The following is a 57,671-nucleotide window of genomic DNA, read 5'->3' on the forward strand; positions in this document are numbered from 1 at the left end:
CCTGCTTGTTGGCTCAGACGGTCGTTATACCAATGGTGTCCGCCTGAGTTACGTGGGGGATACCCATGCAGATTGTGGTCAGCAAGGAGGCTCTGTGTGCGCCATTGCCCGGGGACTGGACCTGTTACCTGGTGTCGATGCCGCAACAGACCGCCATACCATAACGATCAGCCTTGAGCAGGCCATGATCACCCCCAGTGACATTACCCGTACTGAACCCGACTTCAATGACTTGCCCTACGCGGGGTTCACTAATCTGGAGGTGGGGCTGTTCAGCGCTGAGGGCAACTCCATGGTGGGCTATGGCTTTCGTCTGGGGGTGGTGGGCCCCGACTCCCTTGCAGATAAGGCCCAGAAGTGGGTCCACAAGGTTACCGGGTCTGATGAACCGCAAGGCTGGGATGACCAGCTGGGCCAGGACCTGGTTGGCGGGGTTTGGGTGACAGGTACGCAACGGGTACTGCAGCGGGTCAGTGTCGCAGGAATCGAAACTGAGGCCGGATACGCCTGGAGCGTCGACGCCAACAACTTTCTGGGTAATGCCCAGGTAGGCGGCTTCCTGCGGGTCGGCCGGAACCTGCCGAAAAACCTGATCCCGGACTATTCGGGCTTTGGCACTGCCGGTTCACTGGTGGGTCTGTTTGATGGGGCCGGATTTGGGTGGGAGACGTTCGTCGGTGCCTCGGGGCAGTACATCGGTTATTCCTATGTTGTTGAACACAGTGGCCCCTATGAGGTGGATGGCCGGGATGCCATCGCTGAGCTGGTGATAGGCGGTGGGGTCCATTGGGATCGTTTTGCCACCTCCCTGACCCTGCGAGGCTCCACATCGCCGGTACGGGACAGCGAAAAAGTGCTGAGCTACGGGAACCTCTCGTTCATGTGGGCTTTATAAGCGTAACCCCGACATTCTTCAGGCCGTCTCTACCGTAAATTTTTGATATTTTTTGCAATTTGACCAGACAACACCGAGCGTCACGTTTAAGGTATCCACTTGACGAGCATGGATGATCTCAACGCGCTAAGGACAGCAAGCAGATTGCTTCCCTCCTGAATCTTCTGACCCGGTCGCCGCCCTGATATTGCCCTCGCTCTAACGATAAATCCCACACGGTCATCCGCCATGACCCTGTTGGATGGAGTCAGTACGTTGCCGTGAGGGGGTAAACCACAATGAGTTCGCAGATTAAACATACTCAGGTCAATCTTGACGGGCTTCTGGAGGTGCTGGGCCAGAACCTGTACTCCACACCGGCCGTGGCCCTTAGGGAATTGATTCAGAATGCGCACGACGCCTGCCTCCGTTATCAGCTGGAAGCGGGACACCCAAAGGCGTTTCAGATTGACCTTTACACCGACCCCGGCAACAACGTGCTGGTCATTCAGGATAACGGGTCTGGCCTGACCCGTGATGAAGTGGGCGATTACCTCGCCACCATCGGCTCCGGGTATACGCGAATCCTGCGTCAGCGCACGGCCACCGATGAGATGATCGGCTACTTTGGTCTGGGCTTCCTCAGCGCGTATGTGGTGGCGGATAAGGTTGAGGTATACACCACCTCTTATCAGGAGCCGGAAAGTACCTGGTTGTTTACCAGTTCGGGTGGAAAGACCTTTTCCATTTCTGAATCGGCATCGCAATCCGTGGGTTCGCGGATCGTCTTGCGGCTGAAGGCCGGGTTTTCTGAATTGTCTGATAGTGGTGTGGTATCGGCGCTGGTCCGTAAGTACTGCAGCCTCCTGCCGATCCCAATCACCATCAATGAGCGTCCTGAGCCGATCAACAATGTGACCCCACCATGGGCGGAGCAGGGCGTCTCCCCGTTGCAGCTGAAGCGGCGACAGATGGCGTTTGCGGAGCTGTTTGAGGCGGATTATGCGCCGCTGGCCTGTATCAGCCTGCCGGAGAACGACCTCGACCTCGACGGTCTGTTGTGGATTCAGGATGGCAGCAGTTATGTGTCGTCAGACTCCCGTAACGTCAGCGTGTTCATCCGCAACATGTTCATCACCGATAAGGAAGCCGACCTGCTGCCACGCTGGGCCGGATTTGTCGGGTTGGTTGTGGAGTCTCCGCGATTCAAACCAACCGCCAGTCGCGAGAGCCTGCAGGAGGATGACTACTACCGGCGCGTCAGGGAATTCATCCGTGAGGCACTGGTGACCGGGTTGCGTAACCTGGTGTTGCAGGAGCCGGAAGCCTGGGGCCGCATCCTGGTCCGCCACAATCAGGCACTGATCGGGGCGGCGGTGGTGGACGACCGCCTGTTTGAGGCCACCAAACGCAGCATCAAACTGCCTACCAATACCGGGGAATTCACCGTTCCCCAGCTGGTGAAGAAGAGCCAGGGCGCTCTGTACCTGAAGCCGGAGGTGGCTGCCTCTTCGGAAGATATGTTGCTGGCGGCGCAAGGCATCCCCCTGATCAAGGGTTACCTTTATGGGGTATCGGCCTACTGCCAGAAATTCAGTCAGCTGGAGGGCGTACGGCTCCGTAATCTGGGGACAGGGGAAGGGCAGGAACAGTTGCTTCGCCGGGTAACGGTGTCGGCGGTGGTTGAGCAACGGCTAACGGCGCTATTTGAAGAGCCTGATGTGGACGTGCGGTTTGCTGAGTTTGAGCCGGACGAGGTACCGCTGGTGTACTTCAGTAACCGCGACGCGATCCGCAAGAACCGCATTGAAAGCGATGAGGCGGCCAGCCGGATCAGCAGTGCGGCCCTGAGTCTGGCCCGTCTGCATACCCGCACGATTGAACAAGATAAAGAACGGATTGTTTACGTCAACCTGCTTAACCCGGTGATCCAGAAACTGTCGTCCTTGGACGGGGCTATCACCAGGGACTTCGCCAACGTCGTGAAATGCTGCGTTGCGAGTGCGCAGGACGGCGATGAAAAAGACGATTCGATGGTGACCCGGTTAAGCACCTTTGGTGCCTCAATGTTGACCCTGATGGAGCAGTGATATGGATATTTGGGCCTGGACTCATACCAAGAAACGGGAACTGCACGAAGCCGGTCAGGACCGGCTCGCGGAGATCATGGGGGACCTGCCTCACTGGACCTGTGAAGATGAGCATGAGCGTGCCGAAGCGCTCTACAACGAAGGCTTGGCCCTGGCGCGTGAGCACGATGAAAAGTGGGTGGAGGTTTTTCTCCGGCACTGGCATATGCAGAGTCAGGTACTAGGGTTGCGTAATGCTCATAAGCTGCCGGAAGTCATCGATTTGCTGAACCTGTCCCATCAGGACGAGACGCGGGACTGTCCCCAGCGAATCTGTGCGGTTCAGGATCTGGCCAATTGCTATGGCATCAAGGATGGCCCGGCCTACTTCGAGGAACGGGTGGCGGTTGCCGAAGAGACCCTGGCGGAAATCAATGCAACCTGGCCCTGCTACTGTTGTATCTCCGTCGAAATGATTGACGCCTACCTGGACGTGGAAGACTACGCAACGGCACTGGAGAAAGTGGACCTGGCCACGCGGGAACTGGCCAAGGTAAATGATGAACCGGGTCAGATTCTGATGATGAAGGCGCGGGCCTTGCTGGGCCTGGGGCGTGCGGACGAAGCGCTGGAGGCGCTGCAGTCGTTTTCGGGTGCGGGTTACGGTTTGCAGGTATTCCGGCAGGCGCAGCAGATCCTGTGCCTGGTCCATATTGCGCGGGAGGACTGGCCGCAGGTGGAGGAATCGCTGCTGTCCTTCGACGATGCGATGTCGGCATCAGTACATTTCAGGCATTGGGTGCAGATTCGCTACCAGCTACACCAGGCGGGCCGGTTTGACGTCACCGGCGGATTCCTGCGCGAGGGGCGGACGATGCTTCGTCGCCTTGAAGAGGCCGGTGCCGCCCGCGAAGCCCTGGTGGTGGCGGGGATGCTGGCGCAGCTGGCCATGTCGGCAGGTTTCTGGGTGGTTGCGGAGATTGCCCTGACGGCGATGCACCAGCAGTTGCCTCTGCTGGCAAAGGACCTGGGAGCCAGCGACGAGGTGGCAGAGTTGGAGCGCCAACTGGTGGCAATGAAGCAGGCCCTGCCTGCACTGGAGAGTTCCCTAACACTGGAAGCATTTTATGCCCTCGAGTTCGAGTCTGAGGACGAAGCCCTGCATGCACTCATGCAGGCCTATGCTCGCTGGCCCGATGAGGATGACCTGGTGGTTCGGCTGGCAGCCATGTATGAGCACGTCGGTGCCGGGGACAAGGCCCTGGCGCTTTTGGCTGAGAGCCGTGACCGGTTGCCGGAGTCCGGTGCGGTTGAACGGGCCTACGGCCGCCTGTTGCTGAATGCCTCTGGTAAAGAAGGCTTCACGGCGGCCTGCCCCCTGGATGTAGCGGGCTTGCCGCCCCAGGTCCGGGTCGCCCGCCTGTGGAACTATGTTGATCTCTATCGGGGCAGCATGCCTCAGCGGGCGCTGGAGTGTCTGGAAGAACTGCTGGCTATCGAGCCGGAGCTCCCCGCCGCAATCTATCAACGCGCGGTTGTGTTGGAGCAGCTTGAACGCTATGACGAAGCGATTGCGTCGTGGCAGCTTCTGGTCGACGCCTTCCCTGAAGATTCACACCTGCGCTGGGGACTGTTGGTCACTGCAACGCTTGCAGGCCACTGGGAGCTGGTACGGGAGATGGCCGAGGTCATCGGCTTCCGGTTTGAGAAAGGGGTTGCCCTTGACGAGCACGATATGGGCATCGTTAAGGTTGAATTTACCGATGAACACGGTGATGCCCAGCGGTGCTATGCCCAGCGAACCGGTCCTGCTACGGCGACCATCGTTGACATCTGTCAGCTTGGCACGCCTCAGCGCTATGGGGAGCGTCTGGTGTTTGATCCCGCCCCACTGAATGAGTTGTCGGAAACCGACGACGAAGGCCGCCCCTGCGACCTGGAAGGCAACTACCACTTTATCTACCGCAATTTGAAAATCGTTGAAGCACCAGGGTTTTCCACGTTTACCCTGGATGGTGTGCACCCAGGGGATGAGCGTCTGGAGCAACTGGGGGCACAGCTAGCGAATCTGGACGTGGTGCTCTCCCGTCGCAGTAACGATCAATACGTACTTCAGCTTGAGCCGAACGCTGGGAACGCAGACGCCAGCAGCGAGCATACCGAGGAGCTGCCAGGGCTGTTTGCTTATCTGCTGGTGCCCAAGGATGCCGATCTGGTGGCGGTGGATCAGTGCCTGGAGGCGTTTTCAGGCGCTCAGCCTCACCCCCTGGTCTGGCCGGAGCTGCTGGAAGCTCTGGGCGATGCACCGAGGCTGGAACGGCAGGCGGATATCTCGAAGCGCTATAACCTCTGACTCTCAGGCCAGGTGGTGGGGCTTCAAGTAAGGATGGAACATGTTAAAGAACGTGACAGGCCGATTAGTGCTGGCGCTCCTTGCCGTTTTGCTGGCGTCTGGCTGTCAGCTTTATCGGAAGGCAAACGACCCCATTCATACGCCGCCGCCCCCTGACGCCACGGCTGGCCGGGTCTCTGTTGACGCACTGTTGACGACGTCCTATCGGGAACATCGTTACCGGTTGGTGCTGGTCAGCGATGGCCCTCGCTCTGGTCGCTCGGTGGTGGCAACAGGCAGAGCGGGGACATTCACTCTGGACAAGCTGCATACACGAGCGCCAGAGGTGGAAATGGAAACAGGGGCGGCGCTAACGGTGTCTGACCGCCCTGACTATGAGTTGGTGAGCAGTTTCGGGTTCAGCGGGGCCTGGCGATTTGACCCGTCGCAGTGTCGCATCCAGCTGGTGAACCCTGACGGTCAGCCTTTTGCTGTGCTCAACGGCGCCCCGGTTTCGGTCCTGATAACGGTTCCCGCGGCCGCGATCGGCACCCCCAGTGACGTTGTGTATGAACCGACCGTTGGTTTTTCTGTAACCGAAGCGAGGGTTCCGGAGTTGGTCGGACAGGTGTTCTTTGACCTCAGTCGGGAATGGGGCTGCTGAAACGTCCCTTGGCGTTGTGTTGATCTCTTTTAAGGCACGTCACCGCTATTTTGACGCATAAAGCGGCACAGCCGCTCAAGTGTTTCCCTTCAGTTTAAGAAGAACGTTTTATATTACAGTCTGTTAGGTCTTGATCGCGTGTTTGGCACGTTCCATGCCTAGCCTTACCTCGCCAGCTTTGAGGGAGTTATTCTGAGCCCCGGAACTGGCCGATTGGTCACCAGGAGCAAAGACGCTTATCCGTCCGGGGTTCAACCCCGGCCTGATAAGCGTTTTTTTTTGCCTCAAATAATGACAACAGCCGGCGAAAAAAACGCATTACCGAGCTTTTGGACCAAGGCATTACGTGCGATGACAAAACCAGAGAGACTCAGGAGAGAACGTATGACACGTTACACGATGCGAAAAACCGGCCTGTTGTTCGGTACCGTTATGGCCTGTGGCAGTGCCCTGGCTGCAGACACTCTGACCCAGGCGTTCAGCGAGGGTACCCCGTATGGCGATTTTCGCCTGCGTTACGAGAATGTGGATCAGGACAACGCCCTTAAGGATGGGAATGCCCTCACGCTCCGAACCCGGTTGGGTTATAAGACCGGCACGTTCGAGGGGGTGAGCGGTGTGTTGGAGTTTGAGGATTCGCGGGTTGTGGTGAATGTGGATGACTATAACGACACGCTTGGTCAGCATACCGACCACTCAGTGATCGCTGATCCGGAAACCACAGAGGTTGACCAGGCGTTCCTGCAGTACAGCCAGTCCGGTCTGACCGCCCGGGGTGGTCGCCAGGTCATTACCTTTGACAACCAGCGCTTTGTTGGTGCCGTTGGCTGGCGGCAGGATCGTCAGACGTTTGATGGTGCTCGTCTGGGCTATGCCCAGGGTGACGTGAGTTTTGATTATGCCTACATTACCAACCGCAACCGAATCTTCGCTGAGGCCAGGGATCAGGCAGCAAAAGACAACCTGATGCACGCCAGTTATGTTTCCCCGTTGGGGACTGTGACCGGGTACGCCTACTTGCTGGAGCTCGACAACCACATCGACAACGGTCTGGATACCTACGGTCTGCGTTTCTCTGGAAAGACCGACGTCGACGATCTTGGTCTGGTGTATGAGCTGGAATACGCCACCCAGGAAGCGGACAGTGGCGGCAGTGATGCCGAGGCTGATTATTATCGGGCGTTGCTTGGGCTGAACGCCAAGGGCATGACCTTCTCAGTGGCCTATGAGGTGCTGGGGTCGGATGACGGCACCTACGGCTTTGCCACGCCGCTGGCGACCCTGCATGCGTTTAATGGGTGGGCCGACCAGTTCCTGGCGACGCCGGCCGGCGGTCTTCAGGACTTGATGGCCACAGCGGTAATACCCATGGCTGGAGGCAAGTGGGTGCTGGCCTATCATGACTTCAGTGCGGATGATGACAGTGCGGGCTATGACGACCTCGGTAGCGAAGTGGACGTGGCCTACAACCGAGGCTTTGGCGAGCATTATTACGGCGGCCTCAAATACGCCGCCTACATGGCGGGCGATGCTTCGGCGGGCAAAGTTGACACCAGCAAGCTCTGGGTCACCCTCGGCGCCAGGTTCTAATCATCGCATGTTGAGACTGGTGATAAGCGTACCGTTACCGAGGTGATTCAACGAAAAAAGGCAGCCGAAGCTGCCTTTTTTTGGGGATATTGTCCGCGTATTACAGCGCGACAACATTCTCCGCCTGAGGACCTTTCTGGCCCTGAGTCACGGTGAACTCAACCTGCTGGCCTTCAGCCAGGGTCTTGAAGCCACCGCCTTGAATGGCGCTGTAGTGAACGAATACGTCAGGGCCGCCTTCACGAGTGATGAAACCAAAGCCTTTAGCTTCGTTGAAGAACTTAACGGTACCGGTTGTAGTAGACATAAATAATATTCCTGAATTCAATCATTAAGAGCGTTGGTGCCCAACGATAGGAGGGCTGTGCCAACAGAGTGCGGGAACTAATAAACAGGCGGAATCAAAAACAGGACGGGTACTACAACTTTAACTACGTCTTATTCGTGAACTGCTTTGCTAACTTTTTCCTACGGGGGCTACTCTACGTCAGTGGGTAAAAAATAGCCACAGTTTTTTGTAGGCATATACCCGCATTCAGAAAACTCGTGTGGCCGGCGTTAACCGGCCACCAGAGCCAGGGCTAACGTGTGTCTGCTGGCTTAACTACGCTCAATCTCCAGCGCTTTTTCAATGGTACTGAGCTGTTTTCGAGCGAGGGCAAGATTGGATTTGTCCCGCTGAAGGACGAGGTAGAAGAACATGGTTGTGCCCACCATACGGATCAGGTGGTACTGACTGTCCAGAGTGATCAGGATGTCTTCGATGCGGTCAGACAGCCCCAGCTGGTCACGGATGTTCTTCTTGGCGCGTACGACTTCGGTGTTGCCCGCTGCCGCCAGTTCCAGGTCAAAACCCGGAGTACCTGCGGTGCCAAGGCACATGCCGCTTTCAAAATCCACGAGGGCTGCGCCTACGGCGCCATCGATGTCGAGAATCTCATCGAGGGAGGTGGTGATATTGGCCATGGTTTATTGTGCTCCATTGAATGGATAGTAGTTATTGTGTTGTTACCGGGGCGTAGGATTTTTACGCCCGGAAGACACGTGGAACGCGTGTCTCCAGCGCCCATCGTCGCTATTCGGGCCAATAGGCGTCAACATCCCTTCCACAATGGTTTCGCTGAGATTGGTGTAGGAATCGAAGCGTAATGTTTCTTTTGTAACGACGCGTAAGCTGGCTGATCACTCTGCGACCAGTTAGGGGCTGGCCGCGTTCTGCTGATCAGACGGCTGGAACTGCGATGGGCAGTCCGGTGAAGCGTGCCAGGCGGATCAGGTCTGCCTGCATTTGCTCTTTTCCGGCATGGTTGAGCAATGAGAGGGATTGGCCATTTTTCAGGTTCAGCTGAATCTGGTGGTTCTGATGGGTGTATTTGCCGGTGACGAGGATGTCGTTGAACTGCAGTGAAGCGACGTCCCCGAACGGGATGTCTGACTGTTTACCGGCAACGCGGAACACCTGTGCTTGGCGGTCCACCGTGATGGCGGGACCTCCGGCATTCAGGATCAGAATAGCGCCCAGGCCAAAGCTGGCCATCATGACCAGACTGTCCAGAACGCTGCTGAACTCCGCCTCCATGCCCCGATTCAACACATCCGTTAGCAGGTAGTAACCATCAATGCCCAGATAGGTGACCGGGCCCATGATGAAGGCGGCGGCAAAGGCCTTCATCATCCGTCCACCCTGGATTCTAAGGGTTGCGATATCTTGTTGGCGAATACGCCCGGTAACGAAGTTTGCGCCGGAGGAAACCGGTGCGGCTTCAGATTGATAGGATTGTGGGTCCAGGCGAATACCATCCGTTTGGGATAGGGGGTGTTGGAGCAGCGCGCGATCTTCCGCTGACAGCTGGCTGTCCGGGCGGTATGCGAAGACCAGCGCAAACGTTGCCAGCCCAAGGAATACCCCGCCTAGGCCCGCCCAGGTTCGAAACGACTGGCGTGCCATGCGTTGCTGGCCGGCATCGACAGTGCCGATGACCTTATCCAGTCCTTCAATGGATTTTGTGAGGTGCGCCATGAGCCAGCGATCGTGATCGGATGGGTTGGGTTTGGCTTCAACGGTTTGCAGTTGGTCGACTAATTCCTGCCGCTTCGACAAGATGTCTTGTCGCTGAGCGTCCATTTGTTGATCGTATCGGGTTGCCTGGTCCATGGACTGGCTGATCTGGCGCAGGCCTGCGAACCCGATGATAACAACGCAGATAATGATGGCGGCTTTCTTGAGCATGGACGTCCTTTCCCGGTGGTGATCCTAGAGCCTGGGCTGGCCAGGCTCTGAGAATAATAGGGAAAAGTGAACGGAATCAGTAGGTTTTTTACTGGACGGGGGCTAAAGGGCGCGGTTTTTTTGCGCCGGTGCCCATTCCAGGAACTCCTCAACCGGCATGGGCTTGGCAAACAGGTAACCCTGGAGCCGGTGACAGCCGAGCTGGCTGAGCAGTTCCATGGTAGCGCTGTCTTCGACACCTTCGGCAACCGCTTCCAGGTTGAGGGTGCGGGCCAGTTTCAAGGTGTTCTGGACAATCCCCAGGTCATTGCGGCTGGTGCACATCTGGCTGATGAAGCAGCGGTCTATCTTCAGCTCGTGAATAGGGAGGCGGCTTAAATAGGCCAGGGAGGAGTAGCCCGTGCCAAAATCATCCAGTGCTATCCGGCATCCACTGTCAGCAATCAGTAAGAGTGAACCGATGACCGCGTCCATGTTGTGCATCATGGAGGTTTCGGTCACTTCGAAGATGACCCGGTTCGTTGGAATTCCGTGTTCCCGGATACCGGCCAGGGCATAGGGCACGAAACGGCTGTTGGTGAGGTTCTGCACCGACAGGTTGATGCTGCAGGTAATATCCAGCTCCCGCGCCCGAAGGTTTTGCATGGTTTTCCAGGCCAGGGCGACCACATGTCGGGATAACAAATCCATCAGTCCGGCGCTTTCGGCAATCTCGATCAGCTCCCAGGTCGGCACCGGCCCAAAGCGGGGGCTCTGCCATCGCAGTAGCATTTCCGCACCGACCAGTTCCCGCCCGTCACTGCCCATCTGCGGTTGCAGGTACAGCTCCATTTCCCCGGCTTCGATGGCCGGAGGCAGAGCCGTCAACAGGTCCAGGCGACGGCGGGCGAAGTCGGAGATTTCATCGTTGTAGAATTGCACTGGGTCTTTGCTGGATTCACTGCGGTCCCGCGCTGCTGAGGCATGCTGATAGAGTATTTCGGTGCTGTCACCGTGCTCCGGGGCAACTGCCACCCCACAATGCAGGTTCATGAACACCGGTAGCCTGACGGAGCGGACGGAGACCTCATGGTGTCCGACCACTTGCTCGACAAAGGGCTCCAGCGCGCCTTCCAGTTCGTTGACATCAATCAGGAATGCCACAGATCCGAATTCGGGAATGGCGATGAAGGCAGGAGGCGTTTGCTCCAGGCAGATGGCCCCGCTGAGCCCGTTCAGCGTTTGGTTGAGCTTCTTCACCAGTTGGCAAAACATTTCTTCGGCCAAGCGGTGGCCCATGCTGGAGGCAATTTCCTTAACCTGCGGGTAGTGGACCAGGGTGAGTGCGACCCGTTTCTCCAGATTCATCTGTGCTTGCAAGCGTTGGTTTAATAGCGACGCGTTGGGCATCTTGGTGGTGGAGTCGTGCATTGCCAGCTCCAGGGAGCGCATTTCCAGGTCCCGTACCTGGTGCTCTGCCATTTGCTGTCGTCTCAGTGCCGCCAGTTTGCGGGCCCGCTCGTCCTTGATGCGGTGGGCGAGGGCAAAGGACAGCAGCAGGACTTCGGCCGCCGACCCCACCTGCATGGCATGGTTGGTTATGATGTTGACCGGAAGCAGATTGAACACGCTCATCAGGTACAGGGCTGCCCCGATGGCAAAGGTCGTCCAGGCCAGCACGAAATAGCGGGCGATGGCGACACCAGCCTTGAGCCCGGCAATGCCTACGGCAATGAGCAGGATGATCACAATCGTCCCCAGCAGGCCCGCCAGAAACGCACCGTGAACGGGGTCTATCCAGGTATAGACAATCAACACCCCGGCCAGGCCCGCCGCGACTTTCATGCTTAGGTCCCAGCGTGATGAAATCTCCTGCCATTTCAGGAAACTGCGGGCAAACATCAAGGCGAACAGCGACACCAGACCAGTGCTGATGGGCAGGGCATAGCGGGTCAGCAACGGTTCTCCGGCCCAAAGCCAGGCACTGCCAACGCCGGAGATGCATAGGGTCAAAAGACCGACTGAAATGATGTACAGCACGTAATAGCCATACGCCGAATCGCGGATGGAGAGAAACAGGAACAGGTTGTAGATCACCAGGGCACACAACACACCGAAGTAGGTGCCCCAATAGAGGCTTGCGCGAGAAAAGCGGTGGAGCAGGTGGTCTTCTCGCCACAGCTCTACGGGTACTTGCAGGGAGGTTGCTGACTGCGCCCGCAGTACCAGGGTCACAGGGCCGCTCAGGTCGCGGGGTAACGATAATGCAACCTGGTAGCTGTGGGCCTGCTCTCGCCAGCGTTCAGCTTCCTGGCGACTGGTGCGATAGACCACCGGTAATCGCCCGTCCCGCAGAACAAAAAGCTCCACATGTTCCAGTAATGGATAGGGAATCACCAGGTACCATTGGTGGGGGAGGGGTTCCTGAATGTGCAGGTTGGTCCGGAGCCAGACCGCCTGACCGGTGAAGCCCAGGTTCAGGACGCTGTCGTCGTATTTTTCCTGCCACTCCCCCTGGGCCAATACCTGCTCAAGGGACCGGTCGCCATCCAGTAGGTACTCAATGCGGTCGTTCAGGTTGTAATGGCCGGTATTCCCCTGGACGACCAGTTCCTTCGCGCTGACGCCCAGGGACCATAAGAGCATCGCCACCATTAGCCCGGTTGCCCATCTGTTGAGGTTCCTCATGGCGCGCAGTCCACTTGTCCTATTCGTCCAAGGGCGGTACGAGACGGCCGGTGAATCCCAGGAATTCTGCTTCCTGACAGAACGAGGTGAAGTTACCTTCACCGGCGCTTGGCTGGCGCAGCAGGATCATGGCTTCAACCAGACACCCCGGGATATCCCGGTTATTCCAGTCCGGCATGCGAGGCCACATCATGAATTCCTCGTGGGCCAGAACGATTTTCTCCACGGCAATCTGTTTTTCCTGTAGGCGCTTCCGAACCTTCAGGCTGATACAGGGGTGAGTATCGTCTGCAATCAGGGAGCCCGGGGCGATATGGTGGTGCAGGTCGAGGACGGCATCACCATGGTGGGTTAACGCGATGTAGAGCTTCTCTTCATGCAGGCGTGCCACCGAAGAGGTTTGCAGAACGGTACCCTGGCCGGTGTCAATTTCGTTGTCTTCCTCGTAACGGGGATCAAACCCGATGACGTTCTTGAACAGGCTGGTCAGGTCAAGGCACACCGCATTGCCGATGCGGCCAGCGCCGCCGAGTACAACAATGCTGTCCTGTTTGCAGTATTGCGGACGTTCACGCATCTGCCGTGCTATGTCCCAGATCATGTATCGAGTACCCAGGCTTCCCTCTACCAGCGGCTCGGTAATCTCGATACCGGCCTTCTTCACAAAGTTGGGTAGCCTCCCTACCAAGGCGATGCGCTTTACCTGGGGGTAGTCCTGTTGCAACTGGCCCAGGTAGCGCCGGACCTTATCAGGTTCTTCTTGCAGTTCGTGCTCGAAGAACTGCGAAGCTACCATCAGGCCTCGCATGTCGGCATTGCGAATGTAACCAAGAACGAGGTTGGAAGGCATTCGTTTTGCCATGCCGGGGGTGAAGTAGGAACCGACCTGCTTTTTATTGCCGTAAACGGCAAAAAGGAACTGGGGCCGGATGAGACGAAGTATGAGGGAACGAAGATAAGTGTTGGCCAGAAAAACGGCCAAGCGACGACTGTTCTTCCAAAGTGAACGCTTGCTGTTGGATAGCAGTCGTTGCCAGGATGGCGCAACGCCATAGAGCTCTCTTAGTTCCGCGTCGGAAAAATGCCGGTTCTTGAACTGCAGGCCAATGTGGGACTTACCGGTGTGGGCCACTGTGGCAACGACCTTCATGCCGGCGCGGTCACGAAAGTTGATATCGATGACTTCGCCTGGGCGGATGTAGACCCGGCTCGGTCGTTTCAGTCGTATTCCGCTGGCTGAGATGTCCAGTGTATTGGTTTCGACGGTGTGATTGGCGTAGCTTAAAACAACCGGTATCCGAATTCCGGAACGTAAGTGCCGACGGTATTCTCCATGCATCCGTTTCATGGCTGGCTCCTAAGGCCTTGTCTTGACGGGTGATCCTTCCAAGTCACAGTCTGGACCAAACTGCTGAACGCTGCCAATTTGCGTTTGCATTATCAGTCATTCAGGCGCAACCCCAAGTCTGCGTTGTTTGCCGATCCGGGGGGATAAACATTACTACAGGTGCTCTGATCGCCGGTCAATGTTGGCCATCAGAGCTTTGGCCTGAAATGCCAGGAGTTGCTGGCGGACGGATTATCCGAACTGGAAAAATGCCAGTTTGTTGCCGTCAGGATCACGGACATAGGCGCCGTAAAACTGTCCGGGGATGCGCTGCCCCGGTTCGCCCTCACAGATGGCACCCAACTCGATGGCTTTTTGGTAGAGCTGGTCCACCGCTTCCTTGGAACCCGCAGGGAGTGCGGTCATGTTGCCGTTGCCGGGATGGTTGGATTCGCCATCGAAGGGGGTGCAGATTGCCAGCATGGGCTCGGCCATGCTCTTGCCGATGAAGGCAATGCGCCCCATGTCCAGCAACACTTTGGCGCCGAGATCACTCAGCAGGCCTGAATAGAAGTCCTTGGCCTTGGCCATATCGCTAACGCCAATCGTCACATATCCAATCATCTGGTTTCTCCGTTGTAGGTATGTCGTCGCCAACTGTAACCGGTTCCCGAAGCGCCGTCAGCCTCAGCGGTTCTCTGGCTTGGATACTGATGGTGCTGCATCAGGTTTTCCATCGCTGACTGATGGGCGGTCGGTTACCAGCGCCAGCATGCCCACCCCAACAATCGCTGTCACCACCAGTGGGCCGGCGGGCAGGTCGAAGTGTGCGGAGAGCGCGAGGCCAAGAGCATGACCGGCGAGCGCCGCCGCGACGGCCGCCAGGATACCCCGGCTGCGAAGGTGACACAGGGCGAGTGGGCTGACGATCAGGGTGGCGAACACCACGTAGATACCGGCCAGTTCCACCGTCAGGGTCACCGCCACCGCAAACAGCGGCAGGAACAGGCCGGCCTGCAGCGGCGAAGGCCGCAGGGCCTGCCAGGCCAACACCAGAGCTGCCATGATGCCAAGTGTGGGCAGGGCGCTGGGGGTCACCCACAGCAAGTCGCCGTTCAGCGTCTGCGCCAGGTGCTGGGCGCCGTGAGGGTTATGGCTGACGATCAGGGTCGCCAGGCTGGCGCCCAATACATACAGCGAGCCAATCAGCGCCTCCCGGTAAGCTGCAGCCCGCTGCACCATCAGGTGCACCAGGGTCACCGCCAGCAGTGCGAACAGCAGGCTGTTGAACGGCAGACCGGCGACAGTGTGATTCGGCATCCAGGCTCGACCAGTCAGGGTGCCAAGGGCTGCCCATTGGGCAATCGCCAGGTCCGCAAACACGACCCCCCGTGCCAGAACCCGTTGCCCCAGAGGCACCAGGCTCACCGCCATCAGGGCGCTGGCGGCGACGGGCACGGACAGCCACAGCCAGTCCGTCACGGTGCTTCCTCCTGTACCTGGGCGTGCCGAGCCGCCTCGCTCCGGTTGAGCCCTTTGAGACTCGTCAGGATGTGATCGATCAGTGCCGCCAGGGTCTCGGTTGGCACTGCCCCGGTGACCGTGCCCGGCATCACCAGTACCGGCAGTCCGGTGCGGGTGGCCAGCCATTCAGCCGGCTGACGGTCCTGATAGCTGCTGACCAGAATGCCCTGCGCCTGCTCCAGTTGTGGGTCTTGCAGCAGTTGGTTGAGATGGGCTGCGGTCGGAGGCAGGCCGGGTTTTGGCTCCAGGTCCGGGCCGGAGGCGACCCCCAGCCAGCGCAACAGGTAGCCGAAGTTGGAATGCTGCACCACCAGGGTCATGCCTTCGAGTGACTGGGCCGTCTGGCGCCATTGCGCCCGCTGCAAGTTCCACTGTACCCGCCACTGAATCAGCCGCCGTTGGATGTCGCGGCCCTGCTCTGGAGCTATGGCGATGAGCCGGTCGGCCAGGGCGGTCGCCACCTGAGGCAGCTTGTCCGGGTCCAGGTGCAGGTGCGGGTCGCCTTCAGGGTGGACATCCCCCAGGCTGCGATCCACATGATTGTGGGGCTGGTGCAAAGAGACCTGGTCCGCCGCCATGAACAGGCCGGGCTGCCCGGGACGGATAGCCCGGTTGGCAGCCCGCGAGATCAGGGTCGGAAGCCAGCCGGCTTCGAGCGAGGCGCCGGTGCACACCGCCAGGTCGGCGTTGCGCATGGCCGCAATCAGGCTGGGTCGTGCCTCTATGTAGTGGGGGTCCTGCCAGACGGTGGTGGCCGTGGTGATGGCGGCGTCCGGCAGCAGCTGGCGCACCAGGCTGGCCCATTCCGGCTCGCAGGCAAACACCCGCAGGCTGGCGGTCGCTGGCGAGGGCACCACCAGCAGGGCAAACGTCAAGAAAAGCAGTAACCGCTTAGAATCCATGGGCACCGTGCGCTCCCAGGCTCATGACGTACTGAACCATAACCGTGTTGTCTGCCTGATCAAAACCTTCGCCGTCCTGGTGGGTGTATTGCAGGCGAACCGTGGAGAAGTGGGAATGGGACCAGGCCAGCATCACATCACTTTCCTTAAGGCTCTGGTCGTGAAAGTGATCACCGTGGACGGCCCGGAGATCGACCTGGCCATAGCGGGCACCCGCGCTCCATTGCGGCGCAAACTGGTACACCGCGGAGGCGTACCAGCCCTCGTGGGTGTCGTCGGAGGTGGCGTACTCGTTGAGGTCATCGGCGTACAGGTACTCACCGCTGAGGGTCAGCTGCTGCTGGCGAGTATTGCCGTTGGGAGACCACTTCCAGACCAAATCGGCGATGTAGAGGTTTTGGCCGGTGTAACCAGCGCCGTGGGCATGGTCATGGCTGTGAGTGTGGGCTGGCTCCGTTTCTGCGCCGGCTGGTTCTTCGGTGTGACCCTCAGTCTGGCGATTATGAAGGTAGGATAGACCGGCCTGCCAGCTCTGGGCATCGCCAATATCTCCGCCGAAGCGGGTGTTGACGGTATAGACGCCGATGTCTTCTTCGCCTTCGGACAGGCGGTTGCCATCAAACGCCTCGGCGCCCAGTTGCCAGTAGAACGGTGTTGGCAGTAGCAGGTTTAGGCGCAGGCCGGTGTCGAAGTAGTGGCTACCGAGCAGGGCCCGGTAGGCGGCAGGACGTTCGACAAAATCATCTTCGTGCAGGTGGCGGCTGTTGAGATAGCCTACCTGGGACAGGAAGCGGCCGCCGCGCACGCTCAGGTTCCAGGGCATGGCGGTGGTCTGCAGGAAGGCCTCCTCCAGCATCACCTCGCTTTCGCCATCATGCTCTTCCAGCACGGCGGTCAACCGGCCCTCAAACAGGTCGTCGACGGGAGCGGACAGGGACAGCTCGGTGTGGCCGAGGCCGAAGCCCTCGTCACGATGAGACAGGGCGGTGGGATTCTGTTTGTAGTAGCCGTCCAGCACCACGCTGATGTCGGGGTTCAGTTCGTTGGCCTGGACAGTGGGAATGGCGGTGAAGGCCAGCAATGCAATGCCGGCGCGGAATGAATTGGAGCGCATGGTAATCCTCTGGCTGCGGACAGGAGGGTCCGGTGAATTCGGTAGGGAAAAGAGGCAGGCCCGAGGGCCTGCCGGGTATCAGTGGTCGTGGCCGTCTTCACCGTGTTGGTCTGCGGCCAGGCCTAGCCAGGCGAGGCTGGCAGCGGGAGTGAATCCCAGATCCAGGGTCCGGACGGTGTCGCCGTCGTGACTGTCGATCTCGATAAGACGCTGGCGGTCGGGGTCAAGGACAAAGAGCCGGTCGCCCGCCGCAGAGGTAACGATGGCCGGGGTGGTTGAACCCTCGGTCAGCGGTTGTGTGACCGCCAGGGTGGCCGTCAGTGACCAGTTTGCGGCAGGGTCAAACAGGCGCAACTTGCCGTCGTCTCCCAGCACGTAGAAGGTCTCGCCGTGGCCGTCAAAGCCCTGGATTACCCGCCCAATGCCTGCGCCTATATCCAACATCTGATAGGGCTCTGCGGGGGCTTCCGCATTGATGACGAACAGCTGGTCACCGGCGATGCCTACCAGCGCTTCGACATTGTTATGGCCCGCCAAAGTGCCGATGCGGCTGCCTTCGGCCAGCGTTGCTGGGTTGGCCAGCTTGCGGGCGCCATAGCTGGCGTCCTGGAGATCAATCACTAACACGCCGTCACTGCAGCCGAAGCCCAGTACATGATCGTTGGCGGCCGTTCCGTGCAACAGCGGGCATTGCTCGGTGTAGCGGTTTTCAAAGGCAAAGGTGTCGCCGTCCAGGCTGTACCGTTCCACTTCAGCAGGCAGGGTGGTGTCGGTGATGGACGGGTCGCGGTAGGTCACGAATAGCTGGTCGCCAAGCAGCTTGGCCACGCCATGCATGTTGTTTTCCCGCTCAAGACTGGCCAGGGCCGAGCCGCCGCCCAGGGATATGTCGGAAAACACAGTGACCCGGGCGCTGGCGGTTCCGCTGGAGCCATCGAAGAACACCACGCCATGATCCTCACCCTGGGTGTAGTGGGTGGGGCGATGGTCGTTGAGGGTGAGGTTCAACATGACGGGTGTTTCGGCGTAATCGTGCAGGTGATCGCCGTGATCTTCGGTATACAACCCGCTGTCGAGGAAGGACACCCGATCATCGCCGCGCTGGACGATGACGCCGTAGCGGTGGTCCGGGGAGGCGTACAGCCGGGGCGCTTCACCGGGCAGCGCAAAGCTGGCAAGTACGGCCCCCTGGTCCAGGTCGAGCACCTTCAACGCGGCGGTACCGGTGTCGAACAGTGCCAGCCGGCCGGCGCTTTCGATCTCGGTGTGGTCATGGCCATAGTTGTCGTCGTCGGAGCTGCTGCCGCCGCAGCCCGCTAATGTCATGGCGAGCAGAGGGGCCACCAATGCCAACCGGGAGGGTGTGGCCGAAGAGAGGGGCACGTGTAGGTCGCGATTCATACGCATCTGAGGTTCCTTGATGAATGTTATAACGTTGCTTTCCCTGAGGGTGATCTGGTGGCGTTGGGGAATGACTTGCACCGGTCACCGACTTGGCGATGTAAAATGTTATGTTATAACATAATAAAAGTGAACCCCTGTAATTGAACGACAAGGCCAGTGGCCTCGGGAGAGAAAATGAATGGCTAATACAAATAGACGCTTACCGGTAACGGTGTTATCCGGGTTTCTGGGGGCGGGGAAGACCACCGTGCTCAACCATATTCTCAACAACCGTGAGGGGCGTCGGGTGGCGGTGATCGTCAACGACATGAGCGAAGTGAACATCGATGCCGCCCAGGTAGAGCAGGAAGTCCAACTCAATCGCGCCGAGGAAAAACTGGTGGAAATGAGCAATGGCTGCATCTGCTGCACCTTGCGGGAGGACCTGCTGTTGGAGGTCCGGCGACTGGCTGACGAAGGCCGATTCGACCATTTGGTGATCGAATCCACCGGTATTTCGGAACCGTTGCCCGTGGCGGAGACCTTCACCTTTGCCGACGAGGAGGGCATCAGCCTGTCGGATGTGGCCCAGCTGGATACCATGGTGACGGTGGTGGATGCGGCAAATTTCCTCAATGACTATGACGAGGCCCAGACCCTCAAGGACACCGGCGAGAGTCTGGGAGAGGACGATGAGCGCAGCGTCGCCGAGCTGTTGGTGGACCAGGTGGAGTTCAGCGACATCATCCTGATCAGCAAGACCGATCTGGTCGATGACGCCGAGGTGACCCGCCTGATGGCGGTCCTGCGTGGCCTTAATGCTGAGGCCGAGCTGGTACCGATTCGGCACGGCGCGGTGCCGCTTGAGAAAGTGCTGGGGACCGGCCGTTTCAGCTTCGAACGCGCCCAGCAGTCACCGGGCTGGCTCAAAGAGCTGCGTGGCGAACATGTGCCGGAAACCGAGGAGTATGGCATTTCCAGCTTTGTCTACCGGGCCCGTCGACCGTTCCACCCGGCCAAGTTCTTTGCGTTTCTCCACCACCCCCGGAGCAGCGGTAAGCTGATTCGCTCCAAGGGCTACTTCTGGCTGGCCAGCCGGCCGGAATTTGCGGGCCACTGGAGTCAGGCCGGCGGCATTGCCCGACATGGACTTGCGGGTATGTTCTGGAAGGCGGTGCCGGAAGCGAACTGGCCGGAAGATCCCGGCTATCGGGACTCCATTCGCGCCAACTGGGAAGAGCCATTCGGCGACATGCGCCAGGAACTGGTGTTCATCGGTCAGAGCCTGGATCGCGAAGAAATCTGCCGCGAACTCGATGGCTGTCTGCTGGATGATGAGCAGCTGCTAGCCGGTAAGGCTTTCTGGCAAACCCTGAATGATCCGTTCCCGGCCTGGGGCGCTGACATGTGAACCGAGAGCAGTGACTGTTACTGCGGAAATGAAGAACCCGTCGGCTGCGGGTTTGCGGTAGACTGCGCCGGTAACCAAACGAGCGCAGTGGAGCCGCCATGAGTGATAACCCGTTAATGCAAGTACTCGAGATGGATGGCGAGGAACGGTACGACTATTTTCTGGATGCAGTGGTTGAGGAGCGTGAACTCTGGATACTCATCAACGCCGACAATCATTTCCTGAAGATTGTTTCGGAAGAGGACGGTGTCGCGTATCTGCCGGTCTGGCCGGTTTCGGAGTTTGCGAGCGACTATGCAAAGGGAGCTGAGGACTTGTCTCCCAAAGCGATTTCCCTGCCGGATTTCTTCAAGAAATGGGTTCCGGGGTTAACCAAGGACGGGCTGGCGGTCGGGGTTTTCCCCGGTGCCCAGAGCGAACTCTGGATCACCGAGGCGGAAGAGCTGAAACGTGATTTGCAGGAGGTGTTATCGGGGTTCTAGTGTCCCAGCGCTGAGACAATGTTCCTCGCCGTGTCCTGCCAACCCTGGTCCAGGGTTTCCACCAGCGCCGCGTAGCCGTCTGCCGGCACCGGCGCTTGCCAGTCGATTTTTCCCTGTTGCGAGGTCTTGCCGGCCTCGCTGAACTGCCAGACCCCCTGGATGATTGCCAGATCGCCACTGTCGACCTGAACGCCCTGGAACTGGCTCAGGCTGACGACGAGTCGGTTCTCTCCTGACAAGGCCTGCTCACTGAGCGCAGCGTGTAGCGCCCGTTCAAGCTGGCGGCCCAGCGGTTCGGCCCAACGGTGTTGGCGGGCGATGTGAAGCTCGCTGTTGCTGAGCTGGTAGACAATGCCCCCCTGATCGAGGTAACCGGCCAGCCGCACCTCCACCGTCAATGGGTGGACGCCGACGGCAGTGGCGCCGGGCAACAGGTAACCTGGCGGGGGGATCACAGGGGCCTGGCTGCAGCCCGTCAGCATCAGGGTAAACAGACAGGCCAGGGCGTAACGTGGTTGATTCATCATGGGTGTTGCGCTCTCGGCTGTGGATCTGGGGCGGCGCTGTCCTGGAAAATCAGGGCATTGGGCCGTTCGTTCAGGGTATCCAGAACGGGGGTGGCGCGGTCGATCATCTGGTTCAGCTTTTGCAACGTGGTTTGTAGTTCGCGGAAGGCCGCTCCATTTTCATCGCCCCGCCAGGAGTCCAGCACCTCCTGCAGGGCAATCAGGGAATTCCCGGCTTCCTGTGGCAGGCTGTGCAGAGCCGGGTTGGCCACCAGGGTATCCAGTTGTTGAGCGACGCTGGCCATGGTTTCAAGATTTTGGTTCAGGTTATTGGCAAGTTCGTTGAACGGCAGGTTGTTCAGCGTTGTGAGAAGCGTGCTGATCTGATCTTCAATCTTACTGATGCCGCTGCCATCGACAGTGGGGAAAACCGGAACCGAGCGGTAGGTTTGCTCCAGTGTGGCGGGGGCGACACCGGTGTAGAAGTCCAGTGTAACAATCAATGCGCCGGTCAACAGGCTGCCGGTCTCCAGGCTGGCTCTCAGGCCGCCATCGACCATGGCGGCAATCTCGGTTTCCCAGCGGCTCATCGGGACCTCGGTTCTTTGTGCCTGGCGCTGGGGCTCCAGGCGGATCAGCACGGGTACCGGATCCTGCTGCATGGAACTTGGGCCTTCATAACCGAATCCCCAGGCGACGGTTTCCACCGTGCCGACACGGACCCCGCGGTATTCAACCGGGGCTCCCGGGCGCAGCCCCCGCACACTGCCTTCAATCATCAGGACATAGTCCAGAGTCTGTGAATACAGCGCTCGCCGGGCCGCTTCCTCATCCGGGTAAAGGGTGAAGGTATCACCATCCTCAGCCGGGGGGCCAAGGCTCATATTTGGATCGGGTACCGCAAATGACACCCCCCCGCCGACCAGGGTTTCCAGGGACCCGATTTGAGCCTCAAACCCCTCGGCACCCAGCTTGAAGCCCATTCCACTGACTTCCCAGAACCGGCTGGTTTGAGTAACCAGCACATCGTAGGGCTCCTCAATGAACAGTTGGTGGCGGAAAACCTTTTCGGCCGGGTCGAATTGGGTATCGACCACCCGGCCCACGCGCAGATTGCGGTAGTTGACCGGGTCCCCGGTATCGACGGAGCTGCCAACATCACTGACCAGTGTGAGGAACAGGCCATCTCCGGTTAGCTGAGGCGGCGGGGAGTCATTGACGGAGTAAGCCCTTGGCGGCCTGCCATCAGTGCCGGGAAGCAATTCGATGTAGGCACCTGACAGTACCGTGCTAAGGCCGCTGATGCCCTCTCGGTCGACCCTGGGTTTGACGATCCAGAACTGGGTGTCTTCAAGCAGCATCCGCTCGGTACCCGCCTGCATCTGGACGGAAAGTAGGGTGTGGGTAAGGTCATCGGATAGCCTGACGCTCTCTACCAGGCCCACTTGCACATTCCGGGTTTTTACGGCGGTTTTTCCCGCGGTGATGCCCTCAGCATTCTCCATCATCAGAGTGATGACCGGACCCTTGCCGGCGATATTGCTGTACATCAGCCAAGCCCCTATCAGCAGCGCTAGTAAAGGAATGAGCCAGACGGCAGACAATTTCGGAGCTGAAGATGTCGCAGGAGTATTAGTCAAGAGGTCGCCTCCGGTTGGCGGCTTGATGGTGCAGGGCTTTGCAGCTGGTCCCAGATCAGCCGGGGGTCGAACTGAAGGGCTGCCAGCATGGTGAAGATAACAACGGCCGAGAAGGCCAGGCCTCCCAGTCCGGGTTCAATCGTCAGGATATTGCCGAGCTGGAACAGTCCGACAATGATGGCCACAACGAACACGTCAATCATTGACCAGCGCCCGATCCATTCCGTGAAACGGTACAGACGCATCTGGCTGGCCATATCGAAGCTATGGTTGCGGCGGCTGGCTGCGATGCAGAGCCAGCCGATGGCAAAGATCTTGCCAAACGGTACCAGCACGCTGGCGGTGAAAATCACCAGTGCGATGGGCCAGTCACCGTGATCAATGAACAGCATAACGCCGCCGATGATGGTGGATGGTTCGGACTGTCCCAGGCTGGATGTGACCATGATCGGGTACAGGTGCGCCGGAAAACAGGCCAGCACTGACGTGATCAACAGCGCCCATACCCGTTGCAGGGTAAAGGGGTGGCGTTCATGCAGCGGGCTGCTGCAACGCAGGCAATGATGCTTCCCCAGTGGTTGCAGCTGGCCACACCAGGCGCAGCCGATCAGTCCCTGGGCTTGCGCGGTTCGGCCCGGTTGGGTGCCGAGAGGCTGTAGCAGGGTTCCCAGAAGTCGCTGCCAAAGCGAGATGGTGTTCATGCGAGTGACGGTAATCAACAGCAGCAGGGCGTAACCGGTAAAGGTCCAGAACGCCTCCAGGAGCTGGACGTGGGCCATGGCGATGATCTTGACCAGACTGACCAGGGCGGCAATGGCGAACACATCTGCCATCATCCAGGGCTGCAGGCGTGGCAGCCATCGCGCCAGGGTCAGGCTGCCTGGTAACGGCTGGCGGGCGGCAAGGCCCAAGTGAATCCAGCAGACCGACAGCAGATAGAACGCGGGTATCACTATGATGGTAGCAATGACGATGACCGACAGTAGCGGGTGATGGTAGGTGGCCAGCTCGTTGGCCGCATCAGTCACCGTCATGGCGCGTTCCAGGCCGCTTTTCTCGAAGGCGATGTAAGGGAAGGCAAGCGACAGTAAAAGCAGTATCAGGGCGGTGAAAGCCAGCGCCGGCGTCAGCTGGTCATTTTGTGCCGGGCGAAGCAGGGCATGGTGGCATCGGGGGCATTGATGCCACTCGCCGTCCTGGCGAATGGTGATGACTGAAACCAGGTCACACTCGTGGCAGGCGAGTAACAGGTGCGGGCGTGTTTCTGGACTGGCTGGTTGTTCGGGCACGTGAGCGCTGGGTCCCATTCGCGAAACGAAGTCAATACTTTCAAGTCTAGCGCAGTTTTTTGGAAGCTACCGGACGTTGCTAAACTAACAGCTTAGCCGCGTCCGGCGTTTGAGAATGTAAATCAGTTGACGATTCCGGGAGGTTTAGGCCACGGGAAGGGGTGGTAGAGGTTCTACCCGGCCACTAATTCAGCGTCATCGATTGCAATTGGCTGAGTCTGCTCCAGCCAGTCGAACATGGCGGTTTGAATGGCGGGAAAGAACCTGCCACCGACCGTCCAGTGGCAACAACCGTTGATTTCCACCAACTGACAGCGCTCACCGTAGTGCCCTGCGATACGGCGCTGCACACGAATGGGAGTAATCCGGTCCTCTGTGCCACCGATGATCAGCACCGGGCAGGAAATACTGTCGGGTTCCACATAGGCAAACGAGCGCCTGGTGAAGGCCGCCACGGTCATCTGGAAGGTCACCATGCCGGACTCGTAGCCGCAGTGCTCAAAGACATCTCGTTGCGTAGCATCGTCCTGTGCGTTGGCAATGCCGTACCGGACATTGGTCAGCCGCAAGTCGGTGACCTGTTTCCACAATGGGAAACGCAGCAGGTTGTGCCCCAGCGTTCGGAACACCGACAGGCCCAGGCCGTTGATGCCGGCGGGGGCGGCTGAGGATAGCAGGATCAGTCGTTCACAGGGCATCCGGGCGGCGGTGAGCTGCGCAAGCAGCCCACCCATGGAGTGCCCCACCAGAATTGGCGGGCGTCCCAGTTTCCGGACCTGGCTGACCAGGTAGTCGACGTAATCCTGCAGCCGGCTCTTAGCCAAGGCGGCTCGGCTGGCTGGGTTATGGCTGGCCAGGGGGCTATGGTGGGGAAGTGTCACGGCCTCCACCGGATAGCCCTGTCCTCGAAAAGCGTCACGAACCTGCTTCAGAGTGTCGGCATCGCTCCACATGCCATGGATGAGCAGCACCGGAGGCTTGTTGTCTGTGCTCATAATCAGATCTCCCAGTAGTTGCTGCGTTCAGGCTGTGGCTTCAAGGGGGCGTGAATGGCTGGTGTTGGCCGCCTGAGGCTGTTCAAATTCCAGAACGCCATCATCCACCGGGTCTTCTACCAACATTTTTTTGTCTTTGCCATAGTGCATGGTTACTTTCCAAGGGCCATCGCGGCCCTGGCGGGGCATGCGGTCCTTAGCGCGAGCAATGTAGCCGGGGGCAAACTGATCAAGCATGCCGGTTCCGGTTTCGTGTCCAACCCTGTCCACCGGGCGAACAACCGTGGCGCCGCGCTGATCCATTCGCTTAAACAAGCGGCAGATATAACGACCACCGATGTCGCATTTCAGGGTCCAGGGGGCATTGGTGTATCCGAAGATCCAAGCGTAGTTGGGCACATCCTGCATCATGATGCCCTTGTAGGTCATTTTGTTCGGCATATCGACATTCTTGCCGTCCAGTTGCAGTTCCAACCCGCCCATCAACTGAACGTCAAGCCCGGTTGCCGTCACGATGATGTCCGCGTCCAGTGTCTGGCCTGATTTCAGCACGATCCCGGTTTCCGAGAAGTGGTCAATGTGATCAGTGACAATGTCGGCCTTGCCGGACCGTAGGGTTTTGAAAAAGTCGCCATCCGGTGCGGCGCAGAGCCGTTGCTCCCACGGATTGTAGGCAGGCGAGAAATGACGCATGTCGACGTTTGGTCCGACCTGGCGGCGCATATGACCCACCATCACCTTGCGCATGGTTTCCGGCCAGCGCTCGCAGGCCAGGTATAACCCACGCTGGAACAGAATGTTGCGTTTCCTCGCCATCTTGAAGACGAGTTTCTTGGGGAGGAATTTGTTCAGCACCATGGAGATCTTGTCGGTATCCGGCATCGCCATGATGTAGCTGGGGGAGCGTTGCAGCATGGTAACATGGCCGGCTTTTTCAGCCATGGCTGGAACCACGGTGATGGCGGTGGCGCCACTGCCGATGACGACAACTTTCTTGCCGCTGTAATCCAGCGCTTCAGGCCAGAACTGGGGGTGAACAATCTCACCCTTGAAGTTTTCCTCACCGTCAAATGTCGGGCGGTAACCCTGGTCGAAGTTGTAGTAGCCGGCGCAGTTCAGCAGGAAGCTGCAGGTGAATTGACGGGTTTCGCCGCTCTTTTCATGGGTTGCGGTCACGGTCCATCGCTGGTCTTCGCTGGACCAGTCGGCGCTGGTGATGTGCAGGCCAAAGTGGACCTTGTCATGCAGATTGAATTCCCGTGCAGTTTCCGCGACGTAATTGCGGATGTCGCCCCCTTTGGCGAGCACCTGATCGGAGTACCACGGTTTGAAGTTGTAACCGAAGCTGGCCATGTCAGAGTCGGAGCGAATGCCTGGGTAGCGGAACAGATCCCAGGTGCCGCCCATGTTGTCGCGGCGTTCCAGAATAGCGAGGGTTTTGTTGGGGTACTCCCGGGCGATGTGGCAAGCGCTGCCGATACCAGACAGGCCCGCGCCGATAATAATCAGGTCAAAGTGCTGCATCGTCATATTGTTTTCCTTATTGTTGATGTTGTTGCTTTATTCAGGGGTTCCCTAACTGCTCACTATGTCAAAGCCTCGGGTTGACAATATTGCCATATCCGGACATATTTTTGACGAATCGCGACAAGTGCTCTGTCGCGTTAGTTTTTCATGCCAGCGTACGGCTTTGGCGTTCAACCTGAGAGAGTCCTTGGAGGTTATGTGTCCAGCCTGATCCGGGCTACCAACTTGTGGGGATACGACGAACAGGTTCGGCGTAAGGGTGGGAACCCCTTGCCGTTGCTGGCTCGCCATCACATCCCGCCCGCCGAGCAGCGGGATGACCGCTCCTTTCTGGTTTTCAAAAGCCTTAATGCATTGCTGGAGGAGACGGCCGCTGAGCTTGGCGATCCGGCCTTTGGCATGATGCTGGCCGAGTATCAGGGCATGGATATCCTTGGGCCAATCTCGGTGATCGCACGAAGTTCACTGACGGTAGGCGAGGCCATCAGTAATATCGCGCGCTATCTGCACCTGCATTGTCCGGCTCTGGCGCTGAGCACCTCGCTGATCCGGTTTGATGGCCGTCCTGCCATTCAGTTTGTCTTCATGATTGATGACGAAGGGGAGGAGTACCGACCCCAGGCCCATGAACTGAGCCTTGCAAACGCGATGCAGGTCATGAAGCTGCTGTGTGGGGACGGGTTTCGGCCGCTGTCTGTGTACTTCAAACACGCCGCCATGGCAGACGAAGCGTGCTACCGGCAGGTTTACCGCTGTGAACCCCGCTTCGAGCAGGACTGGTGTGGGTTTTATCTGCCTGTGCCGGTGATGGACTTGCCCCTGTCCAGTGCTGACCATCAGACTTGGCAATTGGCCGAGCGTTACCTGGACTCCCAGCAGGCGCCCAATGCCAATACGTTGGCGGAAGATGTGGTTCGGCTGATCAACAGCCTGTTGCCTACGGGGCACTGCAGCAGTGGCACCATTGCCTCGCACCTGTCGATGCACAAACGCACCCTGCAGCGCAGGCTGGCGGTGGAAGGGGTGACCTATGAGCAGTTGCTTAGCGAAGAGCGTATGCGGCGAGCCCGGGAGTACCTGATGGAGCCGAATCTGGGGTTGAGCCAGATCACCGGGCTGCTGGGGTACTCCGAGCAATCGGCGTTCAGCCGGGCTTGCCGGGACTGGTTCGGAATGACGCCAAAGGCCTATCGCAAGCAGCTGCTTGGCTGATCGCCATTGACCAGAGCCATTTTTCGGTTGTTAGCGAATCACGAAAGTATGCTGAACCTACAAAGCCATCGAGGGTCAGGCCAATGCCGGTGTTGGTAGCGGTTTGGCTCAGGTGACGATCAGTGTTGGGCTGGCGGCTGTGGACATGAGTGAAGCGTCGGTTGAAAATGCGTTGAATCGCACGCTTTGACGGTAACCAAGGACGAGTTACACCCATGACTGAACAATCTACCCCACCTTCCCAACACCCTGGCGCTCCCGGCAAAACCGGCGACGTTGTCCCGCCGGTGAACGAGTATGTTGAGTACCACTGGGGACGTATTTTTTTCGCCGCAGCGCTTGTGGTGGCTTTGGGGGCTGGCGCGGTCTATGGCATTCAGGCCCTGATGGGCGGTGCCGAGGACATCACGCTGGCGCCGGTCGACAGCGCTGCTGAGGCGCAGCCTCTCCTTGAGGTTGAGATTGCCGAAGCAGAAGCCGAAGAACTCCCCGTCGTGACTGTCCCAACGGGTAGTCGTGCAGAGCTTTTGCCACCCTCCGATAGCCCGACGCAGGCGGACGCTGGTGATGTTGAACCAGTTAGCAGCGTGGCAGGAGGTGAATCAGAGAGCCCCATGGCAACCGACGGTGAAGCCGTTGCTGAGCCACCCCTGGTGGAACCTGAACCTGCCATGATGAGTGCCTCAGCCCAGGTTGAGCTTCTCGCCCCCGGACTGGTCAGGGCACAGCTGACCTGGGAGCTTGAGGACAAGGAACCGGTGGATGTGTTACCACACCAGTTGGTGATGAATGAGGAAGGGCCGCTGAGGGTATTCCTGTTCACCGAAACCGAAGGGCTCAAGAACCAAGTCCATTTCCACGAGTGGTATCTGAACGATGAGCGGGTAGCCCGGGTTCGCATACTGCCCTATAGCGACCACATGCGGGCATCATCCAGCAAGTTCATCGGCCGGGGTATGACCGGCGACTGGCGGGTGGATGTGGTCTTGGCCAGCGGCGAGCGCCTGGCGACAGGAACGTTTGTTGTCCTGCCGCCAGCACTTCTGGAAGACTAGTTGCACTGCCCGGCTTCAAAGAATCCCTCTGAGGTTTCTTTTACCCAGGTGTACACGCCCGGCCAGGCACCAAGGGCGTCTGCACCCCCAGTCGTGTAATAACCTCCGCTGTAGTACGCACGGCCCGCCACATCATGGTTCAGGTTGGTGTCGTTCCAGTCCTGGCAGGCCGAAGGCTCTTCGCCTCCCGTTCCCCCTCCGGTGCCACCGCAGGCAGCGGGTTCCGTTGTAGACCACTGCCCGGGGTCGCCTTCGAACAGGGCGACGCTGCTCCAGGTGTCAAAGGAGGCCCCGATATCCATGTTATCTCCAGAGGCGTAGGCCCTCAGGTTAGATGTTCCCCCGGCATAGGCTCGTCCAGCTGTTATGTGGGCATTGGGGGAGGCGCTGGCCTGTTCGCAGGTTTCTGTCGGTGCATTTGGGTCGACCACCTCGACCGTGCGATTCCTGGAGCTGGTGTTGGCGTCACTGTCTGTGGCGGTATATAGACAGACGTAGGAGCCAGCGGCCGTGGTATCAACACCGGTGCAGTCCGCAGTGACGGACAGGGAGCCATCTTCCGCATCATCAGCAGTAGCGCCGGGGTCGGTGAAGGGGGTGTTGATCGTCACGGTCATCGGGTTGTCACCAATGAGCGTGATGGCAGGAACGCCCTGGGGTAGCGAGCCGTCACGACTGTGTCGGTCGAAGAAATCCCAAATGATGTCCGGGAAGCTGGGGCCAGCCTTCACAGCCCATTTGCCATTGTTGCCGTTGACTCCACCCACCCAGTAGTGGCCATGATCAGTGTCCTGGGTGTTGGGGGTGGACAGGGGGCCATCGAGGTAAACGGTTTCGACCAGGGAACGAGTGCCGGCAGTGCCATCTTGGGTATAGCGGGTATGTACGCAGTTGTAGCTGCTCTGATAGTAAGGAGTGCAAGCGGTTGTGGATGCCTGGGCTTCCGTTGGGGTGTCGAACGCGGGAGAGCCATGCACCTGCAGGTGGGCGTCGCGGGTATGGTCGGCGGCGGTTTTCAACACGGTGCAGTCGTTTTCGTTCTGCAGCACCATCAACGGAATAGGGTAGGTGTCGTCCTGCTCTGCCAGCATGTCAGACACGACCCGTGACACACTGTGGAATGTGGCGCTTCCCGGACACTGGCCAGAGAGCGAGACCGACGCAGAATCTTCGCCGTAGGGCAGGCCCGCCGCGGGTGCTGCTGCGGCCCAGTACTCGTTGTGGGTGACAGCAGCGACAATCGTCATGGCGCCACCAGAGGACAGGCCTGTAATGAATCGGCGGTTGGGGTCGATGTTGTAGTTGGCTTCAACTGCCAGCCCAATCTGGTGCAAGTCTTCCACTTCGCCAGCACCCTCGTGGCGGTGATGGTCGAACCAGAAACCCCAGCAGTTCTGATTCCTCAGCCCGTCATAGCTGGTGATAAACGGCGCGACCAAAATGAAACCGTAGGTGTCTGCTGCCGCTGTCAGACCCCAGTCGTTGAGGACGTCGTTGTTGGTCTGTTTGCAACCGTGGAGCGCCATGACCATAGGTGCTGGCGTGGCAACCGAATCCGGCACATACACCTTGTAGTCCCGGCTACGGGACTGATTGTAGCTTTGTTGTGGCAGGGTGTGGCTGTAGGTTTGACCGGCGAAAACGGGCGGTGTGGGCACCATTAACAGGGAGGTCAGTGCCAGCCCGGCCAGTGCCGGGCCAGCGCGCAGTGAAGTGGACGATGCTGTCATCGTTCGAGCTCCTTTTATTGGACTTGTTGTTAGGCAGCTTTGAATTAAGGAAATATCGTGCCAGTGTCTTAACTGGCTGATTTAAAAGACAGCAACGCTGGTTTTGGCGTGGGGAGTGACCTGAGTTCCGGACAGCATGTAGGGAATGCCGGACAACGGAAGCGCTTTCTAGTGATCGTTCAGTCGGGTCAGCGAAAAATCTTTCTCTAACCGGTAGGCGTCGAAATCCCGGGCGAGGAACAGTCGTCCCTTATAGTGCTGCATGGCTTCGGCGGCCAGCAGATTGATGTGGGGTGTGCTTCCTGGTTCGGACCGGTATCGCGAACTGAAGTGGGTGAGTACCAGGTTTGGCAGTCCGGCACTTTCAGCAAAACGGGCCACCTGTTCAGCGGAGCTGTGCTGTGGCCATGGCCCCACCCGGTCAGCGACTTCCTGGGAGTAGGTGGCCTCATGTATCAACAGATGACTGTCTTTACCCGCTGTGGCGAGCAGAGCTGGGGTGTCGTTGTCGCCGGCAACGATCATCCGTCGGGGCTGGCGGGGGATTTCAGTATAGTGGTCGCTTTTCAGCAGGCGACCATCGTCCAGCAGGACATCACAGCCGTTCTTCAACTCTCCCCAGACCGGGCCGGGGGCAATGCCATCGTCCTGCAGCCGATTGTGCAGCAATTGGCGCTCCACCCAGCGTTCGGTAAACACATAAGCCCGGCAGGGAACCCGGTGGGACAGTGCCACGCTGGACACGTCCAGGTGCTCATCGTGCCAGTGGAAGTCCGCTGCCTCGGAGTCGATAAAGTTGAGGGGGTAGTTGAGGGTGGAGTCACTGTTTTCAATCACCGCATGGATCAGGTGCTGTACCTGGGGCGGGGCGATGATGTCGAGCGGTTCGGTGCGTCCAAGCATGGAGGCGCTGGTGAGCAGACCCGGAAGACCAAAGGTGTGATCGCCATGGATATGCGTGATGAAAATGGCACGCAGCTGCATAACCGAATAACGGGTATGCAGCAGTTGGTGCTGGGTACCTTCACCGCAATCCACCAAATACCAGGGTTTGGTACCGGCGTGGCTCAGGGCCAGGCCAGTGACGTTGCGAGACCGGGTCGGTGACCCTGCGGAGGTGCCAAGGAAAGTGAAGTCCATAGTACGCTTGTGCGGTCCGTTGCGTCGATAACCAAGGATTCTATTACAACTGGCCGCTAGGGGACTATGACTGTCGCCACCCCTCGTTCAAGGGGTGGCGTTATACGGCGGCTTCAGATCTGTTTGTTGACGACCTCTGAAAGCTGACTGCGATTGCCATCGGTATCGAGCGTGCGGATCGCAAAGTACCAGGTGCCAGCGGCAAGTTCGTCCACCAGCAGTTCCTCGACGGATGCGTCACCGATGGCCAGGCTTTGGTCCAGGTTGGCAGAGTCGGTGCCGTAGACCACCTCGAACCCGGCAATTTCTCCCATGGCGAGGCTGTCACCGTTTACGCGGGTCAGCGGTGCCGTCCAGCTCAGCAGGGCGGAGTTGGCGGGTGTGGGGTCAACACCTGTATCTGGGTCGGTTACGGTGCCACCACCAGTGTCTCCGCCGGTATCGCCGCCGGTATCTCCACCTGTCTCGCTACCAGTGTCACCACCCGTATCACCGTCGGTACCGTCATAGACATCGGCAATGGTTTTAAAGCGTTGAACGTTACGGTATTCGACAACCACCAGTTTCTGGCTGATGACGGAAGAATCAACGGTGCTCTGAAGTTCCGATGCCTGTACGGCTGCGGCGCTGACCAGGTCGGCGAGAGCCACGTTGGTGCCATCGCCCATAACACTAATCTGTCCGGTTTGCCGGGCCTGGTTGGTCATGTCGACCAGAACGTCAGAGATGCTGTCCCATTGGTTATTGCCATTAACCAGTGCCAGGAAGGCGGCATTGGTGATGGCAACCTGAATGGCGTCCGCTGAGACGTTGGTCATGTCATCAAGCCGGGTCAGGTCGGGCGGGGCCAGGCGCAGTGCACCGGCGGTCAGGCCAAACCAGTCTTCAACCGTTGAGTAAGCACCGGACAGGGCTTCGGGGGACAGTCCATTGGGGCTGCGCTCTGCCAGCGTGACCGCCAGGTGGGTCAGTGGCGTCAGGTAGACCGTTTCCGTTGCCAGGTCGCCAGCGCCGCTGAGCATGAAGTTACTGTCCAGGGGGAGGGGCTGGCCAAAGGCCACTGGAGAACCGCCGGTCTGGTCACACTGGGGGACCACGTCGCAGATCATCCGGGTGTTGCCATCGGCGGTCAGTTCGACCAGTGCCCAACCGTCAGCCTTGCCGCGCAGCTGCAGTTCATAACTGCCGTCCATTGCTGTCAGCACGGGCTTGGCGACTTGCCGTTTCGGAGCGTAGTAGCCGTTATTGTCGGCGACAAGGCGGTTGGCGGATACCAGCCCTTGCTGGATCACGCCTTTCATCGCGGATCCAGCAATCGCAACGGATTCTTCGGTGGTTCCCTGAGTGTTTTCTGCGGTGCCGTTATCGCCGCTGGTTGTTTCCAGGCCGCAGCCTGAAAGCATGGCAAAAGCAGGGATGATCCATAGTCCGTGACTCGCCAATTTTCTGTCGCAATATGACATGGTTTTGCACCAAATAATTGATGATTTCGAGGCAATCATAGAATTGTCGTGTTAAGCGATATGCGGCCTGGTTCCGGATTCTACGGGCAAAAAACGTCAGGAATTTGACGCTTACGGAGGGATACATGTTGAGACCCGCCGTTACGCTGGGAGGGTGCTCTGGGACTGGCTTAGCGCCATGTTTTACGGAGGAATTTTTCGGGTAGGCAGGGTGACGAGCGGATTTCGGCTGAGGCGGTTGGCTGAACGTGATTACAAATTTAAACAGTGAAATGGCCGGGCTTGGGGTGTGCGCCAGTTCTCAAAACCCTGGGCGCAGCACGTTGGCCTTAGCCTTTTACGCACACAAACAGCGCATTCCCGGCGTGTCTGTCCCAAGGTTCAATGCGCTCGTAATCGTGCTCGAAGATGTGAACCTCAAAATAGGGTTGCAGAAGGCTCGCCATCTCTTCAAAACCGAGCGCAACCATCGGGTGTTCGTCGTGCCAGGCCTGGGTGACGCCATCGGTTGTTTTCTGGATGCTGAGTTTCAGGGCCTGCTTCTCTCCCTGTCCGGGGTAATGCCAGCCGGAGCGGAACACAAAGGAGCTGCCATTGAAGTCAGCGGTATGGCCGACAAACCGGGAGTTGTCGATCTTGTTCTTGTCCACCGCGTTGAAACAGAAAACGCCGTTGCTGGCCAGCGCCTCATGAACGCTTTGGATGCAGGACCTGAGCTTTTCGATGCCGTCGCTGTAGTGGATGGAGTAGAGAAAGCAGGTAATCAGGTCGAACGGTTGATCAAACCGGAAGTCGCACATGTCCTGGCAAGTGAATTGCGCCTCGGGGCAGCGCTGGCTGGCCACGTCCAGCATAGGCTGGTTAATGTCCAGGCCCTGACTGTTGTAACCATGATCGATGAAATGGCGTACATGGGCGCCGGTGCCGCAGGCCAGGTCGAGATGGTTCCGGCCACCCCTGCCAAACAGCTGGTGAAGGCGGCGCACTCCGTCGCTTTGTGCCGGGTAGTCGATGTCGGCGCACATCAGGTCGTAGTAACCGGACAGGTCGTTATATAAAGCGTTCGTAGACATAGTTGCTGACATAGGTGCTGACATCGATATTTAGGCGCCTGGGCACTGAGGGCAGGTCATTGGAAGGGCGGCGTATCGTATAGGAAATGACCAGCTTCGGGAAGCTTGTTTGAGCTGAATAAGCAGGACAGACTAGCACCGTATCCAGTTGAGGAATTCCTGCTCCATGAACAATACCCCCGGGCCAAGCGTCATCCGCATGCGCCTTAGCAATATTTCCCAGTTGTTTAACTCCATGGACCCGTCGCCCTTTGTGGGCCGGGATCTGGATGTGAATGCCGAATCCTTCATTATGGAATGGGCGCAGGAGCATCCGGCCAAGGGGGATTTCCGGCTGGAGATTCTGGTTGACCTGTGCGACGACATCGGCGCTGCCCGAGCGCGGGTACTTCGGGCCGTGCGTGCCTATTTCTTGGAGCGGGAGGAGGTGGCGTGCCGTGACTTCCGACGGTTGATGCGGGAAGGGCGGTTGAGCCTGGTCATTGGCTTGCTGTTCCTGTCCATCTGCTTGGGGGTGAGTCAGGTGATCGAAAGTCATGCGGCAGGCAGTGGCTTGCTCAAGCTCATAAGTGAAAGCCTGTGGATCGGCGGATGGGTTGCCATGTGGCGGCCGATGGAAATTTTCCTCTATGACTGGTGGCCCCTGCTCCGGAAAATCCGGCTGCTGCGACGGCTGGCGGCCATGGATGTGCGGCTTATGCTGGTGGCCGACGCTGAACAGGGGGCCGGCGGCTGAGCGTTCCCGCGGCTGCTTTCCTCTCCTCTTTATTCCTTTCCTCGCCTTTTCTAGGGCCTCTTCGCCCCCCTTGTCTTCTGGTTACATTTGCTTACCTAGCGAAGCCTCTTTGTAACATTCCGGTGCGATGCTCGGGTCAAACGGTACTGCCTGCAGTACCCGATTGCTAACGCATCATCACCCGGCAAGATGGATCTATAGGAGGTATTGGGATGTCTCTGTTTTCGAAATCACATGGGAAATCGTTGCGCCTGAATGCGCTGGCTGCCGCCGTTGCAGTGGGCCTTGCAGGTACAGCCGTTGCTGCCAACAAAAGTACTGACAGCACCTTTGTGCCGATCGCCAGTTTTGACGTGATGGCGGGCAACGGTTCGGCTGTGGCAGAGATCGTGGACGTGTCTGGCAATGGCAAGCAGCTGGTTTACACCGATGGTGAAAACGAAGCGATTGGCTTTGTGGACATTTCCAACCCGGCGCAACCACTGGCTGCGGGTACGGTTGCGGTCGGTGGCGAACCCACCAGTCTGGTGGTCTTCGGCCGTTACGCCCTGGTTGCGGTGAATACCTCCGAATCGTTTACCAACCCATCCGGAAAGCTGGTGGTGGTGAATCGCCAGACGCGCGCCGTTGTGGCAGAGCACCTACTGGACGGCCAGCCCGACTCTGTGGCGCTGTCTCCAGATCAGCGTTACCTGGCGATTGTTATTGAGAACGAACGCGACGAGGACGAAAACGGTGGCCTGATTCCTCAGTACCCGTCCGGTGGCCTCAAGATCGTTCGAATCCATGGCCAGCCTACAACCTGGACCATCACGGATGCCGACCTGTCGCCGGTTGCCGCCAATGCGCCCGCGGGCTCGGATCTGGAGCCGGAATATGTAGACATCAATCAGCGTAACGAAGCGGTGGTTTCTTTCCAGGAGAACAACCATTTCGCGATCGTGGATTTGACCTCGGGCCGGACGCTTAACGAGTTTTCTGCCGGTTCAGTCGAATTGAACAACGTTGATTCCGCGGAAGAAGACCTGATCTCGCTGGATAGCCAGCTGAACAAGCGTCGCGAGCCGGATGCGGTAAGCTGGATCGACAACAACCGCTTTGCCAGCGCCAATGAAGGCGATTTTGAAGATGCAAACGGTGACGAGGGTGGCAGTCGCGGCTTTACCATCTTCAATAAGTCTGGTGTGGTGGAGTTTGAGTCAGCCGAGTCTTTCGAACACCTGCTTGTGGCGGCCGGTCACTACAACGAAGGCCGTTCAGAAAACAAGGGTGTGGAGCCAGAGTCGGTGGAGTTTGGCAAGTTTGGTAGCCGGCAGCTGCTGTTTGTTGGCTCTGAACGTTCGAACATGGTGGGGGTCTACGACGTAGACGGTGTTGAGCCGGAGCTGGTTCAGCTGTTGCCCACCGGTATCGGGCCTGAAGGTCTCAAAGCCATTCCATCCAAAGGGCTGTTTGTTGCCTCGACGGAAACCGACGAAGCAGGTGCCGGTATCCCGACCATGATCAACATCTTTGAGATGCAGCGGGGTGATGCCTATTACCCGATGATCGTCTCCGACAACGATATCAACGGACTGCCGATCCCTTGGGTGGCTCTGTCCGGCCTGGCGGCGGACTCTGTTGATGCCAACACCCTGTATGCCGTGAGTGACTCGTTCCTGGCCAAGGGCTACATCTACACTGTTGATGCTTCTGCCCACCCGGCCAGGATCACCAGCCGGCAGGAAGTCACCGGCGCTTCAAGCTCACTGGATCTGGAAGGTATTGCCGTTGGGGCTGACGGAGACTTCTGGGTAGCCAGTGAAGGCAAGCCGGGAACCCGCCCCAACGCCATCCTCAAAGTGGATCGTGCGACCGGCATGGTGACCGAAGAGATCCTGTTGCCGGCCGAACTGGAAGACAACGCCCGCAGCAACGGTTTTGAAGGTATTGCCGTGACCGGTGATGCCGGTGCTGAGCAGGTGTATGTGGCTATCCAGCGTGCCTGGCCAGCGGAAGGCGATGACGATGGCGTGAACACCAAGATCGCCAGATACGATGTCAGCAGCGGTGAATGGGGCTTTGTTCACTACCCGATGGAAGCCGAAGGTCAGGGCGGCTGGATTGGGTTGTCGGAACTGACCGCGCTGCCGGATGGTCGGTTTGCGGTGGTGGAACGTGACAAAGGCTGGGGTGCCAGCACAGGGCTGAATGCAGAGCTCAAGGCTGTTTACGCGGTGGATCTGGCTAATGCCGCCTTCGACCCGTACGTTGATGGCGTGGCACCGTCGGCTGTACTCTCGAAAGAGCTGCTGGTAGACGTGTTGCCGGCGTTGCAGGCCAACAGCATCTGGACCACCGAAAAGCTGGAAGGCTTTACCGTGGCCGCTGACGGCCAGGTTTACGTGGTGACCGACAATGACGGTGTTGACGACGCCCCAGGGGAAACGTTGTTCCTGAACCTTGGGAACTTCAACGACCTGCGCTAAGCCTGGTCAGGCGGTATCGAAACAGCAGGGGAGCTAGGCTTCCCTGCTGTTTTTTTATGGGGATGGGTGTCACTGGGTGTACCCTTGGCTGTCTCGACCAGTTAGGTGAGCATTCCATGAAGACGGTATCTACAGAGCTTGAACTGACCGGTTTGCTGGAGGACAGCCCAGCGGTGTTGCTGCTTTTTGGCGGGCATCAGTGTGGCGTCTGCCAGGCCATTAAACCCCAGTTGGAACGCCTGGTGCGTGAGCATTTCCCCGGGGTAGTTACGGGTTATATCGACTGTCAGGACTCAGCGGCTTCTCTTTGCGCAACCCGGGGTATTTTTTCGCTTCCGGTGGTCCAGTTGTGGTTTGAGGGGCAACGGTTTGCAGAGTTTGCCCGGGTATTCTCAATCGGAGAAGTGAGGGCCTCGATGGAGCGGCCCTACCAGGCATTGATGGCCGGTGGCTAGGTTTGCTGAGGTACCTGTTGGCAACACGGCTAAGCTGTAGAGAACGAGTCGGAAATGAATTGACCCAAAGGAGCTCTTGATCGTGCGACGTGTAATTCTGGCGCTTGGCGCTGTTTTGTGGGCCGCCTCTGCGCAGGCGGACGAATACCGTTTTGAAGACTTTCCAGCTCCGGAACGTTCTGCCCGGGTTGTCGATCAGGTTGATTTGCCCGAGGGCGAGTCTGTCGAAGGCATGTTTCTGGAGAGGGCCGTTGGCGAGAGCCCCAACTTTGCAGGCCGCTATGTGTTGACCTTCTGGGGGTGCGGTACCGCCTGCCAGCAGGTGGCGGCCATCAGTGTCGAGAGCGGCGAGGTGTTCTACCCGGGTGAGGGTGGGGCTTCCAATGGGGCATGTTTCCGGATCGACAGTCGGCTTCTGATTGTGAACCCCATTGACCAGGAAGGCGCCCAACAGATTCCGGATTGGTTTCATACCTACTTCTATGAAATGACCGATGACGGCTTCAAGCTGTTGGGCAAAACCCGGGAGGGGCTCTCATTTCAATGTGATTGAGCGGCTGGTTCTGCCTACCCCAAACGGTCGTAGGCCAGATTGCGTGCGGCCATGGAATCCAGCTTCAGCTGGCGGATGATTCCCGTGATCATGGCCAGCTCCTGTTCAACCAGGGGCATCTTATCGAGGTCGTAGGCGGACACGTTGATGTCTGCACTCTCCAGCAGATTGTCAAAATAGGACAGCATGAACAGCGCCTTGTTGCCGCGGAACTCGCAGGTGAGCCCTGACCCTTTTGCTCTTGCCCGGAACAGGTCGTCGAGTGCGATGATGTGTTCCATCATGGCTGGCGACAGGATATAGCGGGCATATTGCTGATCGGAGGATCTGACCTCGTAGCGATCCTCGAATTCCGGATTTTCCAGTGCAACCCGGTCTTTTGTCATCGGTGCTGACAGCAGGTTGGCCAGCCTGCCGTGGTCTGCCCGAACCACAGTGTAGCCGTGAAACTCAAACGGCATGGTGATCAACAAGGCCCCGCCGCGGTGAACACTGATATTGGACTTGTTACCGCGGCGTTCCAGCTTCAGTTCGCAGAATTCAAACTGCACATCCTCCACGCGGCCCTGGATCAGGTCCTCACTGCTCTTTCGGGAAAACGAGGGCAGGATGTCGAAAGGCTCAACGGCGGCCAGGTCAATACAGCCATCCTTGTCGTACCCGAACTCGCCAAATGCCCGGACCAGCACGGGCATCAGCTTTTCCTTGTAATGGCGGGTGTATACGAACGCCGGGTAGAACACCCAGACGGCGAATCCGGCCAATACAAACAGGGTATAGAGGGGAAAGTCACCTGAGACCAGTGTGTACAGGTCCAGTACGACCGTTGGTAGCCACAGTAGCCAGCCCAGTCGCTTGAACAGGGTCTTACGGCGGTTTTTCCGCTCCAGTTGCTCCAGCCTGAACTGCTCGATCGGCGCTAACAGTGGCACCACGTCCCGCTCGAGCATTGCACGGAAGTCCTCTGATAAGGGCGCAGTTGCTTCTGCCCTACGATACGCAGTGCCGTCGGTCAGTTGCTTTAACGCTTCCTTTGCCTGGGAAAACGTGTACAGGATACTCATGACTTCAGGAAGTCATCGGCGTTGACGGGGGCCCTGTCAGCTTCTGCAACCTGGAAAAACGGGAAGGGCTTTAGCCCCATCATTGCGGCAATAAGCGAGCCCGGGAAGATCTGGATGGCATCCTTGAAACGTCGACCCGCGGCGTTGTAGCTCCGACGTGCGGCGGAGATATGTTCTTCAACATCTGCGTATACCCGTTGAGCTTCCAGCATGTTGGCGTGGGATTTCAGGTCAGGGTAGTTTTCGACGGCGACCATCAGGCCGGAGAGCTTGTTTTCCAATGCGGCTTCCAGTTCGAAACGCTTCTCTGAGGTGGCGGCGCCTGCGGTATCGGTTGCTTTCAGGACTTCGGTTCGCAGGCGGGTCACTTCGGTGAGCAGCGCCTGTTCGTGTTCCATAAAGCGGGAAGCGATCTTGAGGATATTGGGGATCAGGTCAGTCCGTTTCTTTAGTTGCACATCAATGCCGGAGAACGCTTCTTCTGTAGCGTTGCGGCGGGAGACAATGGCGGCATACCAGAAATACAACAGCACAAGGGTGGCAACGACGGCCACGATGATCCATGTCATAACAACTCTCCGTATCAATAGAATCTAGCAGGCTAGGCGTTGCGCAAAAGCAGGTCAACCCTTTAATATCATATGGTTACGAATGGTTTGGATGCCTATGTATTTGGGTGGAAGATGACTCTGCTTGAGGTAACCTCTATGATCCTGCCTGTCGATGTTCCTTTTCTCCGCTGCCATCAGCCTTTGCCAATGGATGTTTCCTATGAAGTTCCCTACGGTCACCGTCACCCTGGTTTCGCTAGCCCTGGTTGTCGTTATCTGGCAGCAGAGCCAGGATCAGCAGGACACCATTGACCCGAGTCGTTTTGCCAACCTGGCAGCGAATCCGGTGGAACGGGGTACGGTGGTTGACTGGGTGGTGACCCAGGTGCCCGCGCTGTGCCAGGAGGCGACCGGTCAGGCAAACGGGAGCGAGGCAGTGTCCCAGTGCGTGGAACGGAGTGAGCGGCGCTCCTCCAACTGCCGCCGCGCCTTGTATGACCATTTTCCCGCCCTCATTTCCTCAGAAGCGGTATTTCGTGATCTGACGATCACCGCCATGGACTGCCTTGTGCCGCAGTCAGAGCGGCTAACGCCTGCACACTAGGCCCAGCGTTTGGCTGCGGTTCATGAACCAAAGTTGAAGGCGCTGTCATTCCAGCTTAGGTGGCAATAGCCCAGCACCCCATAGGTGTAAGAATAATTGCAGATACGGCGCTTGGGGTCGTTGGCGGCAAGCTGGGTCCAGGGATTGAGGGCCGCTCGCCCTCCCTGGTGAATGTTGTGCAGCAGGATTCGCTCAATCAGATAGATTCGGTCGATGGAATAGGTGTCCAGGTCGTTGGAGGCGAAGCACAGTTGCAGGCGTTTGGTGGGAACGTCCGGGAGACTGAGAATGCCATTGCCGGCAGGGTACCGTTGCGGACCAAAATCGCCACCTATGGTTGCCCCGTCGTTTGGTGCCCGATCAACGCTGCGCCAGAAAGGGTCATCCTCGTCTATCTGACAAGCGCTGTTGAACAGGTACTGGTCCGATAAAGCGTTAAAGAATGTGTAGTTACGGTTGTGGACTCGGTTGCCATTGTTAGCACCCGGTGGTGCCGGGATCGTTGTGGCGGTCAGGCACTCCCGCTGTTGCTGCAACCTGGTGGTTTGTGCCTGTTTGTCCTGGGGCGACAGTTGGCTGGCGTTAAGCCTCCGGAGCTGGCCGTCAATAAGGCTGTTCAGTGCGGTGGCATTGTTGGCTTTGCTTTGGGCACCCTCAATACTACAAGCACTTTGCAGTGTCCTCGGCACCAGGCGTTTTAATTCCGCCTGGGTGAGCTGGCGCAGTGGCCGCCCCTGGTGATGTCGGTTGAACAGGTCGCGCCAGTTGTACCATTTTGCCGCCTGTGGCGAGGAAAAGTCCGGGTCGAGCAGCAGGTATGAATAATCGTAGTCCAGCGTTGCCAGCAAATGCGGCGATGTTGGCGTCGGGTTGGTGGCCATCTCGATCAGGTCATTCAGCCAATCCTCCCTGCGGGTGCGTGCCAGTGCGATTTTGTGTCGGCGCGTAATGATCTTTAACGCCAGCTTTCTCTTTCTTTGTTCATAGGTGAGGGCCATGGCTGGATTATCCTTCCGGTGCCGATATTGGGTCGCAGGGCTGGGGCCAAACGGCGGGCCTCATGCACTGTCCATGCTGTCAGGACCCGGTGTGTGGTCCAGTTCATGGTCCAGGCCATTGCCTTTCCCCTTACCCACGGGTTTGTCCCCCGTCACGGTCTTTTCCAGGCCCTTGGCGGCCTGCAGGGCTTCGCCGGACCCGGGAAGCATGAAGTCCGCCACCATGGCTTGACCGGCTTCGCTATCCAGTACTTTCTCAAAGGTGTCGAGCAGTTTGCCGTAGATCTCAGCTGATCTCTGGCCGGCCGCGGTGGCTCCGTCCCCGCTGATCTGGGCCATCTGCCCCGCCAACGCCGCCGCTTCCTGCAGCCCCGCCATGTTGCGGAACATGTCGTTCTTCTGCAGGGCACCCAGTATCTGGCCAATGTGGGATACATCCGCCATCGGTTGTGAGCGCAGCTGGGCAATGGCGGCGGCAAAGTCGCCAGGACTCAGGTCCATGCCTTTGGCGCGATCCCGGGAGTTCAATGGGTTGATCTTGGGCGGCAGGATCGGGATGGGTTCTTCCTTCCAGCGCCAGAACTTGCTTTCGTCAATCGACTCTGCCGCGTTAGAGCGGCCCAGTACCGCTTCGGCAAACACGCCCGAGGTGGGCACGGCAATTTCCGGGGAATCCTCGACGGTAGCATTGTTTGGGCGCACGAACGTTTGCTCAAAGGTTTCTCGGCTCATCCGCGCGGGGTGGACATCGGAATCCGCTTTTTCAGCGCCGCTGAATCCCCAGCGGAAGGCAAGGTAATTGCCAAACAGCCCGACGGGTGTCGGGTCGACGAGGGAAGACAGGGCACGGCCATCGAGCTTGATTTCCTGCAGCAGCAGATAAACGCGGTAGGCATCCAGCTGCAGCCAGATTTTCTGGCTGAGTAACAGGCTGTGCTTCACCAGGAAATCCTGGATCGGGACGAAATAGATCCCCATTTTCCGGCGCTCGGCCTCAACCTGATCGTTCAGTGTACTGGTGTCGCGGTGAAGTGCCTCCAGCCGTTCCTTATGTATCGTTTGGAGGGACGAAACCTGCAAATCGAAGTCACTCTTGTCGTCCTCCACTTTGAGCAGGCTTTCCAGATAGGTTTGGCTGACCTTATCGTGCGGCAGCATGTCTTTCAGCGCCTTGATCGCAAGCTCATTGCTTGCCTTAAAGGCCTGGGGCTCATGGATATTCAGGTTTCTTAACAGCTCCTCAAGCAGGGCCACCACCTGCTCCTGGTCGGCGAGCGCTTCTTGGGTGGACTTGAGTTCGGCTTGAAGGCGTTTGTACTCCGCCTCCGCCTGCTTCTGGCGGGTGCTTTCAGGGGGCTGGAAGTTCGGGTCGGCCAGCTGTTTAAGTTCGTCAATGCGGGGTTCCAGGTCCTTGTACTGCTGGAATAGCCCAATCAGCATCGGCAGCTGTTGCCGGACCACATTGATGTCCGAAAAATCCAGCACCTGCATGGGCAGGAAAATGCAGCGGTCCCAGGAATCCAGGCGGGTGGTGATGGCGTAGGTTTGTAAAAGCTCAAAATACTCGATGTTGAGGGTGTGTCGATGGTTATAGTTGGCCAGCACCCGGGTGGTCATGTTTTCCGCTTCGGATTCGGTCACTTCCCGCACCACGGAGGACCGGCGCGAGCGTAACGACTGGGACTTCTCAGCGGTACGCTGGTTGAGCCGATTGCTGGACTCGGCTGCGAGGTCCCGTTTGCCGGTGCTGAACTGGGCGGTTAGCGCAGAGCTGTGGGACGACGATCCCGATGCGGTGACCGAGAACAACAGGCTGCCACCGCTGAAGCCGCTCTGGGAGCTGGACGACGAACTGGAGATGCTCGACTGCCCGGCCTGGGCCTCCTCTGCCACGGCTTGCTGCACTTCATTAACGGCGCGGGACTGGTCAATGTCAGAGCTGACGGACTCCCCCTGTTTCACCGCCTCCTCGCTACGTCCCTGGGTCCGCCGGGTCCAGTCGATAATAGCCACCTGGGTCACCTCGCCGGGTGCCAGGCACACCGAGTGCAGCAGATTGCCCAGAGCCAGCCCTTTCTGTTGCCAGCTTTGGTGGTGCTTGAGCAGCACGCCAAAGGCCAGGTCTTTACCCGCAAGGGCGCTGCGATCCTTGAAGGGGTCAAACGGTCCTTCGTGGTCAACGGTGACCTCATCGCCTGGGGACGCCGGTGGGGTGGGGTTCAGGGTATCGAGGATGTAGAGCGACTGGTAGCTGACCGGCTCGGCGATGGTGCTGGGGCCCAGTTCGGGTTTCAGGTAGTCGTCGGTGTCTGAGAAGAACGGTGTCTGGTCCATAGCATTGACGTCCTTTGACCGGGCCAGCAGATGTGAAGCGTGTGGCCTGATGTGGGGCTTGGTTTCAGCCGGGTTTCTTGAGGGTAGTACAAAAATTGCGCAGACGAGTGATTAATCTGTGATGCAGTCGAGGGTTAGGGTTCGTCCTCAGACTCCAGCAGGAAGCGGGTAAACTCCTGTTGGAAGCGCAGGGGTTCATCCGCCATGGGAACATGTCCGGAGTGTTCAAAGATGACCAGCTGCGCGCGGGGGATGAGTTCCAGCATGGCCTCATGGCCTTCGAGGTCGAAGTAGCGGCTGTGGCGTCCGGTCATCAGAGTCGTGGGCACTGTGATATGCGGGAGGCTCGGCCAGATGTTCCGGCCGGCCATGAAGGCCCGCAGTATCTGCACATAGGTGGACCAACGATCAATGGGCATCAGGATCTGGGTCAGCAGGCGTTCACCAAACTGGCCACCCGCAGATACCGCGAACCGGTTCCAGCGTCGGTTAAAGGCCTGGCGAAAGATATACACCATCTGGTCGCGCAGGTAGGTCCGAACCTCCTCCGGCAGATCCCAGTAGGGCGTTTCTTCACCGGCTTGTTCGATGACGTTCAGGGTCTCCCTGAAGCGGGCAAATATTTCCGGTTGGCGTTTGCCAAACAGGCCGGTTGAGCCGTATTCGCTGTGGAGACTGTCTCCGACATGTTCGATATTGAGGTAGCTGCGAACCCGTGAGAACCCATGGACAGCGTGGTAGTTCAGGCACGCGAAGGCGCCGGTCGAAAGGCCGCCCAGAATCACCCGGTCAAGCTGGAAGTGGTCAAGGAGATCCTGAACGTCGTCGGCATAGGTCTGGAATACATCCCGGTTGTTCAGGTCGGTGTTGTGGGAGTTACCGAAGCCACGGAGGTCTGGCAGGTAAAAACGGTAGCGGTGAGCAAGGGGCAGAATGTTGGGGAGCCAGTGCATACCCCGGGAGCCAAAGCCGTGCAAAAGTACAACAGGGGAGCCCCGGCCAACACTGATGACATGGAGTTTTTCACCGTCACGCAGGGGAATCCAGGCCATGGCATAGTCTCCGCTGGTCCAGACGATCCTTGTCGCCCACAGGGACTCCTGTCGTATCGCTTGTGCCAGTAACGCAAACTTCGGGCCGAACTGAGGAAGCCGTTTTATCCTGAGGGGTTAGGGCATACGTGAGTGGGAAGTTGCCGTCAGGGCGTAAAAAAGTCTGACGCGGCAGCGCCTTGCTGTCTGTTGGGTGTTGGAAGGCGTATGTCCGGGGTGGCAAACCGATGGAGGGCGCACTACTGTATGGACACGGATCACCGGCCCGTGGCCGGCTTTCACGCTGAACATTACACACGTTGAACACCAAAAAAGGAGTTTGCTATGCCTGGACGGCGAGTTGGAACCCTTGCGCTAATGGCCAGCCTGATACTGGCTGGGTGCGCAGAGAAGCCGGAAAGCGCAGATACGGTATACAGCGGTGGGCCTGTCCTGACCATGGCTGGTGATGAGCCGTCCTATGTGGAGGCGCTGGTGGTAAAGGATGGCCGGGTGTTGTTTGCCGGGGACAGCGAAGCGGCCGACGCCTACATTGGGCCTGAAACCCGCCAGGTGAACCTGGGCGGGCATACCTTGCTGCCGGGGTTTATTGATGCCCATGGCCATGTGTTTAACGCCGGGTTCCAGAAGCTGTCGGCCAACCTGTTGCCGCCCCCAGACGGCGGGGTTGACAGCATTGAGGCGCTCATTGAGGAGTACCAGCGTTGGCAACAGGACGGTGGTGGTTTGATCGAAGCGACCGGGTGGATTATTGGCTTTGGCTACGATGACTCCCAGCTGGCCGAACAACGCCACCCCACTGCGGATGACCTGGACCGGGTGTCAACGGAAATGCCGGTGCTGGCCATGCACCAGTCCGGCCATCTGGCGGCCATGAACCACAAGGGGTTGGAGTTGGCAGGTTATAACGTTGGGGTTGATGATCCCTCAGGTGGTGTTGTCCGGCGGGAAGCGGATGGCGTTACGCCCAATGGCGTTCTGGAAGAAATGGCCTTCTTCCAACCCGCGTTCCAGATGTTTGGCAGTATTGATGCCGCGACTAATGCGCGAATTGCACTAGCCGGGATAGACGCCTATACCCAGTTTGGTTTTACCACCGCCCAGGAGGGCCGTGCCAGCCGGGAGAATGCAGAAGCCTGGCAGGAACTGGCGGACGCTGGTCGCCTGAGCATTGATGTTGCCGTGTACCCCGACGTACAGGCCGCAGGCGATTTTCTGGAGGAGGTTGGCGTCAGCACCCGCTATCAGAACCACCTTCGTATCGCTGGCGGAAAGCTCAGTTTTGATGGCTCGCCCCAAGGCAAGACAGCCTGGTTGACTCACCCCTATGTTCACCCCCCGGAAGGGTTGCCTGAAAGCTATGCGGGCTATCCGGCCATCGTCGATGCGAACGAGCGGCAGCGTTTGGTCAACAAGGCATTCGAGAACAACTGGCAGTTACTGGTGCATACCAACGGCGATGCGGCGTCGGATGCAATGATCGACGCTGTGGAAGTTGCAGCGGACACCTACGGAAACGATGATCGCCGCACGGTGATGGTTCATGCCCAGACGGTCCGTGAGGACCAGCTGGACCGGATGCAGGCCTTGAAGATCATCCCGTCGTTCTTCTCTATGCACACCTTCTATTGGGGGGACTGGCACCGTGATGAGACCTTGGGGCCTGAGCGTGCCGCCCGAATCTCCCCTACCGTCTCAGCATTGCGTCGTGGTATGCGTTTTACTGAACACCATGACGCCCCGGTCGCCTTGCCCAGCGCGATCATGATCCTCCATACCACGGTAAACCGGACCAGCAGGAGTGGCGCGGTGATCGGTGAGGATCAGCGGGTCAGCCCCTATATTGGCCTCAAGGCACTGACCGAGTGGGCTGCCTGGCAGTACTTCGAGGAAAGTGACAAGGGTACGTTAGAACCTGGCAAGCTGGCGGATCTGGTGATACTGGACCGGAATCCGCTGACCATTGCGCCGGAGACTATTCGGGATATCCGTGTCATGGAGACCATCAAGCAAGGGGAGACGGTGTACCGGGCCAGCGAATAAGACGAGAAGGCCGCCTGCTTCCTGGCCTTCAGAACAGCCCCATCTGGGGCTGTTTTTCGTTGAGGTTGAGTGTCTCAAGCGCCGGCAGGCGCTGGTTGAGCAACTCGGTCCACTTCGTTGCAAGGGAGAGGGCGTCGCCATTATCAGGCATGTGGATGAACACGTAGGGGTGCCTGCCTTCTTCAATCCAGGTAGCTACCCGCTCCACCCAGGGGGCGAGGAACGGCGGGTTTGCGTCCAGATTTGGGTGGCCGATGTAGCGGATGACCGGGTCGGCCTCGACAGGGAGCAGGTGCACCGGAACCCGGGGCTTCTTGCGTTGGGCATCCCGTATCGCGTCATTGTCCGGAGATGCGGAGAACAGCGCCCGGCCGTCGAAACACACACGAGCGATCCCGCGATCCCGTAGCCCCCGGTTCAGCTTGCGTTCCTCCTCGCCTTTGCGGAAGAAGGCCGGGTGGCGCACTTCCACAGTGCAGGTCAGCGGTTCTGGCAGCGCGTCGATGAATGGCCACAGCCGGTCCAGGTGCTCCGGACCAAAGGCCGCTGGCAGCTGCAGCAGAAATGGACCCAGGACATCTTCCAGGGGAGCAATGATCTCCAGGAAGGATTGAACCTGAGCGCCTGCGCCGACCAATAGCTGGTCGTGGCTGATGGCCCGGGGAAACTTGAGCAGGAAACGAAAGTGCTCCGTGACCTGCGATCGCCATTGCCGGCATTGCTCCTGGGTTGGCGTGGCGTAGAACGTCGTGTTGCCCTCAACACAATTGAATACCTGGCTGTATCTGGCCAGCGGGCTGCTGCCTGGCGGCAGTCGGGGTGCCCAGTCTGGGTGTTGCCATTGCGGAGCGCCGAGGAAGTAGGGCCGGTTCACGGGGTGTTGCCCTCGTAAAAGCCGATTCCGGCGAGTGCCTCCCGAATGACCGCGACGGTGTGGTTACTGAGCTGCCGGTAATCGGGATAGGGCGTGAGCAGCAGGCGTTGGTCCGGGTCGATCGCGACCGCTGGGGCGGTGGCCAGCGGCTGTGCTCGGTGCTCCAGGGTGGTAAACCGCTGGAGGTTGTCCTTGCCGCCAATCCAGTGCCAGTGATCGCCAGGGCGTAGTTGGTCAGAGAAGTTCAGTGCGGTTCGCAGAAACAGCTCATTGTCACGGAACCCCCGCCAGTCGTCTGCCACCGGGCAGGCAACTTTTGCCAGCAGGGTGATGATCTTGCGCCAGTGGTTAGAGTTGGCCGCAATTAGCGCCTGGGCGCTGGGACACAGGGCCAGCTGTTCCGCGTGATCAGGGCGGTGTGGCAGGTAGAGAACCAGTCGTGGTTGAGAACTTCCCAGGTGATCCGGTTGGGCCATGCAGTGCGCACTCGCAGGAACAGATGTGTCAGGGCCGCTTATTGTCCATTCTTGCTGGCCACGCTGCAAACCGGAACCGGGTATGCCTCCATGATGTCGAGTGGGTGCTCAGACTGGGGACGGGATGCAAAGCGGGCATCCGTGCCCGCAGTTCCTTTTTTCAGGGTTCGGCTCAGGTGACCATTACTTCACAAGCTGTGAACCGCGGTACTCCATTTCGTTCTTGATACGGCCAAGTCCTTTGCCCTTGTCGGTTCCGTTAACGGCAGAGGTGGTCATCGCGAAGGTCAACACCGAGTGCGCGAGGGCATCGGACATCTGGTCGAGTGCTTCCAGACTGATGTTGTCGTAGGTGTCACACGCCAGGTGGTAGCAAGGATCAAGCTGCTCGCCTGCCGTGCCGCCGTATAGCGCCGCCTGGTCTGGGGTTTTCAGCTCTTCGGCCCCAGTGAATAATCCACCGGCGGGAATGCCGACTTCAATGAACGGGCCATAGTCGGAGCGGCCATCAAAGGCGGTGGGCTCGACTGGCAACGACATTTCCGCGAAGTACTCCAGGAACACCCTCTCGATGGTCTGGGAGCCATTGGGGCCAGCTAGCGGGGTGTCTGAGCCGTCGCCGTCATAGACGAAACGGACAAAGTTCGGTGAGCCGATCATGTCGAAGTTCAGGTTGAGGGCAATGTCTTTAATCTCCCGCGCACTGAGGTTGTCCACATAATGCTGCGCACCGAGCAGGCCGGCTTCTTCAGCGCCCCACCAGGCGAAGCGAACCTTGTTACGCGGAACGATTTGCTGGTTTGCCATCTGGATCGCGGTTTCCAGAATCGCCGCAGAGCCACTACCGTTGTCCTGGATTCCCGGCCCTTCGCCAACGGAGTCCAGGTGAGCGCCAACGACCACAATGCGGTCGTCACGTCCGGCTGTGGAGTCGGCGATGACGTTGGAGGTTGTACGGAGTCCTGAGCTGGCATCCACCATCAGCCGAACCTGAACACTGCCGGCGGCCAACTCCACCCCGACGTCGAAGGCTGCGCCCACAATCGGAATGGAAAAGTCGGGACTGCCCAGGGTTCCCAGAAAGGCGTCGGTACGCCCGGGTTGGCCCTCATTAAAAATGATGACGCCACTGGCACCAGCGTTCTGGGCATTGGTGGCCTTGATGGCAAAGGAACAGCTACCGCGCTGGACAATGGCGATGTTGCCTGGCGTAAAACCGCTGAAGTCGGAGGCTTCACAGCCACTGGTTGAGGTGTCGGCATCTGGGGCGGGAGGCAGGAGCAGGTCAACGGCTTCGGCCAGACCGGTGGCATCACCGCTGCCGGAGTAGGTCATGGTGGCAAAGCCGTCGACCTCAAAATAGGGGTAGACCGTTGGGTTAGGCGCCAGTTGTTCCATGACGGCAGCGGAGTTCTCTTCAAAGAACGGGTAGTCGAAGTCCTGGATGGTGACGTCATAGCCGGCGGCGACCATTTGCTCAACGACGTAAGCGACGGACGCCTGGTAGCCCGGCGATGAGGCCTCTCGGGTTCCTCCGTTGGCATCCGCGATGGCCTGGAACGCTGCCTGATGGCTTCGTACACCGTCAACGGTTACGGCTTCTCTCAGAGTGTAAGTGTCAACGCTGGTGGCTGAGTAGGTGGGCAAGCTGGCTGCCGCTGCAATCAGTGCCACGGTGTGGGAAACGCGCTTGAACGGTTTTTTCAACATGCGTAAGGCTCCTTGTTGGATTTGTTGTTCTTATCTCGTTACTCCACGGATACAACTCGCGCTTCTGATTGTAAAAATATGTAACAGCGACACTAAGCGTATCAGCTCTTGTCAGCCTTGCCAGTTTTTGGGGTTTTGGCCGTCAGGCCGGTGGTAAAAGGTTTGGCGGTCGCTTGGGGATAATTGGGACGGAGTGCACAACTTCATGACCTCCTGTTACGTTTTTTTGGGGTTTTCCCTGTAATGTCATAAAAGGCCATTACGGTTTAGCCACTTAAAAATTAACGAACATAATAAATAGGCTTTTCATGAAACACCTTTCCCGTCGCCAGTTCCTTAAAGCTTCCGCCCTTAGCCTGGGCGCAGTTGCCATCTCCACTGGATTGGCTGGATGCCTTTCATCGGATAGCGACAATGGACGTTCTATCGCCTTCACCCACGGCGTGGCCAGCGGTGATCCCCTGCAGGATGCGGTGATGTTGTGGACCCGGGTGGTGCCCGACAGCAACCCGTCAGCGGCGGTGGCTGTGGGTTGGGAGGTTGCCACGGATGAAGCGTTTGCCAACCTGACCCATACCGGAACCATCGAGGCCCGCCAGGAGCATGACTTCACCATCAAGGTGGATGTGCGAAACCTGCTGCCCGGGCAGACCTATTACTATCGGTTCAGCGCGGCGGGTCGCACGTCGGTGACCGGCATTACCCGAACATTGCCAGAAGGCTCTGTTGCCAGCGTTCGGCTGGCGGTGATGTCCTGCTCGAACTACCCCGCGGGACATTTCCATGTGTATGCCGCAGCTGCCCAGGAGCAAAACCTTGATGCTGTTGTCCACTTGGGGGACTACATCTATGAATACGATGGCAACGGTTACGCGACCGAGGATGCCGAAGCCCTGGGTCGCACCCTGCCGGCCGACAACAACACCGAACTGCTGACGCTGATGGACTACCGCAAGCGGTACGCCCTGTATCGCAGTGACGGGGACCTGCAGAGCCTGCACGCCAAAGTCCCGTTCATTACCGTGTGGGATGACCATGAGGTTGCCAACGATACCTGGCGCGAAGGCGCCGAGAACCACAACGACGGGGAAGGCGATTTCAGCGATCGTAAGCTCGCGGCGTTGCAGGCGTACTTCGAGTGGCTGCCCATTCGCCCGGTGGTGGAGGGTGATAACGAAACCATTTACCGTACCTTCCAGTTTGGTGACCTGGTGGCCCTGCATATGCTGGACACCCGGGTTATTGGCCGGGACCAGCAGCTGGATTACACCAACTACCTGACAGCAGGCGGTATCAATGCAGCCGCCTTCCAGACCGACCTGACCGACCTCAACCGGACCCTGTTGGGCGCGGAACAGTTGGGGTGGCTTCAGAACTCCCTGGCGCAGTCCACGGCGACCTGGGATGTATTGGGACAGCAGGTGCTGATGGGGCGGATGATGCTGCCAGCGGAACTGCTCAGCGGCTTCCTCAATCCAGACCCGTCACTGCTGGCGCTGTTCCAGGAACTGGCAGTACTGAAAGGCCGTTACCTAGCGGGTGACCCGACGCTGACGCCGGAAGAGATTGCACGGGTAACCACGGTGTTGCCATACAACCTCGACGCCTGGGATGGCTACTTCGCCGAGCGCGAAGCGGTGCTGGGAACTGCCAGCGCCCTCAACCGTAACCTGGTGGTACTGGCCGGAGACACCCACAATGCTTGGGCCAGCAACCTGACCAATATGCACGGCGATCAAGTAGGGGTCGAATTTGCGACCTCATCCATTTCGTCACCGGGCCTTGAGAAATACCTGCAACTGCCGGACGCTTATGTGCCGGGGGCAGAGCAAGCCATCACGGTACTGGTGGATGACCTGCAATACGTCAATGCCAGCCAGCGTGGTTATCTGATGGTGGAGTTTACCGCCACCGAGGCCAAGGCCGACTGGCGGTTCGTCACGACCGTCAAGTCCGCGGACTATGAGCTGGACACCAGCCGTAGTCATTCGCTGAAAGTGCTGCCTGGCGCCGGTAACCGAACGTTGGTACCGGTGGTGTAAGCTCGGCATAAGCGCGAGTGATCCGCCAACAGCCCCCGATTGGGGGGCGTTGGCGGGGCAGGTGGCATTGCCCCTCGGCTAGCGCAGCCACGCCTGCAGGCGCAGTGTTGCGAAGTCGCGGAATGCACGAACGCGGGAGTTGTTGCGCAGGTCTGGGTGGTTAAGCAGCCACAGGCCAATATCGAAGCGGAACTGCTCCGGGGCGACCATCTGCAGGTGATGGTCGTCTGGTAGCCGGAGTGGCGAAAGAAGGCTGACCCCCATGCCTGCGCAAACGGCTTCGTAGAGTTCGCTGTAATTATTCGTTCGCAGCACCACGCGAGCCTGGGGCAGCGCAGCTTTGAGCCGGGCCTCCAAATCCAGGTCGCTGTCATGACCGGTCCAGATCAGCCACGACAGGGTTTCCGGAGCAGCACCGCTGTTCAGCTTCAGGTAGTGATGGCTACCGTATACCCGAATGGGGAAGCGTCCCAATTGACGCCCGATGAGGTGCTCGGGTGGACTGTCGGTCAGCCGCAGGGCCACGTCAGCCTCCATTCGGCTCAGGTTGCTGAAATCGGCCGCTGCGGTCAGTTCCAGCGCGATGTTGGGGTAGTGGTGGTGGAATTCGGTCAGCAGGGTGGCAAGGTTAAGGATGCCTGCATCCGGTTTGGCAACTTTCAGGGTGCCGCCCAGTGCGCTTTCCCGGCCACGGAACACCCGCTGAATCTGGGTGATCTTGTCGGCGACCTCCTGGGCGTGCTGCTGTAGCGCAAGCCCATGCTCCGTGAGTTGGTAGCCATGGCTCAGGCGGTCGAACAGACGAATGCCCAGTTCCTGCTCCAGCTTCTCCAGCCGCCGGGCCACGGTGGAGTGATTGACCTGCAGCTGCTTGGCAGCACTGCTGAGGGAACCGCAATCGGCGACGGCTAGGAAATATTCGAGGTGGCTCCAGTTCATCTGTGCATATTTGCACAATAAATGTGCCTAAGTCGATAATTTACGGTCAGTTGGTTCGGCCTTCATACTGTTTCCCATGAGTGTTCCATTCGACCCATTCCGGGTGTCCCGGCACCCTAGGTGCGTCTCAAGAGGAGCGATGTGATGGCCCTGCTGCCCTTTAAATCCAATCATAAACCCCACCGTTTTGACCTTAAGGGACGGCGGGCGCTGGTGATTACAACCAGTCAGCAAACCTTGGATACCGTGGACCCTCAGACGGGTGCGGTGCTGAAGACCGGAAAGCCCACCGGCGTCTATGCGGCTGAAATGACAGAGCCGTACTACGTTTTTCGAGATTCTGGGTTGGACGTCGATCTGGCGAGTATCAAAGGTGGGCCGATTCCCATTGAGCGGGAGTCTCTCTGGTTTCCCCTCCGAACCGGGTACGACCGCCGTTACCTGAAGGACGAGGTTGCCCAGAGCAAAGCGGCGAACTCCCTTTGCATTGCCGACATCACTGTGGAGGATTACGACATCCTGTTTATGGCCGGAGGCTGGGGGGCGGCTTACGACCTGATGCAGAGTGCTTCGTTGGGCCAAAAGATCAGTGAGGCCTATGCCGCTGGCAAGATCCTGGGCAGCATCTGTCATGGGGCCCTTGGGTTCATAGGCGCGGTGAAGCCAGACGGCAGCCCGCTGGCCCGTGGGGTCAGGATCACAGGGGTCACCAATCGTCAGCTGAAGGTGCTGGGTGTGACCGACACACCACGGCATCCAGAGACCGAGCTGCGCCGAGTCGGTGCTGAGTACGAATGGACCCGTAATCCCATTACCGACCTGTTTGCCAATCACGTGACCGTGGATGAATCCCATAACATCGTGTCTGCCCAAAACCAGAAGGGTGGGGCAGAGGTGGCCGAGAAAGCGCTAGAATTGCTGGCAAAGCGTACCTAGACGACGGCTAGCATCCGACCGCTGCCGGTCACGAGCTTGGATTCAAACCCCTGACTGACGCGGCTATGCGGTAGCCTGAACACCTGCTACACCTTCTGTGCCTCGGCCAGAATACTCAGGGCATGGCGACGCTTCGCCGGATCATAGATGTCGATGGTGAACATCAGCTCGTCGACGGTCACGGTGGCCAACAGCTCATCCAGTTGCTGGCGCAGGTTGTTGGCGTCGCCGAGCAGTTGCAACCCCAGGAAATCACGAACGCCGGCTTCCTCACCTGCGTTCCATAACCCTTCCATAGACTCCACAGGCGGGTGCATCCACAGTGGCTGGCCCCGGAACAGCGCGAGGATGCGCTGGTAGCTGGTGGTGGCCAGGAACCGGGCCTCGTCCGTCGTATCGGCGGGAACGGCCGGCACGGCAAGCATACTGTAGGGGGTCTCCAACTGAGGCGAGGGCTGGAAGTTCTCTCGATAGATCTTCAAGGCTTCCCGGTAGAGGCGGGGCGCAAAATGGCCCGCGAAGGCGTAGGGCAAACCGCGGATTGCCGCGAGCTGGGCGCTGTACAGGCTGCTTCCCAGTAGCCAGATCGGCACGTTGGTGCCGGCACCGGGAATTGCCTTCAGGGATTGGCCGGGTTGCAGCGGTCCAAGCAAGGTTTGCAGCCGGGCGATGTCTTCTGGAAATTGCTCGGCTCCCAGGCCATCCCGACGCAGGGCGTTGGCGGTGACGGGGTCGGTACCCGGTGCCCGCCCCAGGCCAAGGTCAATTCGGCCTGGGTACAGACTTTCCAGAGTGCCAAATTGTTCGGCGATTACCAGCGGAGGATGGTTGGGCAACATGACGCCACCAGACCCAACCCGGATGGAATTCGTCTGCCCGGCGATATGGCCGATCAGAACGGATGTGGCGGAGCTGCTGATGCCTTCCATATTATGGTGCTCAGCGAGCCAGAACCGTTTGAAGCCCAAGGCCTCGGCCTGTTGGGCGTAGGCCACGCTGTTGGCCAGAGTAGTGCCGACAGAATCACCGGCACGCACAGAGGCGAGTTCAAGCAGGGAATAGGCCGGGTGGTTGGTCATAGACGTCTCGCAGGCTCAAAAGTGTAGGGTGCTACCTATGCAGTCGATATGGTGGCGCCTGGCGGGGATTCAAGGTGTGGGGCTGGGAATTCGGATTTGCCGCTGTTGTCGGGTAGACTTTCAGGGTTGACGAGGCAATGGCCTCACTCCGCTAATCCTACCAGAGTCCACCATTCATGGCTGAAGATCCACTGAAAGCCCTGTCCGATATGGCCAGCGATGCCCATGCCCGCATTCAGGCTGCCCATCAACACATTAACCCGGTGGTAAGCGTGCGTCGGGGTATGCGTGATGTCGGTATTCCCGCTGATGCCATGACCTTCGACTGCCTGAGAACCCAGCGGCGTATTACCCTGATTCTTCACGATGAGCAGCCGGGGCTGTTGATGTATCAGTTCGTGACCATTGACGATGAAGTGGCTGACGAGTTCCAGCAGATGCCCCTGGCGGCGGTCAGTGTGGACACGCTGGTTGGGTGGATGGAGAGCTATTTCGCCTGAGCCTTGGTGACTCAGCCTGTGTTGCAGGGAGATGAAAACCTGGCATGGTACTCGGCCAGCCAGGCTTCCAGCTCGGGCAGCGGTAGCGGCCGGCATAGCCAGTACCCCTGGACTTTGTCACACCCCATGATTTTCAGCAGATTGGCGGTTTCCTCATTCTCGACACCTTCGGCAACCACGTCGTAACCCAGGCCATGAGCCATGTTGATGGCAGTCTGGACGATGACCTTTGAGCTGTCACTGTCGTCGACATCAAGAATCAGCGACTGGTCCAGTTTGAGTTCGGTGGCGGGCAACCGTTTGAGGTAGGAGAGCGACGAATAGCCACTGCCAAAGTCATCGATGGAAACCCTGAGTCCGACGTCTGCGAGGGTCTGCAGGGCCCGCAAACCGAGGGCTGGGTCTTCCATGGCGGCGGTTTCTGTCAGTTCAAGCGTAAGTTGGTCTGCCTTGACCTGGTGTCGTGCCAGCGTTTGTTCGATGGTGCCTTTCAACTCGCCGGATACCAAATCACGGGCTGATATATTGATGGAAACACCGAGTTGGGGGTGGTTTTTCAATAGGTGGGCCAGGTCAGCGGCGCCGCGATCGACGGCCCACCGGGTCAGCTGGGAAATGACTCCGGTTTCTTCCGCCAGTGGGATAAATTCGGCCGGGCTGACCGCTCCCCGTTCCGGGTGATGCCAGCGGATCAGGGCTTCCAGTCCAACAATTCGGCCGCTGGCCAGACAGGCTTTCGGTTGGTAGTAAAGCTCGGTGGTATTTTGCTGCAAAGCCTCACGCAAATCGGACATCAGAGTCAGGCGACTTTCGCTGTAAATGTCGTGGTTTTTTGAGTAAAAGCCTGTTTCCAGCTGACCGTGAGGGGTGATTTCCATGCCCACGTGGGCGTTTCGGATCAGCAATGCGGCGTTGTCGCCGTGGCTGGGGTAGCTGGAGGCACCGAATTTCGGATGCGGCTCAATGGCCAACCCGTCCAGGATCACCGGCTTGGACAGCAGCCGGAGTGTATTGTTCAACTCATCGAAGCGGTCCGCGACCTTATTGGCGTTGACCAAAACCCCAAAACAGTCGCCAGAGAGTTGATAAACCCGTTCTTCCCGTCCCTGTTCATCCAGGCAGCTTTGGACACTGGCCAGGTTCGAGGCCAGTTGAGACATCTGCTCGGCCATTCGCCTCAGCAGCCGCTCACTACGGTTGAGCCCCAGCGTTCGGTTGATCTCATCCAACCGGGTGATCCGTGCCACGCCAACCAAATAGTGACCGGCCGGGTCCTCCGCCAGTTGCCGGTTGACCATTCGCTCGAACCGGTTGCGGTTCGGCAGCCCGGTGACGGGGTCATGGGTCATGGCTTCCGTGAGTCTCTGGTGGGCTTCATTTCGGGCTTTTTCCTGGAACAGGGTGTCTGCCTGCGCGCGGATTTTTTCCTCCCGCTCGCGGTATAACCGGTCTGCCAGGGCCAGAGTCAGTATGAACGCCTCCATCCCTGAGCCCAGTTGCATGGCGTTTTCTGTCAGCATGTTCTCGGGCAGCACACCCAGGGCCAGGCCCGACGTAGCTAGGACGCCGACCGTCAGCGGTGTCCACGCCACCGTAAAGAAAGCCCCGGCGCGAACACCGGCCATCCAGGTAATTGGCCCGGCGACAAACAGCAGCGAGAAAAATAGCAATGCGGAAATGGCCGACCACGTGATGGCCGTTTGGTAGCTCATCAGCTGGGCGGCAAACAGGAAGGAAATTTCGAAGCAGAGCATGCCAAGAAGAGCTTTATCCAGTTTGGGACTGTGCTGCTTGGTCTTCAGCAACTCGCGGCAGAACAGGATGGAGAACAGTGCCAGCAGTGGCATGGATATCAACAGCACGCGGGCATGGAGTCCCGGGAAATGAGGATAGAAAATCTGAAAACTGAAACCTTTGATCGCAGCGAAATACAACAGGTAGCCGAAGATGGCCAGGGCGTAATACAGGTACAGTTTTTCCCGTAGGGTCAGAAACACTGCAAGGTTGATCAGCAGGATGACAGTGAGGCTTCCGTAATAGAAAAAGTGAAACTTCTGC

The 57,671-nt window shown here is 58.7% G+C and carries 48 protein-coding genes (2 of these 48 only partly in view); 18 read left to right on the top strand and 30 right to left on the bottom strand.

Going from position 1 to position 57,671, the window contains the following annotated elements; genetic code table 11:
* The 5 genes from BMZ67_RS10150 to BMZ67_RS10170 all read left to right on the top strand — a co-directional run.
* Window positions 1-895: the 3' portion of a lipid A deacylase LpxR family protein gene (locus BMZ67_RS10150; RefSeq protein ID WP_092022252.1), read on the top strand. It extends 89 nt beyond the left edge of the window; 895 of the gene's 984 nt are visible here — the last part of the coding sequence; the start codon falls outside the window, past its left edge; its stop codon occupies window positions 893-895.
* A gap of 278 nt (window positions 896-1,173) precedes the next feature.
* Window positions 1,174-2,964 carry an ATP-binding protein gene (locus tag BMZ67_RS10155; RefSeq protein WP_092022253.1) on the top strand — a complete coding sequence of 597 codons (1,791 nt, stop codon included), beginning with the start codon at window positions 1,174-1,176 and terminating at the stop codon, window positions 2,962-2,964.
* Window position 2,965: 1 nt separating this feature from the next.
* Window positions 2,966-5,296, top strand: a complete 2,331-nt coding sequence (locus tag BMZ67_RS10160) for a tetratricopeptide repeat protein (protein ID WP_092022254.1) — start codon at window positions 2,966-2,968, stop codon at window positions 5,294-5,296.
* Between the two features lie 40 nt (window positions 5,297-5,336).
* Window positions 5,337-5,939: a hypothetical protein gene (locus BMZ67_RS10165; protein ID WP_092022255.1), complete on the top strand. Its 603-nt coding sequence runs from the start codon at window positions 5,337-5,339 to the stop codon at window positions 5,937-5,939.
* 384 nt (window positions 5,940-6,323) lie between these two features.
* Complete coding sequence (locus BMZ67_RS10170) at window positions 6,324-7,529, top strand: alginate export family protein (protein ID WP_245749947.1); 1,206 nt, start codon at window positions 6,324-6,326, stop codon at window positions 7,527-7,529.
* 100 nt (window positions 7,530-7,629) lie between these two features.
* Here the strand turns inward: BMZ67_RS10170 and BMZ67_RS10175 are convergent, their stop codons facing one another.
* From BMZ67_RS10175 to BMZ67_RS10220, 10 genes are all read right to left on the bottom strand, one after another.
* Window positions 7,630-7,836, bottom strand: a complete 207-nt coding sequence (locus tag BMZ67_RS10175) for a cold-shock protein (RefSeq protein ID WP_092022256.1) — start codon at window positions 7,834-7,836, stop codon at window positions 7,630-7,632.
* A 293-nt stretch (window positions 7,837-8,129) separates the two neighbouring features.
* Window positions 8,130-8,495 (bottom strand): hypothetical protein, encoded by a 366-nt coding sequence (locus BMZ67_RS10180; RefSeq protein ID WP_092022257.1) that lies wholly within the window; start codon window positions 8,493-8,495, stop codon window positions 8,130-8,132.
* Between the two features lie 256 nt (window positions 8,496-8,751).
* Entirely contained in the window at window positions 8,752-9,759 is a 1,008-nt protein-coding gene (locus tag BMZ67_RS10185) for a hypothetical protein (RefSeq protein ID WP_092022258.1), read from the bottom strand.
* A gap of 102 nt (window positions 9,760-9,861) precedes the next feature.
* The gene (locus BMZ67_RS10190; protein ID WP_092022259.1) at window positions 9,862-12,426 is read right to left on the bottom strand and encodes an EAL domain-containing protein; all 2,565 of its coding nucleotides are present in this window, start codon (window positions 12,424-12,426) and stop codon (window positions 9,862-9,864) included.
* A 19-nt stretch (window positions 12,427-12,445) separates the two neighbouring features.
* Window positions 12,446-13,774, bottom strand: coding sequence for a PilZ domain-containing protein (locus BMZ67_RS10195; protein WP_092022260.1), 1,329 nt, complete (start codon window positions 13,772-13,774; stop codon window positions 12,446-12,448).
* A gap of 231 nt (window positions 13,775-14,005) precedes the next feature.
* On the bottom strand, window positions 14,006-14,377 hold the full coding sequence (locus tag BMZ67_RS10200) for a VOC family protein (RefSeq protein WP_092022261.1): 372 nt from the start codon (window positions 14,375-14,377) through the stop codon (window positions 14,006-14,008).
* 63 nt (window positions 14,378-14,440) lie between these two features.
* On the bottom strand, window positions 14,441-15,235 hold the full coding sequence (locus tag BMZ67_RS10205) for a metal ABC transporter permease (RefSeq protein WP_175481895.1): 795 nt from the start codon (window positions 15,233-15,235) through the stop codon (window positions 14,441-14,443).
* A complete protein-coding gene (locus BMZ67_RS10210; RefSeq protein ID WP_092022262.1) occupies window positions 15,232-16,179 on the bottom strand; it encodes a metal ABC transporter substrate-binding protein in 948 nt (315 codons plus the stop codon). Before BMZ67_RS10210 ends, BMZ67_RS10205 begins: the two co-directional genes overlap by 4 nt.
* Complete coding sequence (locus BMZ67_RS10215) at window positions 16,169-17,293, bottom strand: TonB-dependent receptor (RefSeq protein ID WP_092022263.1); 1,125 nt, start codon at window positions 17,291-17,293, stop codon at window positions 16,169-16,171. Before BMZ67_RS10215 ends, BMZ67_RS10210 begins: the two co-directional genes overlap by 11 nt.
* 78 nt (window positions 17,294-17,371) lie before the next feature.
* A complete protein-coding gene (locus BMZ67_RS10220; protein ID WP_245749948.1) occupies window positions 17,372-18,700 on the bottom strand; it encodes a hypothetical protein in 1,329 nt (442 codons plus the stop codon).
* Window positions 18,701-18,875: 175 nt separating this feature from the next.
* Here BMZ67_RS10220 and zigA point away from each other — a divergent pair, with 175 nt between their 5' ends.
* Window positions 18,876-20,087: a zinc metallochaperone GTPase ZigA gene (gene zigA, locus BMZ67_RS10225; RefSeq protein ID WP_092022264.1), complete on the top strand. Its 1,212-nt coding sequence runs from the start codon at window positions 18,876-18,878 to the stop codon at window positions 20,085-20,087.
* A 98-nt stretch (window positions 20,088-20,185) separates the two neighbouring features.
* Window positions 20,186-20,569: a DUF2750 domain-containing protein gene (locus tag BMZ67_RS10230; RefSeq protein ID WP_092022265.1), complete on the top strand. Its 384-nt coding sequence runs from the start codon at window positions 20,186-20,188 to the stop codon at window positions 20,567-20,569.
* Here BMZ67_RS10230 and BMZ67_RS10235 read toward each other — a convergent pair.
* From BMZ67_RS10235 to BMZ67_RS10255, 5 genes are all read right to left on the bottom strand, one after another.
* Entirely contained in the window at window positions 20,566-21,096 is a 531-nt protein-coding gene (locus tag BMZ67_RS10235; protein WP_092022266.1) for a PqiC family protein, read from the bottom strand. The two genes, BMZ67_RS10230 and BMZ67_RS10235, sit on opposite strands and share 4 nt — an antisense overlap.
* Window positions 21,093-22,715 carry an intermembrane transport protein PqiB gene (gene pqiB / locus BMZ67_RS10240; protein ID WP_092022267.1) on the bottom strand — a complete coding sequence of 541 codons (1,623 nt, stop codon included), beginning with the start codon at window positions 22,713-22,715 and terminating at the stop codon, window positions 21,093-21,095. Before pqiB ends, BMZ67_RS10235 begins: the two co-directional genes overlap by 4 nt.
* Window positions 22,712-24,004 carry a paraquat-inducible protein A gene (locus tag BMZ67_RS10245; RefSeq protein ID WP_217642488.1) on the bottom strand — a complete coding sequence of 431 codons (1,293 nt, stop codon included), beginning with the start codon at window positions 24,002-24,004 and terminating at the stop codon, window positions 22,712-22,714. Before BMZ67_RS10245 ends, pqiB begins: the two co-directional genes overlap by 4 nt.
* Before the next feature lie 173 nt (window positions 24,005-24,177).
* Window positions 24,178-24,999 carry an alpha/beta hydrolase gene (locus BMZ67_RS10250; protein WP_092022270.1) on the bottom strand — a complete coding sequence of 274 codons (822 nt, stop codon included), beginning with the start codon at window positions 24,997-24,999 and terminating at the stop codon, window positions 24,178-24,180.
* A gap of 27 nt (window positions 25,000-25,026) precedes the next feature.
* A complete protein-coding gene (locus BMZ67_RS10255) occupies window positions 25,027-26,529 on the bottom strand; it encodes a flavin-containing monooxygenase (protein ID WP_092022272.1) in 1,503 nt (500 codons plus the stop codon).
* Window positions 26,530-26,724: 195 nt separating this feature from the next.
* Here BMZ67_RS10255 and BMZ67_RS10260 point away from each other — a divergent pair, with 195 nt between their 5' ends.
* Entirely contained in the window at window positions 26,725-27,738 is a 1,014-nt protein-coding gene (locus BMZ67_RS10260; RefSeq protein WP_092022274.1) for an AraC family transcriptional regulator, read from the top strand.
* A gap of 215 nt (window positions 27,739-27,953) precedes the next feature.
* Entirely contained in the window at window positions 27,954-28,793 is an 840-nt protein-coding gene (locus tag BMZ67_RS10265) for a DUF2914 domain-containing protein (RefSeq protein WP_092022276.1), read from the top strand.
* Here the strand turns inward: BMZ67_RS10265 and BMZ67_RS10270 are convergent.
* The 4 genes from BMZ67_RS10270 to BMZ67_RS10285 all read right to left on the bottom strand — a co-directional run bounded on the left by BMZ67_RS10270 (window position 28,790) and on the right by BMZ67_RS10285 (window position 34,199).
* A complete protein-coding gene (locus BMZ67_RS10270) occupies window positions 28,790-30,523 on the bottom strand; it encodes an extracellular catalytic domain type 1 short-chain-length polyhydroxyalkanoate depolymerase (RefSeq protein ID WP_092022278.1) in 1,734 nt (577 codons plus the stop codon). The genes BMZ67_RS10265 and BMZ67_RS10270 overlap by 4 nt on opposite strands.
* 168 nt (window positions 30,524-30,691) lie before the next feature.
* A complete protein-coding gene (locus BMZ67_RS10275) occupies window positions 30,692-31,663 on the bottom strand; it encodes a ribonuclease Z (RefSeq protein ID WP_092022280.1) in 972 nt (323 codons plus the stop codon).
* A gap of 113 nt (window positions 31,664-31,776) precedes the next feature.
* Complete coding sequence (locus BMZ67_RS10280) at window positions 31,777-33,126, bottom strand: fibronectin type III domain-containing protein (protein ID WP_092023228.1); 1,350 nt, start codon at window positions 33,124-33,126, stop codon at window positions 31,777-31,779.
* A 329-nt stretch (window positions 33,127-33,455) separates the two neighbouring features.
* On the bottom strand, window positions 33,456-34,199 hold the full coding sequence (locus BMZ67_RS10285) for a class I SAM-dependent DNA methyltransferase (protein ID WP_092023230.1): 744 nt from the start codon (window positions 34,197-34,199) through the stop codon (window positions 33,456-33,458).
* A 166-nt stretch (window positions 34,200-34,365) separates the two neighbouring features.
* On the opposite strand from BMZ67_RS10285, the gene BMZ67_RS10290 reads away from it, so the two are divergent.
* From BMZ67_RS10290 to BMZ67_RS10305, 4 genes are all read left to right on the top strand, one after another.
* Window positions 34,366-34,935 carry a hypothetical protein gene (locus tag BMZ67_RS10290; RefSeq protein WP_092022282.1) on the top strand — a complete coding sequence of 190 codons (570 nt, stop codon included), beginning with the start codon at window positions 34,366-34,368 and terminating at the stop codon, window positions 34,933-34,935.
* Between the two features lie 212 nt (window positions 34,936-35,147).
* A complete protein-coding gene (locus BMZ67_RS10295; RefSeq protein WP_092022284.1) occupies window positions 35,148-37,403 on the top strand; it encodes an esterase-like activity of phytase family protein in 2,256 nt (751 codons plus the stop codon).
* A 116-nt stretch (window positions 37,404-37,519) separates the two neighbouring features.
* Window positions 37,520-37,858, top strand: coding sequence for a thioredoxin family protein (locus tag BMZ67_RS10300; RefSeq protein ID WP_175481896.1), 339 nt, complete (start codon window positions 37,520-37,522; stop codon window positions 37,856-37,858).
* A gap of 82 nt (window positions 37,859-37,940) precedes the next feature.
* Complete coding sequence (locus tag BMZ67_RS10305; RefSeq protein WP_092022286.1) at window positions 37,941-38,411, top strand: hypothetical protein; 471 nt, start codon at window positions 37,941-37,943, stop codon at window positions 38,409-38,411.
* 14 nt (window positions 38,412-38,425) lie between these two features.
* On the opposite strand, the gene BMZ67_RS10310 is transcribed toward BMZ67_RS10305, so the two are convergent.
* Window positions 38,426-39,475: a DUF3137 domain-containing protein gene (locus tag BMZ67_RS10310; RefSeq protein ID WP_092022288.1), complete on the bottom strand. Its 1,050-nt coding sequence runs from the start codon at window positions 39,473-39,475 to the stop codon at window positions 38,426-38,428.
* A complete protein-coding gene (locus tag BMZ67_RS10315) occupies window positions 39,472-40,044 on the bottom strand; it encodes a LemA family protein (protein WP_092022290.1) in 573 nt (190 codons plus the stop codon). Before BMZ67_RS10315 ends, BMZ67_RS10310 begins: the two co-directional genes overlap by 4 nt.
* A 202-nt stretch (window positions 40,045-40,246) precedes the next feature.
* Between BMZ67_RS10315 and BMZ67_RS10320 the strand changes: the two genes are divergently transcribed.
* Entirely contained in the window at window positions 40,247-40,630 is a 384-nt protein-coding gene (locus BMZ67_RS10320; RefSeq protein ID WP_092022292.1) for a hypothetical protein, read from the top strand.
* A 20-nt stretch (window positions 40,631-40,650) separates the two neighbouring features.
* Here the strand turns inward: BMZ67_RS10320 and BMZ67_RS10325 are convergent, their stop codons facing one another.
* The 3 genes from BMZ67_RS10325 to BMZ67_RS10335 form a co-directional block, all read right to left on the bottom strand.
* Window positions 40,651-41,628 (bottom strand): hypothetical protein, encoded by a 978-nt coding sequence (locus tag BMZ67_RS10325; protein ID WP_092022294.1) that lies wholly within the window; start codon window positions 41,626-41,628, stop codon window positions 40,651-40,653.
* Window positions 41,629-41,688: 60 nt separating this feature from the next.
* The gene (locus tag BMZ67_RS10330; protein ID WP_092022296.1) at window positions 41,689-43,962 is read right to left on the bottom strand and encodes a hypothetical protein; all 2,274 of its coding nucleotides are present in this window, start codon (window positions 43,960-43,962) and stop codon (window positions 41,689-41,691) included.
* Window positions 43,963-44,096: 134 nt separating this feature from the next.
* Entirely contained in the window at window positions 44,097-45,014 is a 918-nt protein-coding gene (locus BMZ67_RS10335; protein WP_092022298.1) for an alpha/beta fold hydrolase, read from the bottom strand.
* Between the two features lie 324 nt (window positions 45,015-45,338).
* Between BMZ67_RS10335 and BMZ67_RS10340 the strand changes: the two genes are divergently transcribed.
* Window positions 45,339-47,057, top strand: a complete 1,719-nt coding sequence (locus tag BMZ67_RS10340) for an amidohydrolase (protein ID WP_092022300.1) — start codon at window positions 45,339-45,341, stop codon at window positions 47,055-47,057.
* Window positions 47,058-47,085: 28 nt separating this feature from the next.
* Here the strand turns inward: BMZ67_RS10340 and BMZ67_RS10345 are convergent, their stop codons facing one another.
* From BMZ67_RS10345 to BMZ67_RS18770, 3 genes are all read right to left on the bottom strand, one after another.
* Entirely contained in the window at window positions 47,086-47,931 is an 846-nt protein-coding gene (locus BMZ67_RS10345) for a DUF72 domain-containing protein (RefSeq protein ID WP_092022302.1), read from the bottom strand.
* Window positions 47,928-48,407, bottom strand: a complete 480-nt coding sequence (locus tag BMZ67_RS10350) for a DUF6942 family protein (RefSeq protein ID WP_092022304.1) — start codon at window positions 48,405-48,407, stop codon at window positions 47,928-47,930. The genes BMZ67_RS10345 and BMZ67_RS10350 overlap by 4 nt, the downstream gene beginning before the upstream one ends.
* A gap of 183 nt (window positions 48,408-48,590) precedes the next feature.
* The gene (locus tag BMZ67_RS18770; protein WP_092022306.1) at window positions 48,591-50,117 is read right to left on the bottom strand and encodes a M28 family metallopeptidase; all 1,527 of its coding nucleotides are present in this window, start codon (window positions 50,115-50,117) and stop codon (window positions 48,591-48,593) included.
* A 308-nt stretch (window positions 50,118-50,425) separates the two neighbouring features.
* Between BMZ67_RS18770 and BMZ67_RS10360 the strand changes: the two genes are divergently transcribed.
* On the top strand, window positions 50,426-52,159 hold the full coding sequence (locus BMZ67_RS10360) for an alkaline phosphatase D family protein (protein ID WP_092022308.1): 1,734 nt from the start codon (window positions 50,426-50,428) through the stop codon (window positions 52,157-52,159).
* Between the two features lie 78 nt (window positions 52,160-52,237).
* Here the strand turns inward: BMZ67_RS10360 and BMZ67_RS10365 are convergent, their stop codons facing one another.
* A complete protein-coding gene (locus BMZ67_RS10365) occupies window positions 52,238-53,098 on the bottom strand; it encodes a LysR family transcriptional regulator (protein WP_092022310.1) in 861 nt (286 codons plus the stop codon).
* A gap of 144 nt (window positions 53,099-53,242) precedes the next feature.
* Here BMZ67_RS10365 and BMZ67_RS10370 point away from each other — a divergent pair, with 144 nt between their 5' ends.
* Complete coding sequence (locus tag BMZ67_RS10370; RefSeq protein ID WP_092022312.1) at window positions 53,243-54,034, top strand: type 1 glutamine amidotransferase domain-containing protein; 792 nt, start codon at window positions 53,243-53,245, stop codon at window positions 54,032-54,034.
* Window positions 54,035-54,120: 86 nt separating this feature from the next.
* Here BMZ67_RS10370 and BMZ67_RS10375 read toward each other — a convergent pair whose 3' ends face one another.
* A complete protein-coding gene (locus BMZ67_RS10375; protein WP_092022314.1) occupies window positions 54,121-55,113 on the bottom strand; it encodes an LLM class flavin-dependent oxidoreductase in 993 nt (330 codons plus the stop codon).
* A 176-nt stretch (window positions 55,114-55,289) separates the two neighbouring features.
* On the opposite strand from BMZ67_RS10375, the gene BMZ67_RS10380 reads away from it, so the two are divergent.
* A complete protein-coding gene (locus BMZ67_RS10380; protein WP_092022316.1) occupies window positions 55,290-55,613 on the top strand; it encodes a hypothetical protein in 324 nt (107 codons plus the stop codon).
* 11 nt (window positions 55,614-55,624) lie between these two features.
* On the opposite strand, the gene BMZ67_RS10385 is transcribed toward BMZ67_RS10380, so the two are convergent.
* Window positions 55,625-57,671, bottom strand: partial view of an EAL domain-containing protein gene (locus BMZ67_RS10385; RefSeq protein ID WP_245749949.1) — the 3' portion only. Its footprint extends 530 nt past the window's final position; the window shows 2,047 of its 2,577 coding nt (coding positions 531-2,577); the start codon falls outside the window, past its right edge; the stop codon is at window positions 55,625-55,627.

The sequence above is a fragment of the Marinobacter zhejiangensis genome (genome assembly GCF_900114775.1).
In the GTDB taxonomy this organism is placed as follows: domain Bacteria; phylum Pseudomonadota; class Gammaproteobacteria; order Pseudomonadales; family Oleiphilaceae; genus Marinobacter; species Marinobacter zhejiangensis.

Excerpts from the sequence above, each read along its gene's own strand:
- BMZ67_RS10280 (WP_092023228.1), bottom strand. The coding sequence starts at position 33,126 with ATGTCATATTGCGACAGAAAATTGGCGAGTCACGGACTATGGATCATC.
- BMZ67_RS10265 (WP_092022276.1), top strand. The coding sequence starts at position 27,954 with ATGACTGAACAATCTACCCCACCTTCCCAACACCCTGGCGCTCCCGGC.
- BMZ67_RS10290 (WP_092022282.1), top strand. The coding sequence starts at position 34,366 with ATGAACAATACCCCCGGGCCAAGCGTCATCCGCATGCGCCTTAGCAAT.
- BMZ67_RS10350 (WP_092022304.1), bottom strand. The coding sequence starts at position 48,407 with ATGGCCCAACCGGATCACCTGGGAAGTTCTCAACCACGACTGGTTCTC.
- BMZ67_RS10295 (WP_092022284.1), top strand. The coding sequence starts at position 35,148 with ATGTCTCTGTTTTCGAAATCACATGGGAAATCGTTGCGCCTGAATGCG.
- BMZ67_RS10200 (WP_092022261.1), bottom strand. The coding sequence starts at position 14,377 with ATGATTGGATATGTGACGATTGGCGTTAGCGATATGGCCAAGGCCAAG.
- BMZ67_RS10195 (WP_092022260.1), bottom strand. The coding sequence starts at position 13,774 with ATGAAACGGATGCATGGAGAATACCGTCGGCACTTACGTTCCGGAATT.
- BMZ67_RS10185 (WP_092022258.1), bottom strand. The coding sequence starts at position 9,759 with ATGCTCAAGAAAGCCGCCATCATTATCTGCGTTGTTATCATCGGGTTC.
- BMZ67_RS10325 (WP_092022294.1), bottom strand. The coding sequence starts at position 41,628 with ATGGCCCTCACCTATGAACAAAGAAAGAGAAAGCTGGCGTTAAAGATC.
- BMZ67_RS10300 (WP_175481896.1), top strand. The coding sequence starts at position 37,520 with ATGAAGACGGTATCTACAGAGCTTGAACTGACCGGTTTGCTGGAGGAC.
- BMZ67_RS10270 (WP_092022278.1), bottom strand. The coding sequence starts at position 30,523 with ATGACAGCATCGTCCACTTCACTGCGCGCTGGCCCGGCACTGGCCGGG.
- BMZ67_RS10220 (WP_245749948.1), bottom strand. The coding sequence starts at position 18,700 with ATGCGTATGAATCGCGACCTACACGTGCCCCTCTCTTCGGCCACACCC.
- BMZ67_RS10340 (WP_092022300.1), top strand. The coding sequence starts at position 45,339 with ATGCCTGGACGGCGAGTTGGAACCCTTGCGCTAATGGCCAGCCTGATA.
- BMZ67_RS10155 (WP_092022253.1), top strand. The coding sequence starts at position 1,174 with ATGAGTTCGCAGATTAAACATACTCAGGTCAATCTTGACGGGCTTCTG.
- BMZ67_RS10190 (WP_092022259.1), bottom strand. The coding sequence starts at position 12,426 with ATGAGGAACCTCAACAGATGGGCAACCGGGCTAATGGTGGCGATGCTC.
- BMZ67_RS10170 (WP_245749947.1), top strand. The coding sequence starts at position 6,324 with ATGACACGTTACACGATGCGAAAAACCGGCCTGTTGTTCGGTACCGTT.
- BMZ67_RS10360 (WP_092022308.1), top strand. The coding sequence starts at position 50,426 with ATGAAACACCTTTCCCGTCGCCAGTTCCTTAAAGCTTCCGCCCTTAGC.
- BMZ67_RS10250 (WP_092022270.1), bottom strand. The coding sequence starts at position 24,999 with ATGAGCACAGACAACAAGCCTCCGGTGCTGCTCATCCATGGCATGTGG.
- BMZ67_RS10320 (WP_092022292.1), top strand. The coding sequence starts at position 40,247 with ATGAAGTTCCCTACGGTCACCGTCACCCTGGTTTCGCTAGCCCTGGTT.
- BMZ67_RS10370 (WP_092022312.1), top strand. The coding sequence starts at position 53,243 with ATGGCCCTGCTGCCCTTTAAATCCAATCATAAACCCCACCGTTTTGAC.
- BMZ67_RS10315 (WP_092022290.1), bottom strand. The coding sequence starts at position 40,044 with ATGACATGGATCATCGTGGCCGTCGTTGCCACCCTTGTGCTGTTGTAT.
- BMZ67_RS10235 (WP_092022266.1), bottom strand. The coding sequence starts at position 21,096 with ATGATGAATCAACCACGTTACGCCCTGGCCTGTCTGTTTACCCTGATG.
- BMZ67_RS10330 (WP_092022296.1), bottom strand. The coding sequence starts at position 43,962 with ATGGACCAGACACCGTTCTTCTCAGACACCGACGACTACCTGAAACCC.
- BMZ67_RS10365 (WP_092022310.1), bottom strand. The coding sequence starts at position 53,098 with ATGAACTGGAGCCACCTCGAATATTTCCTAGCCGTCGCCGATTGCGGT.
- BMZ67_RS10215 (WP_092022263.1), bottom strand. The coding sequence starts at position 17,293 with ATGCGCTCCAATTCATTCCGCGCCGGCATTGCATTGCTGGCCTTCACC.
- BMZ67_RS10275 (WP_092022280.1), bottom strand. The coding sequence starts at position 31,663 with ATGGACTTCACTTTCCTTGGCACCTCCGCAGGGTCACCGACCCGGTCT.
- BMZ67_RS10210 (WP_092022262.1), bottom strand. The coding sequence starts at position 16,179 with ATGGATTCTAAGCGGTTACTGCTTTTCTTGACGTTTGCCCTGCTGGTG.
- BMZ67_RS18770 (WP_092022306.1), bottom strand. The coding sequence starts at position 50,117 with ATGTTGAAAAAACCGTTCAAGCGCGTTTCCCACACCGTGGCACTGATT.
- BMZ67_RS10165 (WP_092022255.1), top strand. The coding sequence starts at position 5,337 with ATGTTAAAGAACGTGACAGGCCGATTAGTGCTGGCGCTCCTTGCCGTT.
- BMZ67_RS10375 (WP_092022314.1), bottom strand. The coding sequence starts at position 55,113 with ATGACCAACCACCCGGCCTATTCCCTGCTTGAACTCGCCTCTGTGCGT.
- BMZ67_RS10180 (WP_092022257.1), bottom strand. The coding sequence starts at position 8,495 with ATGGCCAATATCACCACCTCCCTCGATGAGATTCTCGACATCGATGGC.
- BMZ67_RS10380 (WP_092022316.1), top strand. The coding sequence starts at position 55,290 with ATGGCTGAAGATCCACTGAAAGCCCTGTCCGATATGGCCAGCGATGCC.
- BMZ67_RS10310 (WP_092022288.1), bottom strand. The coding sequence starts at position 39,475 with ATGAGTATCCTGTACACGTTTTCCCAGGCAAAGGAAGCGTTAAAGCAA.
- BMZ67_RS10335 (WP_092022298.1), bottom strand. The coding sequence starts at position 45,014 with ATGGCCTGGATTCCCCTGCGTGACGGTGAAAAACTCCATGTCATCAGT.
- BMZ67_RS10175 (WP_092022256.1), bottom strand. The coding sequence starts at position 7,836 with ATGTCTACTACAACCGGTACCGTTAAGTTCTTCAACGAAGCTAAAGGC.
- BMZ67_RS10285 (WP_092023230.1), bottom strand. The coding sequence starts at position 34,199 with ATGTCTACGAACGCTTTATATAACGACCTGTCCGGTTACTACGACCTG.
- zigA (WP_092022264.1), top strand. The coding sequence starts at position 18,876 with ATGGCTAATACAAATAGACGCTTACCGGTAACGGTGTTATCCGGGTTT.
- BMZ67_RS10230 (WP_092022265.1), top strand. The coding sequence starts at position 20,186 with ATGAGTGATAACCCGTTAATGCAAGTACTCGAGATGGATGGCGAGGAA.
- BMZ67_RS10160 (WP_092022254.1), top strand. The coding sequence starts at position 2,966 with ATGGATATTTGGGCCTGGACTCATACCAAGAAACGGGAACTGCACGAA.
- BMZ67_RS10255 (WP_092022272.1), bottom strand. The coding sequence starts at position 26,529 with ATGACGATGCAGCACTTTGACCTGATTATTATCGGCGCGGGCCTGTCT.